The sequence below is a fragment of the Streptomyces sp. NPDC001843 genome (assembly GCF_042891955.1).
GTDB lineage: Bacteria > Actinomycetota > Actinomycetes > Streptomycetales > Streptomycetaceae > Streptomyces.
The window spans coordinates 173,282-228,028 of the sequence record NZ_JBIATQ010000001.1; the positions used below are offsets into that span (position 1 = coordinate 173,282).

The 54,747-nt window shown below is 71.4% G+C and carries 52 protein-coding genes and 1 tRNA gene (1 of these 53 running past the window's edge); 26 read left to right on the top strand and 27 right to left on the bottom strand.

The genetic code is table 11. The features are described 5' to 3' along the window. The 4 genes in view from ACFYZQ_RS00785 to ACFYZQ_RS00800 are tightly spaced (at most 5 nt apart) and all read left to right on the top strand, a layout consistent with a single transcriptional unit that may run on beyond the window. A protein-coding gene (locus tag ACFYZQ_RS00785; RefSeq protein ID WP_389140156.1) for a branched-chain amino acid ABC transporter permease crosses the window boundary here: on the top strand, positions 1–696 show its 3' portion. It extends 243 nt beyond the left edge of the window; the window shows 696 of its 939 coding nt (coding positions 244–939); its start codon lies off the left edge, out of view; the stop codon is at positions 694–696. Between the two features lie 5 nt (positions 697–701). Continuing rightward, positions 702–2,480: a branched-chain amino acid ABC transporter permease gene (locus tag ACFYZQ_RS00790; protein WP_389140158.1), complete on the top strand. Its 1,779-nt coding sequence runs from the start codon at positions 702–704 to the stop codon at positions 2,478–2,480. A 5-nt stretch (positions 2,481–2,485) separates the two neighbouring features. Next, complete coding sequence (locus ACFYZQ_RS00795) at positions 2,486–3,397, top strand: ABC transporter ATP-binding protein (protein ID WP_389140161.1); 912 nt, start codon at positions 2,486–2,488, stop codon at positions 3,395–3,397. Beyond that, the gene (locus ACFYZQ_RS00800) at positions 3,394–4,110 is read left to right on the top strand and encodes an ABC transporter ATP-binding protein (RefSeq protein ID WP_389140164.1); all 717 of its coding nucleotides are present in this window, start codon (positions 3,394–3,396) and stop codon (positions 4,108–4,110) included. The genes ACFYZQ_RS00795 and ACFYZQ_RS00800 overlap by 4 nt, the downstream gene beginning before the upstream one ends. Before the next feature lie 97 nt (positions 4,111–4,207). Here ACFYZQ_RS00800 and ACFYZQ_RS00805 read toward each other — a convergent pair whose 3' ends face one another. After that, entirely contained in the window at positions 4,208–4,864 is a 657-nt protein-coding gene (locus ACFYZQ_RS00805) for an ANTAR domain-containing response regulator (protein WP_389140166.1), read from the bottom strand. Between the two features lie 103 nt (positions 4,865–4,967). Here ACFYZQ_RS00805 and ACFYZQ_RS00810 point away from each other — a divergent pair. Continuing rightward, positions 4,968–5,040: transfer RNA gene (locus ACFYZQ_RS00810), tRNA-Leu, on the top strand. Positions 5,041–5,146: 106 nt separating this feature from the next. Beyond that, the gene (locus ACFYZQ_RS00815) at positions 5,147–5,926 is read left to right on the top strand and encodes a helix-turn-helix domain-containing protein (RefSeq protein WP_389140169.1); all 780 of its coding nucleotides are present in this window, start codon (positions 5,147–5,149) and stop codon (positions 5,924–5,926) included. 6 nt (positions 5,927–5,932) lie between these two features. Here the strand turns inward: ACFYZQ_RS00815 and pyk are convergent, their stop codons facing one another. Further along, complete coding sequence (pyk, locus tag ACFYZQ_RS00820; protein WP_389140172.1) at positions 5,933–7,369, bottom strand: pyruvate kinase; 1,437 nt, start codon at positions 7,367–7,369, stop codon at positions 5,933–5,935. A gap of 136 nt (positions 7,370–7,505) precedes the next feature. Continuing rightward, complete coding sequence (locus ACFYZQ_RS00825) at positions 7,506–8,195, bottom strand: SIMPL domain-containing protein (protein WP_389140174.1); 690 nt, start codon at positions 8,193–8,195, stop codon at positions 7,506–7,508. A 150-nt stretch (positions 8,196–8,345) separates the two neighbouring features. Between ACFYZQ_RS00825 and ACFYZQ_RS00830 the strand changes: the two genes are divergently transcribed. Continuing rightward, the gene (locus tag ACFYZQ_RS00830; RefSeq protein WP_389140176.1) at positions 8,346–10,151 is read left to right on the top strand and encodes a bifunctional metallophosphatase/5'-nucleotidase; all 1,806 of its coding nucleotides are present in this window, start codon (positions 8,346–8,348) and stop codon (positions 10,149–10,151) included. 109 nt (positions 10,152–10,260) lie between these two features. Here ACFYZQ_RS00830 and ACFYZQ_RS00835 read toward each other — a convergent pair whose 3' ends face one another. Together ACFYZQ_RS00835 and ACFYZQ_RS00840 are read right to left on the bottom strand one after the other, a co-directional pair. Next, complete coding sequence (locus ACFYZQ_RS00835; protein WP_389140179.1) at positions 10,261–11,682, bottom strand: lysine N(6)-hydroxylase/L-ornithine N(5)-oxygenase family protein; 1,422 nt, start codon at positions 11,680–11,682, stop codon at positions 10,261–10,263. Beyond that, the gene (locus ACFYZQ_RS00840; RefSeq protein ID WP_389140182.1) at positions 11,679–13,037 is read right to left on the bottom strand and encodes a pyridoxal phosphate-dependent decarboxylase family protein; all 1,359 of its coding nucleotides are present in this window, start codon (positions 13,035–13,037) and stop codon (positions 11,679–11,681) included. The genes ACFYZQ_RS00835 and ACFYZQ_RS00840 overlap by 4 nt, the downstream gene beginning before the upstream one ends. A 168-nt stretch (positions 13,038–13,205) precedes the next feature. Here ACFYZQ_RS00840 and ACFYZQ_RS00845 point away from each other — a divergent pair, with 168 nt between their 5' ends. Continuing rightward, positions 13,206–13,754, top strand: coding sequence for a GNAT family N-acetyltransferase (locus tag ACFYZQ_RS00845; protein WP_389140185.1), 549 nt, complete (start codon positions 13,206–13,208; stop codon positions 13,752–13,754). Between the two features lie 168 nt (positions 13,755–13,922). Here ACFYZQ_RS00845 and pepN read toward each other — a convergent pair whose 3' ends face one another. From pepN to ACFYZQ_RS00860, 3 genes are all read right to left on the bottom strand, one after another. Next, the gene (gene pepN, locus ACFYZQ_RS00850) at positions 13,923–16,424 is read right to left on the bottom strand and encodes an aminopeptidase N (protein ID WP_389140188.1); all 2,502 of its coding nucleotides are present in this window, start codon (positions 16,422–16,424) and stop codon (positions 13,923–13,925) included. A 97-nt stretch (positions 16,425–16,521) separates the two neighbouring features. Further along, complete coding sequence (locus ACFYZQ_RS00855; protein ID WP_389140191.1) at positions 16,522–17,067, bottom strand: two-component system response regulator; 546 nt, start codon at positions 17,065–17,067, stop codon at positions 16,522–16,524. Between the two features lie 114 nt (positions 17,068–17,181). Further along, positions 17,182–17,532: a chorismate mutase gene (locus tag ACFYZQ_RS00860; RefSeq protein WP_389140194.1), complete on the bottom strand. Its 351-nt coding sequence runs from the start codon at positions 17,530–17,532 to the stop codon at positions 17,182–17,184. 104 nt (positions 17,533–17,636) lie between these two features. Here ACFYZQ_RS00860 and ACFYZQ_RS00865 point away from each other — a divergent pair, with 104 nt between their 5' ends. Beyond that, positions 17,637–18,518 carry a hypothetical protein gene (locus ACFYZQ_RS00865; protein WP_389140198.1) on the top strand — a complete coding sequence of 294 codons (882 nt, stop codon included), beginning with the start codon at positions 17,637–17,639 and terminating at the stop codon, positions 18,516–18,518. 268 nt (positions 18,519–18,786) lie between these two features. On the opposite strand, the gene ACFYZQ_RS00870 is transcribed toward ACFYZQ_RS00865, so the two are convergent. Beyond that, positions 18,787–20,226, bottom strand: coding sequence for an MFS transporter (locus tag ACFYZQ_RS00870; RefSeq protein WP_389140201.1), 1,440 nt, complete (start codon positions 20,224–20,226; stop codon positions 18,787–18,789). Between the two features lie 119 nt (positions 20,227–20,345). Here ACFYZQ_RS00870 and ACFYZQ_RS00875 point away from each other — a divergent pair, with 119 nt between their 5' ends. After that, the gene (locus ACFYZQ_RS00875; RefSeq protein WP_389140204.1) at positions 20,346–20,858 is read left to right on the top strand and encodes a MarR family winged helix-turn-helix transcriptional regulator; all 513 of its coding nucleotides are present in this window, start codon (positions 20,346–20,348) and stop codon (positions 20,856–20,858) included. 24 nt (positions 20,859–20,882) lie between these two features. Here the strand turns inward: ACFYZQ_RS00875 and ACFYZQ_RS00880 are convergent, their stop codons facing one another. Then, complete coding sequence (locus ACFYZQ_RS00880; RefSeq protein ID WP_389140206.1) at positions 20,883–21,788, bottom strand: SDR family oxidoreductase; 906 nt, start codon at positions 21,786–21,788, stop codon at positions 20,883–20,885. Position 21,789: 1 nt separating this feature from the next. Beyond that, on the bottom strand, positions 21,790–22,536 hold the full coding sequence (locus ACFYZQ_RS00885; protein ID WP_389140209.1) for an SDR family oxidoreductase: 747 nt from the start codon (positions 22,534–22,536) through the stop codon (positions 21,790–21,792). 85 nt (positions 22,537–22,621) lie between these two features. Here ACFYZQ_RS00885 and ACFYZQ_RS00890 point away from each other — a divergent pair, with 85 nt between their 5' ends. The 4 genes from ACFYZQ_RS00890 to ACFYZQ_RS00905 are packed head-to-tail and all read left to right on the top strand — an operon-like array spanning position 22,622 to position 26,018. After that, a complete protein-coding gene (locus ACFYZQ_RS00890; protein WP_389140212.1) occupies positions 22,622–23,365 on the top strand; it encodes an enoyl-CoA hydratase family protein in 744 nt (247 codons plus the stop codon). Beyond that, complete coding sequence (locus tag ACFYZQ_RS00895) at positions 23,366–24,214, top strand: CoA transferase subunit A (protein WP_389140215.1); 849 nt, start codon at positions 23,366–23,368, stop codon at positions 24,212–24,214. After that, complete coding sequence (locus ACFYZQ_RS00900; protein ID WP_389140218.1) at positions 24,211–24,954, top strand: CoA-transferase subunit beta; 744 nt, start codon at positions 24,211–24,213, stop codon at positions 24,952–24,954. Before ACFYZQ_RS00895 ends, ACFYZQ_RS00900 begins: the two co-directional genes overlap by 4 nt. Then, positions 24,954–26,018, top strand: coding sequence for an NAD(P)H-dependent flavin oxidoreductase (locus tag ACFYZQ_RS00905; protein WP_389140220.1), 1,065 nt, complete (start codon positions 24,954–24,956; stop codon positions 26,016–26,018). The genes ACFYZQ_RS00900 and ACFYZQ_RS00905 overlap by 1 nt, the downstream gene beginning before the upstream one ends. 108 nt (positions 26,019–26,126) lie before the next feature. On the opposite strand, the gene ACFYZQ_RS00910 is transcribed toward ACFYZQ_RS00905, so the two are convergent. From ACFYZQ_RS00910 to ACFYZQ_RS00920, 3 genes are read right to left on the bottom strand one after another with little or no spacing between them, the layout of a single operon-like run. Next, complete coding sequence (locus ACFYZQ_RS00910) at positions 26,127–27,284, bottom strand: acetyl-CoA C-acetyltransferase (protein WP_389140223.1); 1,158 nt, start codon at positions 27,282–27,284, stop codon at positions 26,127–26,129. Positions 27,285–27,307: 23 nt separating this feature from the next. Further along, positions 27,308–27,940, bottom strand: coding sequence for a TetR/AcrR family transcriptional regulator (locus tag ACFYZQ_RS00915; protein ID WP_389140226.1), 633 nt, complete (start codon positions 27,938–27,940; stop codon positions 27,308–27,310). Between the two features lie 30 nt (positions 27,941–27,970). Further along, positions 27,971–28,756, bottom strand: coding sequence for an SDR family oxidoreductase (locus ACFYZQ_RS00920; protein ID WP_389140228.1), 786 nt, complete (start codon positions 28,754–28,756; stop codon positions 27,971–27,973). Between the two features lie 52 nt (positions 28,757–28,808). Here ACFYZQ_RS00920 and ACFYZQ_RS00925 point away from each other — a divergent pair, with 52 nt between their 5' ends. Both ACFYZQ_RS00925 and ACFYZQ_RS00930 read left to right on the top strand, forming a co-directional pair. Beyond that, the gene (locus ACFYZQ_RS00925) at positions 28,809–29,948 is read left to right on the top strand and encodes an acyl-CoA dehydrogenase family protein (protein ID WP_389140230.1); all 1,140 of its coding nucleotides are present in this window, start codon (positions 28,809–28,811) and stop codon (positions 29,946–29,948) included. Next, positions 29,948–30,904 carry an acyl-CoA dehydrogenase family protein gene (locus ACFYZQ_RS00930; RefSeq protein WP_389140232.1) on the top strand — a complete coding sequence of 319 codons (957 nt, stop codon included), beginning with the start codon at positions 29,948–29,950 and terminating at the stop codon, positions 30,902–30,904. Before ACFYZQ_RS00925 ends, ACFYZQ_RS00930 begins: the two co-directional genes overlap by 1 nt. Positions 30,905–30,911: 7 nt before the next feature. On the opposite strand, the gene ACFYZQ_RS00935 is transcribed toward ACFYZQ_RS00930, so the two are convergent. Then, a complete protein-coding gene (locus tag ACFYZQ_RS00935; RefSeq protein ID WP_389140234.1) occupies positions 30,912–31,634 on the bottom strand; it encodes a VWA domain-containing protein in 723 nt (240 codons plus the stop codon). Positions 31,635–31,744: 110 nt separating this feature from the next. Between ACFYZQ_RS00935 and ACFYZQ_RS00940 the strand changes: the two genes are divergently transcribed. After that, a complete protein-coding gene (locus ACFYZQ_RS00940; RefSeq protein ID WP_389140236.1) occupies positions 31,745–32,422 on the top strand; it encodes a hypothetical protein in 678 nt (225 codons plus the stop codon). Positions 32,423–32,534: 112 nt separating this feature from the next. Here the strand turns inward: ACFYZQ_RS00940 and ACFYZQ_RS00945 are convergent, their stop codons facing one another. Both ACFYZQ_RS00945 and gltB read right to left on the bottom strand, forming a co-directional pair. Further along, the gene (locus ACFYZQ_RS00945) at positions 32,535–33,998 is read right to left on the bottom strand and encodes a glutamate synthase subunit beta (protein WP_389140238.1); all 1,464 of its coding nucleotides are present in this window, start codon (positions 33,996–33,998) and stop codon (positions 32,535–32,537) included. Next, entirely contained in the window at positions 33,991–38,589 is a 4,599-nt protein-coding gene (gltB, locus tag ACFYZQ_RS00950) for a glutamate synthase large subunit (protein WP_389140240.1), read from the bottom strand. Before gltB ends, ACFYZQ_RS00945 begins: the two co-directional genes overlap by 8 nt. Here gltB and ACFYZQ_RS00955 point away from each other — a divergent pair. Next, positions 38,531–38,659, top strand: a complete 129-nt coding sequence (locus ACFYZQ_RS00955; protein ID WP_389141921.1) for a hypothetical protein — start codon at positions 38,531–38,533, stop codon at positions 38,657–38,659. The genes gltB and ACFYZQ_RS00955 overlap by 59 nt on opposite strands. Before the next feature lie 309 nt (positions 38,660–38,968). Here the strand turns inward: ACFYZQ_RS00955 and ACFYZQ_RS00960 are convergent, their stop codons facing one another. Then, positions 38,969–39,700 carry a VIT1/CCC1 transporter family protein gene (locus ACFYZQ_RS00960; protein WP_389140242.1) on the bottom strand — a complete coding sequence of 244 codons (732 nt, stop codon included), beginning with the start codon at positions 39,698–39,700 and terminating at the stop codon, positions 38,969–38,971. A 239-nt stretch (positions 39,701–39,939) separates the two neighbouring features. Here ACFYZQ_RS00960 and ACFYZQ_RS00965 point away from each other — a divergent pair, with 239 nt between their 5' ends. The 8 genes from ACFYZQ_RS00965 to ACFYZQ_RS01000 are packed head-to-tail and all read left to right on the top strand — an operon-like array spanning position 39,940 to position 47,765. Continuing rightward, positions 39,940–41,061: an ADP-ribosylglycohydrolase family protein gene (locus ACFYZQ_RS00965; RefSeq protein WP_389140244.1), complete on the top strand. Its 1,122-nt coding sequence runs from the start codon at positions 39,940–39,942 to the stop codon at positions 41,059–41,061. Further along, entirely contained in the window at positions 41,058–41,219 is a 162-nt protein-coding gene (locus tag ACFYZQ_RS00970) for a hypothetical protein (protein WP_389140246.1), read from the top strand. The genes ACFYZQ_RS00965 and ACFYZQ_RS00970 overlap by 4 nt, the downstream gene beginning before the upstream one ends. Continuing rightward, positions 41,216–42,331, top strand: a complete 1,116-nt coding sequence (locus tag ACFYZQ_RS00975; protein ID WP_389140248.1) for an ADP-ribosylglycohydrolase family protein — start codon at positions 41,216–41,218, stop codon at positions 42,329–42,331. Before ACFYZQ_RS00970 ends, ACFYZQ_RS00975 begins: the two co-directional genes overlap by 4 nt. Before the next feature lie 8 nt (positions 42,332–42,339). Next, positions 42,340–43,515: an ADP-ribosylglycohydrolase family protein gene (locus ACFYZQ_RS00980; RefSeq protein WP_389140250.1), complete on the top strand. Its 1,176-nt coding sequence runs from the start codon at positions 42,340–42,342 to the stop codon at positions 43,513–43,515. Further along, positions 43,503–44,876 (top strand): ADP-ribosylglycohydrolase family protein, encoded by a 1,374-nt coding sequence (locus ACFYZQ_RS00985; RefSeq protein WP_389140252.1) that lies wholly within the window; start codon positions 43,503–43,505, stop codon positions 44,874–44,876. The genes ACFYZQ_RS00980 and ACFYZQ_RS00985 overlap by 13 nt, the downstream gene beginning before the upstream one ends. Next, positions 44,873–45,766: a ribokinase gene (gene rbsK / locus ACFYZQ_RS00990; protein WP_389140254.1), complete on the top strand. Its 894-nt coding sequence runs from the start codon at positions 44,873–44,875 to the stop codon at positions 45,764–45,766. Before ACFYZQ_RS00985 ends, rbsK begins: the two co-directional genes overlap by 4 nt. After that, positions 45,763–46,956 (top strand): CaiB/BaiF CoA transferase family protein, encoded by a 1,194-nt coding sequence (locus ACFYZQ_RS00995; RefSeq protein WP_389140256.1) that lies wholly within the window; start codon positions 45,763–45,765, stop codon positions 46,954–46,956. The genes rbsK and ACFYZQ_RS00995 overlap by 4 nt, the downstream gene beginning before the upstream one ends. Beyond that, complete coding sequence (locus ACFYZQ_RS01000) at positions 46,953–47,765, top strand: HpcH/HpaI aldolase/citrate lyase family protein (RefSeq protein WP_389140258.1); 813 nt, start codon at positions 46,953–46,955, stop codon at positions 47,763–47,765. The genes ACFYZQ_RS00995 and ACFYZQ_RS01000 overlap by 4 nt, the downstream gene beginning before the upstream one ends. A 53-nt stretch (positions 47,766–47,818) precedes the next feature. Here ACFYZQ_RS01000 and lgt read toward each other — a convergent pair whose 3' ends face one another. The 9 genes from lgt to ACFYZQ_RS01045 form a co-directional block, all read right to left on the bottom strand. After that, positions 47,819–48,823 carry a prolipoprotein diacylglyceryl transferase gene (gene lgt, locus ACFYZQ_RS01005; RefSeq protein WP_389140260.1) on the bottom strand — a complete coding sequence of 335 codons (1,005 nt, stop codon included), beginning with the start codon at positions 48,821–48,823 and terminating at the stop codon, positions 47,819–47,821. Positions 48,824–48,918: 95 nt separating this feature from the next. Continuing rightward, entirely contained in the window at positions 48,919–49,698 is a 780-nt protein-coding gene (locus tag ACFYZQ_RS01010) for a DsbA family protein (protein ID WP_389140262.1), read from the bottom strand. Between the two features lie 107 nt (positions 49,699–49,805). Further along, entirely contained in the window at positions 49,806–50,624 is an 819-nt protein-coding gene (gene trpA / locus ACFYZQ_RS01015; RefSeq protein WP_389140264.1) for a tryptophan synthase subunit alpha, read from the bottom strand. Beyond that, the gene (gene trpB / locus ACFYZQ_RS01020) at positions 50,621–51,904 is read right to left on the bottom strand and encodes a tryptophan synthase subunit beta (protein ID WP_389140266.1); all 1,284 of its coding nucleotides are present in this window, start codon (positions 51,902–51,904) and stop codon (positions 50,621–50,623) included. The genes trpA and trpB overlap by 4 nt, the downstream gene beginning before the upstream one ends. Positions 51,905–51,962: 58 nt before the next feature. Beyond that, positions 51,963–52,184 (bottom strand): tryptophan biosynthesis modulator TrpM, encoded by a 222-nt coding sequence (gene trpM / locus ACFYZQ_RS01025; protein ID WP_389140268.1) that lies wholly within the window; start codon positions 52,182–52,184, stop codon positions 51,963–51,965. A 22-nt stretch (positions 52,185–52,206) separates the two neighbouring features. Next, positions 52,207–53,016 (bottom strand): indole-3-glycerol phosphate synthase TrpC, encoded by an 810-nt coding sequence (gene trpC, locus ACFYZQ_RS01030; protein ID WP_389140270.1) that lies wholly within the window; start codon positions 53,014–53,016, stop codon positions 52,207–52,209. A gap of 144 nt (positions 53,017–53,160) precedes the next feature. Beyond that, positions 53,161–53,568 carry a DUF2752 domain-containing protein gene (locus ACFYZQ_RS01035; RefSeq protein ID WP_389140272.1) on the bottom strand — a complete coding sequence of 136 codons (408 nt, stop codon included), beginning with the start codon at positions 53,566–53,568 and terminating at the stop codon, positions 53,161–53,163. 86 nt (positions 53,569–53,654) lie between these two features. Further along, on the bottom strand, positions 53,655–53,909 hold the full coding sequence (locus tag ACFYZQ_RS01040; protein WP_389140274.1) for an HGxxPAAW family protein: 255 nt from the start codon (positions 53,907–53,909) through the stop codon (positions 53,655–53,657). A gap of 164 nt (positions 53,910–54,073) precedes the next feature. Next, on the bottom strand, positions 54,074–54,715 hold the full coding sequence (locus ACFYZQ_RS01045) for a TIGR02234 family membrane protein (RefSeq protein WP_389140276.1): 642 nt from the start codon (positions 54,713–54,715) through the stop codon (positions 54,074–54,076). Between the last annotated feature and the right edge of the window lie 32 nt (positions 54,716–54,747).

Here is a 54,747-nt window from a genome sequence, read left to right on the forward strand (position 1 = left end):
GCGGTCGGCGCCGAACGCTTCGCCTACCGGCCACTGCGCGGAGCACCACGCCTCGCGCCCCTCATCACCGCCATCGGCCTCTCCCTCGCCCTCCAGCAGGCCGTCTTCAACTGGTACAACTACCACGGCGACGCCAAGTCCGCCCGCGTCTTCCCCCAACTCCCCTTCGGCCCCTACCACCTGGGCTCCATCACGATCCAGAGCGGTGACATCTTCCTGATCATCGCCGCCCCGATCTGCATGGCCGTCCTCGCCTTCTTCGTCCGCCTCTCCCGCACCGGCCGCGCCATGCAGGCCACCGCGCAGGACCCGGACACCGCGCAGCTGATGGGCATCGACACCAACCGCATCATCGTCATCGCCTTCGCCATCGGCGGCTTCTTCGCCGCCGTCGCCGGCGTCTCCTACGGCCTCAAATACGGCTCCGTCGCCTACGACATGGGCTTCATCGCCGGCCTCAAGGCCTTCACCGCAGCCGTCCTCGGCGGCATCGGCAACATCTACGGCGCGATGCTCGGCGGCATCGTCCTCGGACTGGCCGAGGCCTTGGCCACCGCCTACATCTCCGACATCCCCGGCATGCAGCAGCTCGGAGGACAGGGCTGGGCCGCCGTGTGGGCCTTCGTCCTCCTCATCCTCGTACTCCTCTTCAGGCCACAAGGCCTGCTCGGCGAACGCGTCGCGGACAGGGCGTGAGCAGCATGACCGACACCACCACCGCCCGAGCGGCAACCGAACACGGACCCGTCCCGCTCCCCGCGTCCGCCGCACGCCTGCTCATCGCCATCGGCGCGCTCGGCACCATCGCCAGCACCTTCATGAGCTGGACCTGGACGCCGAACTTCCCCGGCGACCTCACCGTCTACGGCTACCCCGCGGGACTCCAGATCCTCGCCCTCGTCGGCGGCGCCCTCACCCTGCTCCACGGCCTGACACTGTGGAACGTCCGCGGACTGCGCTGGCTCAACCCCGGGAACACCACCAGCCCCGTCCTGCTGACGGCCCTGTCGGCCTTCGCCGTCTGCTGGTTCACCGGCATCGCCATCGCCGTCGACCTCGGCGGCCTGGTCAACCTCGACCCCGGCGCCTACGTCGCGATGGCCGCCTCCGCACTCCCGGTGATCGGCGCGCTCGCACTCCCCCACCCCGCCCCCGGCACCGGCTTCCGCGGCTACCTCACCAAGCCCGACCAACCCCGCCCGGCACCGCTCAGCCCGCTCGCCGAACGCGGTTTCATCACCGCCGGCATCGCCCTCGCGCTGATCGCCTTCACCTACGGCATCGGCATCGACAACGACGCCAGCGAAACCTTCATCGGCTACCTTCTCCTCTTCGTCTTCGCCGCCTGGGGCCTCATGCACTCCGGGCTCCTGGACCGCTTCTCCACACTCGCGGCCAAGCACAAGTCCTTCGCCGCCGCCCTCGCGTTCGTCGCCGCCGTGATCTTCCCCTTCACCCAGAGCGACGACCACAACGCCAACGTCGGCGTCAACATCCTCATCTTCGCCACCGTCGCCCTCGGCCTGAACATCGTCGTCGGCCTCACCGGCCTGCTCGACCTCGGATACGTCGCCTTCCTCGGCGTCGGCGCCTACGCCGCCGCCCTGGTCTCCGGCTCCGAGTACTCCCGGTTCTCCGGCGTCCACTTCCCCTTCTGGGCCGCCGCCCTCACCGGCATGGCCGCCTCACTGGTCTTCGGCGTCCTCATCGGCGCCCCGACCCTGCGACTGCGCGGCGACTACCTCGCCATCGTGACGCTCGGCTTCGGTGAGATCTTCCGCATCACCGTCAACAACCTCGACGGCGACTCCGGACCCAACATCACCCGAGGCCCCAACGGCATCACCCAGATCCCCGACCTCACCATCTTCGGGTTCAAACTCGGCGAACCACACGACATCGCCGGCTTCACCCTCGGCCGGTTCGCCAACTACCTGTTCCTGATGCTCATCGTCACCGCCATCGTCGTCCTCGTCTTCACCCGCGCCGCCGACTCCCGCATCGGCCGCTCCTGGATCGCCATCCGCGAGGACGAGACCGCCGCCACCGCCATGGGCATCAACGGCTTCCGCGTCAAGCTCGTCGCCTTCGCCCTCGGCGCCTCCCTCGCCGGCCTCGCCGGCACCGTCATGGCTCACGTCAACTACAGCGTCAACCCCCAGCCCTACCAGTTCGCCGGCGCCGCACCACCCAACTCCGCCTTCCTCCTCGCCGCCGTCGTCCTCGGCGGCATGGGCACCGTCAGCGGCCCCCTGCTCGGCGCCAGCGTCCTCTACCTGGTCCCCGAAAAGCTCCAGTTCCTCCAGAACTACGAACTGTTCGCCTTCGGCCTCGCACTCATCCTGCTGATGCGCTTCCGCCCGGAGGGCATCATCGCCAACCGCCGCCGCCAGCTCGAATTCCACGAGACCGGCCAACTCGACGTACCAGAACAGACGACGCTGACCGACGAACCGGCCGCCACCAAGGCAGGGGCGTAAGAACGATGACCACCACGTCCACACCTGTACTCGAAGCCCGTGACGTCACGATGCGCTTCGGCGGCCTCACCGCCGTCCGCTCCGTCGACTTCACCGTCAACAGCGGCGAGATCGTCGGCCTCATCGGCCCCAACGGCGCCGGCAAGACCACCTTCTTCAACTGCCTCACCGGCCTGTACGTGCCCACCGAGGGCACCGTGTCCTACAAAGGCACCGTCCTCCCACCCAAGCCACACCTCGTCACCCAGGCCGGCATCGCACGCACCTTCCAGAACATCCGGCTCTTCGCCAACATGACCGTCCTCGAGAACGTCCTCGTGGGACGTCACACGCGGACCAAGGAAGGCCTCTGGTCGGCGCTGCTGCGCGGGCCCGGCTTCAAAAAGGCCGAGAAGGAGTCCGAGGCACGCGCCATGGAACTCCTGGAGTTCGTCGGCCTCGCCGCCAAGCGCGACCACCTCGCGCGCAACCTGCCGTACGGCGAGCAGCGCAAGCTGGAGATCGCCCGGGCACTCGCCTCCGAGCCAGGCCTGCTGCTGCTCGACGAACCGACGGCCGGTATGAACCCGCAGGAGACCCGGGCCACCGAAAACCTGGTCTTCGCCATCCGGGACAAGGGCATCGCCGTCCTCCTCATCGAGCACGACATGCGCTTCGTCTTCAACCTCAGCGACCGCGTCGCCGTCCTCGTCCAGGGCGAGAAGCTCGTCGAGGGCACCTCCGACGTCGTCCAGGCCGACGAACGCGTCGTCGCGGCCTACCTCGGCGAACCCTTCGAAGGCGACCCGGGCGAAGCCGAAGCAGCCGAGGTCGAGGCCGCCGAAGCCGCCGCCGGGACAGCACCGGCCGACGCCCAGGCCGACACCGACGCCGACGCGGAGAGCACCACCAGCATCACCAAGGGAGAAGCCCAGTGACCGCTCTGCTCGAGGTCGAGGACCTCAGGGTCTCCTACGGCAAGATCGAAGCCGTCAAGGGCATCTCGTTCAGCGTCGAAGCCGGCCAGGTCGTCACCCTCATCGGCACCAACGGCGCCGGCAAGACCACGACCCTGCGCACACTGTCGGGCCTGCTGAAGCCCACCTCCGGCAGAATCGTCTTCGAGGGCAAGCCACTCACCGGCGTCCCCGCACACAAGATCGTGGCACTCGGACTCGCCCACTCCCCCGAAGGCCGGCACATCTTCCCGCGGCTGACCATTGCCGAGAACCTCCAGCTCGGCGCCTTCCTCCGCAAGGACAAGGAAGGCATCGAGAAGGACATCCAGCGCGCCTACGACCTCTTCCCCATCCTGGGCGAGCGGCGCAAGCAGGCAGCAGGCACCCTCTCGGGCGGTGAACAGCAGATGCTCGCCATGGGCCGGGCCCTGATGTCCCAGCCGAAGCTGCTGATGCTGGACGAACCCTCGATGGGCCTGTCCCCCATCATGATGCAGAAGATCATGGCCACCATCGCCGAGCTGAAGTCCCAGGGCACCACGATCCTGCTCGTCGAACAGAACGCCCAGGCCGCGTTGTCGCTCGCCGACCAGGGCCATGTCATGGAAGTCGGCAGCATCGTCCTCTCGGGCAACGGGCAGGACCTCCTGCACGACGAATCCGTCCGCAAGGCCTACCTCGGCGAGGACTGACCCGACCGAGGCACCCAGCCCGCACGTCCGTATATACGACGAGGCCCGCGCCCGATTCTCCGGGGCGCGGGCCTCGCCGCATGTCCTGGACGGCCGGTCAGCCCTTGGACGCCTTCTTCTCGTCGCTGTCCGCGATGACCGCCTCCGCGACCTGCTGCATCGACATCCGGCGGTCCATCGACGTCTTCTGGATCCAACGGAACGCCGCCGGCTCCGTCAGCCCGTACTCCGTCTGGAGGATCGACTTCGCCCGGTCGACCAGCTTGCGGGTCTCCAGGCGCTGCGTGAGGTCGGCGACCTCCTTCTCCAGCTCCTTCAGCTCCGTGAACCGCGAGACGGCCATCTCGATCGCCGGAACGACATCACTCTTGCTGAACGGCTTCACGAGATACGCCATCGCACCGGCGTCCCGGGCCCGCTCGACCAGGTCCCGCTGGGAGAAGGCGGTGAGCATCAGCACCGGGGCGATGGACTCCTCCGCGATCTTCTCCGCCGCGGAGATTCCGTCCAGCTTGGGCATCTTCACGTCCAGGATGACCAGGTCGGGCCTGTGCTCGCGGGCCAGCTCCACGGCCTGCTCACCGTCACCGGCCTCGCCTACGACGGAGTACCCCTCCTCCTCCAGCATCTCCTTCAGGTCGAGCCGGATCAGGGCCTCGTCCTCGGCGATGACGACACGGGTCGTCAGCGGAGGCACGTGCGACTTGTCGTCATCGGGCACGTCTACGGGCTGGGGCGACTCGGGGGCGGTCACGCAGGGCTCCTCGTTCAGGGGCGGGGGTACTGCTGACAAGAGCGTACCTAGCTGCGGTAAGGTAGAGCACGGCGGGTGACCGCTAACCTTCGTTTTACAGGAAGCCCCGGTAGTCCAGCGGGAGAGACACGGTGCTCAAACCACCGACAGCGTGGGTTCGAATCCCACCCGGGGCACTTTTCCTTCGAATTCAAGGTTGACTCTGCTGAGCGGATGGGCACGTTCTCGTGAACATCCGCTTTTTGCTGCGTGTCGCCGCGATCACCGCTACACAGTGGCCCAATGGAACAGCACAGCCCTTCGATTCGTGCGCAAGCGGTAACTCTGATGCGTCAAGGTGTGCCCAACCGCATCGTTGCCGAGCAGCTCAACATTCCCCGCGGCACCATCGGCTGGTGGCGCAGCGAGGACAGGAGAAATCGCGGCGAGACATACGAGCAGCCAACGGACTGTCCTCGTTGTATGAGCCGCCAATCTAACAGGCCCGCGTACGCCTACTTGCTGGGTCTTTACCTCGGCGATGGTCACATCATCTCGAAGCCCAAGCAGCATCATTTGTCGGTGTACTGCAACGCAATGCAGACCGGGTTGATCGCGGCCGCCGAGGACGCGATGCGCAAGGTGATGCCGCTCCCCAGCGTGCGCCGACGCTACAAACCCGGGTGCGTAGAGGTGAAGTCGTACATCAAGCACTGGACTTGCATGTTCCCCCAGCACGGCCCAGGCAAGAAACACGAACGCCGTATCGCCCTCGAACCCTGGCAGCAGGACATCGTCGACGCCCACCCCTGGGAGTTCATCCGCGGCCTCATCCACTCCGACGGTTGCCGTATCACCAACTGGACCACCCGACTGGTCGGCGGTGAGCGCAAGCGCTACGAATACCCCCGCTACTTCTTCACCAACGTCTCCGACGACATTCGTCGCCTGTACACCGACAGGCTCGACAAACTCGGCATCGAGTGGACGCACCGCACCCGCAACGGAAACCCGTACAACATCTCCGTCGCCCGAAAAGCCTCCGTAGCCCTCATGGACGCCCACGTGGGCCCCAAGCACTGACCGGCCCTACTTCGGGCTGTCGTCCTCCCCGACATGGTGCACCCGGACCATGTTCGTGGAGCCGGAGACGCCGGGCGGGGAGCCGGCTGTGATGACCACGAGGTCGCCCTTCCGGCAGCGACCGGAGTTGAGGAGCAGTTCGTCCACCTGGTCGACCATCGCGTCGGTGGAGCCGACGTCCGGGACGAGGAAGGTCTCGGCGCCCCAGGTGACGTTGAGCTGGGAGCGGGTGGCCGGTTCGGGGGTGAGGGCGAGGAGGGGGATGGGTGAGCGGTAGCGGGAGAGGCGGCGGGCGGTGTCGCCGGACTGGGTGAAGGCGACCAGGAACTTGGCGCCGAGGAAGTCGCCGATCTCGGCTGCCGCGCGGGCGACGGCGCCGCCGTGGGTGCGGGGTTTGTTGTTCTCGGTCAGCGGTGGCAGGCCCTTGGCCAGCATGTCTTCCTCGGCCGCTTCGACGATCTTGGCCATGGTCCGGACGGTCTCTACGGGGTGTTTTCCGACGCTGGTCTCGCCGGAGAGCATCACGGCGTCGGTGCCGTCGAGGACGGCGTTGGCGACGTCGGAGGCCTCCGCGCGGGTGGGGCGGGAGTTGTCGATCATGGAGTCCAGCATCTGGGTGGCGACGATGACCGGCTTGGCGTTGCGCTTGGCCAGTTTGATCGCGCGTTTCTGGACGATGGGCACCTGTTCGAGGGGCATCTCGACGCCGAGGTCGCCGCGGGCGACCATGATGCCGTCGAAGGCGGCGACGATGTCCTCGATGGCGTCGACGGCCTGCGGTTTTTCCACCTTGGCGATCACGGGGAGGTGGCGGTCCTCCTCGTCCATGATGCGGTGGACGTCGTCGATGTCCTTGCCGCTGCGTACGAAGGAGAGGGCGATAAGGTCGAAGCCGATGCGCAGCGCCCAGCGCAGGTCGGCTTCGTCTTTTTCGGAGAGTGCGGGGACGGAGACGGCGACGCCGGGGAGGTTGAGGCCTTTGTGGTCGGAGATGATGCCGCCTTCGACGACCGTCGTGCGGACGCGGGGGCCGTCGACGGCTGTGACTTCGAGGCAGACTTTGCCGTCGTCGACGAGGATGCGTTCGCCGGGGGTGACGTCTTGGGCGAGGCCGGAGTGGGTGGTTCCGCACTGGTGGCGGTCGCCTTGGGTGTCGGGTTCGACGGTGATGGTGAAGGTGTCGCCGCGTTCAAGGAGTACGGGGCCTTCGGTGAAGCGGCCGAGTCGGATCTTCGGGCCTTGAAGGTCGGCGAGGATCCCGACGCTGCGGCCGGTCTCGTCGGAGGCCTTTCGCACGTGCTGGTAGCGCTCCTCGTGGTCGGCGTGTTCGCCGTGGCTGAGGTTGAATCGGGCGACGTCCATTCCGGCTTCGACCAGTGCCTTGATCTGGTCGTATGAGTCGGTGGCGGGTCCCAGGGTGCAGACGATTTTTGCTCGGCGCATGGTTCGAGCGTAGGCCTTACCGGCCGGTAGAGAATTCGTGGGCCGTGACTTCTCAACAACCTCTGGATGAAGGTTCGTTGACAAGTGTTGAATTGTGCGGGCGGGCGCTCTGATGAGCATTTCATATGGGAATCGGTCAGTTGCGGAGCGTGGGTGGCGCCATCGTGAATTGGGCGCTGACCTCGGCGGTGACGCGGAGTTTCTGGGGTTCGAGGTCGAGTGGTTCGGGGGCCTGGTCGGTGTTGGCCATGGAGGCGCGGCGGACTCCGCGTTCGAAGGGCATTCGGGTGGATCTGGTGCGTTCGGTGCCGGTGTCGGCGAGTTCGATGAGGGCGGCGATGGTGGTGTCGAGGGCGTGCGCGTATTCGTGGGCGCGCTGGACGGCGTCTTGTACGGCTTGTCGGCGGGCTTGGCGGTGTACGGGTGAGTCGGGGCGGAGCAGCCACCAGGGTCCGTCGACGCGGGTGAGTTCCATGTCGGCGAGGCGGGTGGTGAGCTCTCCGAGGAGGGTGAAGTCGGTGAGTTCGGCGGTGAGGTGGACGCGGCCGTGGTAAGCCCTGACGCGTTCGCCTCGGCCGTGTTCGGTGAGTTCGGGGGTGATGGAGAAGGCGCCTGTGGAGAGGTGTTCCACGGCGTCCGGGTAGGCCTTGATCAGGTCGAGTGTGGTGGCGTTGCGGCGGGTGAGGTCGTCGAGGGTGGTGCGGCGGTCACGGCCGCGGGCGCTGACGGTGACGCTGATGCGGGCGATTTCGGGTTCGACTTCCAGTTCGGCTTCGCCGCGGACGATGAGGAGGGGGGCGTCCTGGGTGCCGCGTGGGGTGGTCATACGTCCTACTCTGTCACGCGTTTCCCTTGTGGGCGCCGGGAGTTGACCCAGTGAGGTCATCAGATCGCAACCTGTTGGATCTGTTGCGGTAAGCCATGCACCCGTCAGAATCTACGCGCGTTGTTGACCATTTCCCGAGGAGAACGAGACATGCCGTTGAACCGCCGGAAGTTCCTGAAGAAGTCGGCCGCCACGGGGGCGGGAGTGGCGGTCGCCGGTGCGGCGGCGGCTCCGGCGGCCGAGGCGGCCGAGGTGAGGAAGCCCGCGAAGCATCCCAAGCGGTATTCGCTGACCGTGATGGGCACGACCGACTTGCACGGGCACGTCTTCAACTGGGACTACTTCAAGGACGCGGAGTACTCCGACAAGGCGGGCAACGCGATGGGGCTGGCGCGTGTCTCGACCCTGGTGAACCAGGTGCGTGAGCAGAAGGGCCGCTGCAACACGTTGCTGCTGGACGCGGGAGACACGATCCAGGGCACCCCGCTGACGTACTACTACGCGAAGGTGGACCCGATCACCGCCAAGGGCGGCCCGGTGCATCCGATGGCGCAGGCGATGAACGCGATCGGGTATGACGCTGCGGCGCTGGGCAACCACGAGTTCAACTACGGCATCGAGACGCTGCGGAAGTTCGAGCAGCAGTTGCACTTTCCGCTGCTCGGTGCGAACGCGCTGGACGCGAAGACGCTGAAGCCGGCTTTCCCTCCGTACTTCATCAAGAAGTTCCATGTGCCGGGTGCCCCGCCGGTCAAGGTGGCTGTCCTGGGTCTCACCAATCCGGGTATCGCGATCTGGGACAAGGCGTATGTGCAGGGGAAGCTGACCTTCCCGGGGTTGGAGGAGCAGGCCGCGAAGTGGGTGCCCAAGTTGCGGTCGATGGGTGCGGACGTGGTGGTGGTGTCGGCGCACAGCGGGTCCTCGGGCACCTCCTCGTACGGTGATCAGGTGCCGTATGTGGAGAACGCGGCCGCGAACGTCGCCCGGCAGGTGCCGGGGATCGACGCGATCCTGGTCGGGCATGCGCATGTGGAGATTCCGGAGCTGAAGGTCACCAATGAGACCACCGGCAAGACCGTCGTCCTCTCCGAGCCACTGTGCTACGCCGAACGCCTCACCCTTTTCGACATCGAGCTGGTGTTCGGCAAGGGCCGGTGGGAGGTGGAGTCGGTCGTGGCCTCGCTGCTGAACGCCAACTCGGTCGCCGACGACCCCAAGATCACCAAGCTGCTGACGGACGAGCACGCGAAGGTCGTGAAGTACGTCAACCAGGTCGTCGGCACCGCGACCGAGACCCTGACGACGGTCGAGGCCCGGTACAAGGACGCCGCGATCATCGACCTGATCACGAAGGTCCAGGAGGACGTGGTGAAGGCGGCCCTGGCGGGCACCGAGTACGCCTCGCTGCCGGTGATCGCGCAGGCCTCGCCGTTCTCGCGCACCTCGGAGATCCCGGCGGGCGATGTGACGATCCGGGATCTGTCGAGTCTGTACGTGTACGACAACACGCTGGTCGCGAAACTGATGACGGGGGCGCAGATCCGGGCGTACCTGGAGTACTCGGCGGAGTACTTCGTGCAGACGGCTGCGGACGCGGTGGTGGACGTGGAGAAACTGACCAATGCGAACGGCCGCCCGGACTACAACTACGACTATGTGTCGGGGCTGCGGTACGAGATCGACGTCGCCCAGGCGGCGGGTTCGCGGATCAGGAACCTGACCTACGACGGTGCCGCGCTGGATGACGCACAGCAGTTCGTGCTGGCGGTGAACAACTACCGGGCCAACGGTGGTGGTGCGTTCCCGTACGTCGCGTCGGCGAAGGAGTTGTGGTCGGAGTCGACGGAGATCCGGACCCGGATCGCGGAGTGGGTGACCGCGAAGGGTGTGCTGGACCCGAAGGACTTCGCGTCGGTGGACTGGAGGCTCACGCGGAACGGCACGCCCGTGTTCTAGCGGGTGGGGTGTGGCGTCGGCGGCGTCGGTGGCGGTTTTCGCGTCGGCGCCGTCGGCGTGGTGTGGTCCGTCGACGGCCGGGTGTGGTTCGTCGGCGGCCGGGTGGGGGTCACCGGCTGTCGATGAGGGGGATGAGGGTCCGGACGGGTCGGCGGGTGTCGGGTAGGTGTGGTTGCCGGTCGAGGCCGAAGGTGGTGAAGGCGGTGCGGGTGGGCAGGGGGTAGGGGTCCTTTCCGGTGAGTGCGTTGAGGATGGTGGCGCTGCGCCAGGCGGCGAGGCCGAGGTCGGGGGCGCCGACGCCGTGGGTGTGGAGTCCGGCGCTCTGTACGTAGACGGCGCCGGTGACGCAGGGGTCGAGGATCATGCGGAAGTGTTCGTCGACACGGGGGCGTTCGCGGTTGTCGCGGCGCAGGTAGGGGTCGAGGCCGGCGAGGAGGCGGTCGAGGGGGCGTTCGCGGTAGCCGGTGGCGAGGACGACGGCGTTGGTGGTGAGGCGGGAGCGGGTGCCTTGCCTGGTGTGTTCGAGGTGGAGTTCGATCTTGGTGGTGGCGATGCGTCCGGCGGTGCGGACGTGGACGCCGGGGGTGAGGACGGCGTCGGGCCAGCCGCCGTGGAGGCTGCGCCGGTAAAGCTCGTCGTGGATGGCGGCGGTGGTGTCGGCGTCGATGCCTTTGTGGAGCTGCCACTGGGAGGCGACGAGTTGGTCGCGGACGGGTTCGTCGAGGGCTTGGAAGTAGCGGGTGTAGTCGGGGGTGAAGTGTTCCAGGCCGAGCTTGGAGTACTCCATGGGTGCGAAGGCTTCGGTGCGGCCGAGCCAGTGGAGTTGTTCGCGGCCGTGCGGGCGGTGGCGGAGGAGGTCGAGGAAGACTTCGGCGCCGGACTGTCCGGAGCCGACGACGGTGACGTGGCCGGCGGCGAGGAGGCGCTCGCGGTGGTCGAGGTAGTCGGCGGCGTGGATGACGGGGACGCCGGGGGCTTCGACGAGGGGCGTGAGTGGTTGTGGGATGTGGGGTTCGGTGCCGAGGCCGAGGGCGATGTTCCTGGTGTAGGTGCGGCCGAGGGTGTGGGTGTTTCCGTCGGTGTCGAGTTGGGTGAAGTCGACTTCGAAGGCGTCGCGTTCGGGGTTCCAGCGGACGGCGTCGACCTGGTGGGAGAAGCGTAGTCCGGGGATGTTCTGGGATGCCCAGCGGCAGTAGGCGTCGTATTCGGCGCGTTGGATGTGGAAGCGTTCGGCGAAGTAGAAGGGGAAGAGCCGGTCGCGGGCCCGGAGGTAGTTGAGGAAGGTCCAGGGGCTGGTGGGGTCGGCGAGGGTGACGAGGTCGGCGAGGAAGGGGACCTGGACGCGGGCGTCGTCGATGAGCAGGCCGGGGTGCCAGTCGAAGCCGGGGCGCTGTTCGTAGAAGACGGTGTCGAGTTCGGCGAGTGGGTGGGCGAGGGCGGCGAGGGAGAGGTTGAACGGGCCGATGCCGATGCCGACGAGGTCGCGTGGTGGTTCGGGCTCGTCGCGTGGGGGGTTGGGCGTCGGGCTCATCGGGGGGTGGTTCCTTCCACGAGTTTCAGGAGGCGGGTGAGGTCGTCGGGGCGGGTGTGGGGGTTGAGGAGGGTGGCCTTGAGCCAGAGGCGGCCGTCCATGCGGGCCCGGCCGAGGACGGCCCGGCCGTCGTGCAGGAGGGTGCGGCGTACGTCGGCGACGGTGTCGTCGGTGGCGTCTTCGGGCCGGAACAGGACGGTGCTGATGGCCGGCCGGTCGTAGAGCTCGAAGCCGGGGTGGTCCTGGACGAGGGCGGCGAACTGCCGGGCGTGGGCGCAGACCTGGTCGACGAGGGCGCCGAGGCCGGTGCGGCCGAGGGTTTTGAGGGTGGCGGCGATCTTGAGGATGTCGGGGCGGCGGGTGGTACGCAGGGAGCGGCCGAGCAGGTCGGGGTGGCCGGCTTCGGTGTCGTCGTCGGCGTTGAGGTAGTCGGCGCGTTGGTGGAGGGCGGTGAGGTCGCGGGGGCGGGCGACGGCGAGGAGTCCGGCGGCGATGGGTTGCCAGCCGAGTTTGTGCAGGTCGAGGGTGACGGTGTGGGCGGCTTCGAGTCCGGCGAGTTTTTCCCGGTGACGTTCGCTGAAGATGAGGCTGCCGCCGTAGGCGGCGTCGATGTGCAGGCGGGCGCCGTGGGCGGCGCACAGGCCGGCGATCTCGGGGAGTGGGTCGATGAGGCCGGCGTCGGTGGTGCCGGCGGTGGCGGCGACGGTGAGGGGGCGGGGCAGGCGGGTGAGGGCTTCGTCGAGGGCGGCGGGGTCGAGGGTGCCGGCCGGTGCGGGGATGATGACCGGGTCGGGGAGGCCGAGCAGCCAGGCGGCGCGGGGCAGGGAGTGGTGGGCGCTCGCCGCGCAGACGAGTCGGGTGCTGCCGCCGTGTGCTTCGCGGGCGAGGAGCAGGGCGAGTTGGTTGGCTTCGGTGCCGCCGGTGGTGACGAGGGCGTCGGCGAGGCCGATCTCTTGGGCGAGGGTGCGGGTGACGAGGGCTTCGAGGGCGGAGGCGGCCGGGGCCTGGTCCCAGGAGTCGAGGGAGGGGTTGAGGGTGCTGGCGGCGAGGTCGGCGGCGGTGGCGACGGCGAGGGGTGGGCAATGCAGGTGGGCGGTGCACAGGGGGTCCGCGGGGTCGGCGGAGCCTTCGGCGAGGGCGTGGACGAGGGTGTGCAGGGCGTCGGGGTCGCCGTTGTGGGGCAGGATGTCGCCCACGGTGTCGGCGATACGGGCGGTGACGGCTTCCGGGCCGCCTTCGGGCAGGGGGCCGCCGCGTGCGAGGTTGCCTTCGCGCAGGGCGTCGAGGACGGTGTCGAGCAGCGGCCGCAGGGCTGCGGGGCCGTCGGGTCCTGAGGCGAGGGGCGGCATGCTCATGGGCTCTCCTCCGGGCGCGGGCGAGGGTGCGTCCGCGGCTGTGGTTCCAGCTTGTACGTGGAGGGGGCGGCACGCCCGGGAAGCCCGACGATCTCAACCCGAAAGTGGGTACTCGCGTACGGGGAGACCGTGTTGGGCGAGTGCCGGAGGGTGGGTAGTTTTCGTCGGATGACTGATACGTGGATGGTGGACGTGCCCGGCGAGCGGGTGGTGGTCCGGGAGCCGGTGCCGGCGGACGAGGGGCCGCTGCTGGCCTTGTTCGATGCGTGTGAGGACTGGTTCGTGGCGGCGACCGGGCTGCCGTCGGCGCCGGGTGATGTGCAAAGTCTGTTCTATGGGCTGCCGGAGGGGGCCCGGCCTGAGGACAAGGTGCTCCTGGTGGTGGAGCGGGACGGGGCGGTGACGGGTCTCGTGGACGCGGTGCGGGACCATCCGGAGCCCGGTGCCGTGTCGGTGGGGATGTTCCTGCTGGCGCCGTGGGCGCGTGGCCGGGGGCTGGGCCGGGCGGTGGCCGGTTCGCTGCTGGAGCGTGCGGAGGGTGTCACCCGGGTGCGGGCGACGGTGCCGCCCGGCTGGCGGCCGGGCGAGTGTTTCCTCGAGCGGCTCGGTTTCGTGCTGGAGGAGGAGTCGGCGTTGGGCCCTCAGGTGGGCAACCGGCGTGCGGGTCCGCGGGAACGGAGTGTGCGGCGGGCCGAGTTGCGTGTCGGCCGGGGCTGACGCGTCCGGCCGGAGCGCCCGCGGAGGACTTCAGGAGCGGGGCGGCGGTCTCCCTGGGGGTGAAGCCGCACCGCCTGGCCGGTCGTGCTCGGGGCTGTGGTGGGCCTGGAGCGACGACCGGTCCATGGCGTCGTCGGCGGCGAGGGAGCGTGGCGCGCGTCGCCGGTGTCAGGGCTGGTTGTGTGCCTGGCGTACGCGCAGTGCCCGGGCCAGGTCGTCGAGTTCGTCGGCGAGTTTGCGGCGCAGGGCGGTGACGGGGGCGGCGTCGCGCAGGCAGGCCTCGCCGAGGCTGAGGTTCTCGGCGTCGACGGCGTGGGCGGGGAAGGCGACGCGGCCGGCGGCGACGGCGATGGCGGGTCCGCGGCGGGCGGCGACGGCGACGGCGTCCTGGTAGTAGCGGGGCACGTACTCGCGTACGAGGTCGGCTTGTTCGGGCTGCCAGAAGCCCTGGGCGGTGGCCGCGAAGAGGTAGTTGGAGAGGTTGTCGTCGGTGAACATCTGCTCCCAGGCGCGGCGCTTGGTGTCGGGGTCGGGCAGGGCGGCCCGGCAGCGGGCGGCGCCTTCCTGGCCGCTGGCGCTCGGGTCGCGTTCGAGTTCGGCGGCGATGGCGGCGTCGTCGGTGGCGCCGAGGACGGCGAGCCGGCCCAGGATGCGCCAGCGCAGTTCGGGGTCGAGTTCCGGTCCGCCGGGCACGGTGCCGTCGGCGAGCCAGGCGGCGATGGTGTCGGGGTGGGCGGCGACGTCGATGAAGTGGCGTACGGCGATCAGGCGCAGGTCGGGGTGGTCGCCGTCCTCGGTGCGGCGGATGAGGTCGCGGCACAGCGAGGTGAGGGTGGTGAGGGCGGCGGGCCGTTCCTCGGGTGCCAGGTAGCGGTCGGCGATCTGGGTGTGGGCGAAGTCCAGTACGCCCTGGACGAGGGCGAGGTCGGTCTCGTGCGGGAGGTGGGCGCGGGCGGTGTCCAGGTAGGCGGTGGGCGGGAGTTCGCCGTCGCGCACCGTGTCCCTGAGGGCGTTCCACACCACGGCCCGGGTGAGCGGGTCGGGCAGGCCGGACAGGTGGTCCCGTACGGCCTGGAAGGTGTCGGGGTCGAAGCGGATCTTGGCGTAGGTCAGGTCGCCGTCGTTGAGGACGAGCAGTGCGGGGTGTTTGCCGAGGGGCTGCGGGGTGGTGTGCGGGACGTCGATGTCGATGCGTTCGCGCAGGGTGAGCCGGCCGTCGTCGCCGAGGTCCTGGTCGTAGAGGCCGGCGGTGATCCGGTGGGGGCGGCTGCCGTCGTGTTCCACGGTGAGGGTGCAGGTGCCGTCGGCGGTGGTGAGGCGTGGGGTGAGTGTGTCGACGCCGGTGGTGCGCAGCCAGGCGTCGGCCCAGGCGTGGACGTCGCGTTCGGTGGTGGCGGCGAGGGAGTCGATGAAGTCGGCGAGGGTGGCGTTGGCGAACTTGTGGCGGGCGAAGTGGGTGTTGATGCCGGCCAGGAAGTCCTTTTCGCCGAGCCAGGCGACGAGTTGGCGCAGGGCGGAGGCGCCCTTGGCGTAGGAGATGCCGTCGAAGTTGAGGAGGGCGGCGGCGGTGTCGTCGACGGCTTCGGGGGCGACGGGGTGGGTGGAGGGGCGTTGGTCGGCGTCGTAGCCCCAGGATTTGCGGACGACGCCGAACTCGACCCAGGGTTCGGTGAAGCGGGTGGCCTCGAGGGTGGTCTGGTAGCCCATGAACTCGGCGAAGGACTCGTTGAGCCAGATGTCGTCCCACCATTTGAGGGTGACGAGGTCGCCGAACCACATGTGGGCCATCTCGTGGGCGATGACCATGGCGCGGGTCTGCCGTTCGGTGTCGGTGACGGCGGAGCGGTAGACGAACTTGTCGGCGAAGGTGACGAGGCCGGGGTTCTCCATGGCGCCGGCGTTGAATTCGGGGACGAACGCCTGGTCGTAGGAGTCGAAGGGGTAGGGCTCGTCGAACTTCTCGTGGTAGCGGTCGAAGCACGCGCGCGTGATGTCGAGGATCTCGTCGGCGTCGGCGTCGAGGTGGGGGGCGAGGGAGCGGCGGCAGTGGATGCCGAAGGGCAGGCCGCGGTGTTCGGTGCGTACGGAGTGGAAGGGGCCGGCGGCGACGGCGACGAGGTAGGTGGACAGCGGAGGGGTGGGGGCGGCCTGCCAGCGGCCGTCGTCCAGGTGTTCGGTGATGCCGTTGGCGAGCACGGTCCAGCCCTGGGGGGCCTTCACGCTCAGCTCGAAGACGGCCTTGAGGTCGGGCTGGTCGAAGGCGGCGAAGACGCGCTGTACGTCGTCCATGAAGACCTGGGAGTAGACGTAGGTCTCGCCGTCGGTGGGGTCGGTGAAGCGGTGCATGCCCTCGCCGGTGCGGGAGTAGCGCATCCGTGCGTCGACGCGGAGTTCGTGTTCGCCGGGCGTGAGGTCCTTCAGCGGGATCCGGTCCTGGTCCAGGGTTTCCGGGTCGAGGGGCTGTCCGTCGAGGGTGACGGAGCGCAGCTCGGCGGGCTTGATCTCGACGAAGGTGTCCACGGTGGCGCTGTCCGACCGCACGGTGAACCGGATGGCGGTGTGCGAGTCGAAGGCCTCGTCCCCTGTGGTCAGGTCGAGGTCGATGGTGTAGCGGTGGACGTCGAGGATCTGGGCACGTGTCTGCGCTTCGTCGCGCGTCAGTACGGACATGCACGACATGCTGCCTGATGTCACCGGGACGGCACAGGGGCGGATCGGTACGCGGCGTATGTCCGGTCCGCTCCGGGGCGTTGGGGTGTGCGCCGGGTCAGGGTCGTTCGTGTGCTGCGCCGGTGCGGTGCGCGTCGCGCCGGGGCGCGCCGTGGGTGTCGGGGTGGGGCAGGGAGGAGGGCGGGGTGTGGTCCTGGGCCTGGGTGGGGCCTTTGACGAGGGCGCGTAGTTCGCGGATCTCCTGTTCCAGTGCGAGCCGGCGTTGGTGGGTGTCGTAGAGGTAGCGGACCTTGGTGCGCAGGGCCCAGGGGTCGACGGGTTTGAGGACGAGGTCGGCGACGCCGAGGGCGAAGGCGGTGGCGGTGAGTTCCTGGTCGGGGCCGAAGCCGGTGAGCAGGATGACGGGTATGTGCTGGGTCTGTTCGAGGCGGCGCAGGTAGCGGACGACGTCCAGGCCGCTGACGCCGGGCATGCGCACGTCGAGCAGCAGGAGGCCGACCTGGCCGCGCAGCACCTGCTTGAGCGCCTCGTCACCGCTGGTGGCGCGGCCGAGCCGGTAGCCCAGTGGGGCCAGTGCGCTCTCCAGGGCGTACAGCGTGTCCTTGTGGTCGTCGACGATGAGGATCTTGGCATCCGACAGCATGGCCCGACGTCCCTCCCGCGTGGACATCCAGCTTACGTCCGGGCACTGACAGCGGGTGCCCGCTGGTTGACGATGCGTGCGTGCCGGCGGTCCGCCGGGGCCTGCGGTCGGCGGTCAGCCGGCGTGGGATGCCTGGTGGTTGACGGTGTCCTCGGCGATGCGTTCGTGGTGCCTGATGACCTCGGCGATGATGAAATTGAGGAACTTCTCAGCGAACGCCGGGTCGAGTTTCGCGTTCTCGGCGAGGCTGCGCAGGCGGGCGATCTGCCTGGCCTCGCGGTCCGGGTCGGCCGGCGGCAGTTGGTGGACGGCCTTGAGCCGGCCCACTTGCTGGGTGGCCTTGAACCGCTCGGCGAGCATGTGGACGACGGCCGCGTCGATGTTGTCGATGCTGTCCCGCAGTCGTTCGAGCTCCTCGCGGACGGACGGGTCGACGGCACCGGTACCGGTGTTGCTGGTGGTCATGGATGTCAACCCTAAAGGGCGGGGGTGTCTTCGTCGGCGGGCGCTGTGCCGCGGGTCCCCGCATAGAGTGGAGGGGAGGCCCGAACGTCTTTGGGGGTACGGACGTGGCGAACGGCGGACCGGTCGAGCACGGCTTCCCACATCTGGAGACGGTGCGGGCCGCCGTCACCGCGCTGTACAGGCGTCTGTCGTGCGACACCGTCCAGACCTTCGCCACCTCGGTGGCCCCGGCCGACGTGGCCTTCTGCGACACCGACGACCTGTATCTGGGGGCGCAGCGCGTGGCCCGTGAGCTGGTGCGTCACTTCCGGTTGCCGGATGCCCGTCTGATCGTGGGCTTTCGCGAGATGACGCATGCGGCGAACGTCGAACTCGCGGCGGGGCCGGAGTACTTCGTGGAGCTGAACGACCGTTTCCGCACCCATCGGAGGGACATCGGCGCGGCGCTCGCCCATGAGGTGACGCACGTCTATCTGCACCGTCTGGACCTGTCCTTCCCGAGTACGGCGGAGAACGAGATCCTCACGGACACGGCCGCGACGTATCTGGGGGCGGGCTGGCTGCTGCTGGACGCCTACCGGGAGGACGCCGCCTCGTCGCAGAAGCTTGGCTACCTCACTCCGGAGGAGTTCGGTTATGTGCTGGCCAAGCGGGCCCTGGTCTTTCACGAGGATCCCTCGGTGTGGTTCACCAGTCCGCAGGCGTACACGGCGTATGTGAAGGGCATGGCTCGGGCTCGCCGGGACGAGCAGCAGCCGCCGCTGACCGCGGCCGGCTGGGCGGGGCGGCGGCGCTACGCCCGGGACCGCCGCCACGGCCCAGGCGCCGAGCCCGGCCTCCCGTACGCGTTCTCCCCCGACGGCGGCGGCCGGCTGCGTGTGTCCTTCCCCTGCCCGACGTGCCACCAGCGGATCCGGGTGCCGGTTCGGGGGCGGGTGCGGGCGCGGTGCTCGTTGTGCCGGACGGTGCTGGAGTGCGACACGTAGGAACGGCGGGGGGGGGGGGGGGGGGGTGGGGGGGCCCCCCCCCCCCCGGGGGCGGGCGGGGGGGGGGGGGGGCCCCGGGGGGGGGGGCCCCCCCCCCCGGGGCGACGTAGGGGGGGGGGGGGGGGGGGGGGGGGGGGGGGGGGGGGGGGGGGGGGGGGGGGGGGTGGGGGGGGGGGGGGGGGGGGGGGGGGGGGGGGGGGGGGGGGGGGGGGCGCGCCCCGCCCCCCCCCCCCCCCCCCCCCCGCGGTCGCGCCGTACGGCGCCGGTGTCATCCCTCGTGGTCGGTCACGGCCCGCCGGGGCAGTGCGGCGCACAGGGCGGCGCACACGAGGAACCCTCCGGTCACCCAGGGCATCGCGGTTTCGAGGGCATCGGTCAGTCCGCGGTCGGCGTGGTCGAAGAACACCGTTCCGACCACCGCGGCGCCGAGCGCGCCGCCGAACTGCTGGGCCGTGGAGAAAATCCCGGAGGCCCCGCCGGCGAGTTCGCCGGGCACCGCGGACAGCACCACGTTCACCAGCGGCACCACGAGGAAGCCGAGGCCGGCCCCTGCGACGACCAGTCCCGTCGCCAGCGGCCAGGCCCCGGTGTGCACGGCGGCGGCGCGGTCGACCGCGGCCCACACCCAGCCGAAGCCGCCCGCCATGAGCAGCGCGCCGGCCCCGAGCACGCTCCGCCCGTACTTCACGGCGAGCACGTCCGCGGCGGGCGCGGTCAGGAAGCTGCCGACGGAGAAGGCCACGGTCACCACGCCGGCCTGCATCGGCGTGTAGCCCTCGCCGCCCTGCAGCCAGATGGCGAAGACGAGGAAGAAGCCCTGCATGCCGAGCGAGAACAGCAGCTGGACGAGGACGCCGACGGAGAAGGCGGGGAGCCGGAAGACCCGTGCGGGCAGCAGCGGCACGGTCTGGGCCCGGCGGCGCCGCGCCTCGTACACCCCGAGCCCGGCGACGGTGGCCGTGCCGGCGGTGAGGCAGGCCCAGCCCCACAGCGGCCAGCCGTTCTCCCGGCCCTGCACCAGCGGCAGCACGATCGCCACCAGGCCGGCGGCGAGGAGGAGGCTGCCCAGTATGTCCGGGCGTCCCGCCGACCGTTCCCGGGTGGCCGGCACCAGCAGCAGTCCGGCGACGAAGGTGGCGAGCGCCACCGGCACGTTCACCAGGAACACCGACCGCCAGCCCCAGCCGAACAGGTCGGCGTCGGTGAGCAGTCCGCCGAGCAGCAGCCCGACCGCCGAGGCGAATCCGGCGACGGCACCGTACATCCCGAATGCGGCCCCGCGTTCCTTGCCGTGGAACAGGGTGCGGAAGGAACCGATCACCTGCGGCACCAGCACCGCCGCCATCACGCCCTGCACCGCCCGGGCGGCGATCAGCTGGCCGGGTGACTGCGCCGCCCCGCAGGCCAGGCTCGCCAGTCCGAAGCCCGCCGTGCCGGCGAGGAAGAGGGCCCGGCGTCCGAAGCGGTCCCCGAGGTGGCCGCACACGATCAGGGCGGCGGCGAATCCGAGGAGGTAGGCGGAGACCAGCCACTGCAGGTCGCTCGGGGAGGCGTGCAGGTCGTGGCCGATGGACGGGATCGCGACGTTCACTATGGTCACGTCCATCAGGTCCATCAGCGCCGCGACCATCATCACGACGGCGGCGGCCCAGCGGCGGGGGTGGGGCTCCGCCACGGCGGGCGGGGATGGGGCGAGGGTTGCGGACATGGGTGTCTCCCGTTGGGTCCCGGATTTATTTCGTTCGACCTAACGAAAGACTGGCACGCGTGAAAGCACCTCCGCAAGTACTTAGTTCGACCGAACGAAATTGTTGGTAGCCTGGACGCATGACCGGCACAGAGGACACGGCGGGCGGGTGGCCCGGGGCGGACGCGCGGGCCGAGGCGGACGCGCGGGCCGAGACGCTGCGGCGGCTCATGGACGTGGGGCGCGCGCACAGCGCCGTCACGGTCATGTTCCATTCGGCGGTCGCCGCGAAGCAGGGATTGAACGCCACCGAGGAGAAGACCCTCGACTACCTGCAGCGCAAGGGCCCGCTCACCGCGAAGGACCTCGCGGCGCTGACCGGCCTGGCCCCCGCCTCCGTCACCGGACTGCTGGACCGCCTGGAGAACAAGGGCTTCGTCCGCAGGGTCAGACACCCCACGGACAAACGCCGGGTGCTCGTCGAGCTCAACCAGGAGAAACTCGCCGAACTGGCCGTGTTCTTCGAGGACTGGGCCCGTGACATCGTCGAGGCGTGCGAGGCGTTCAGCACGGAGGAACTGGAGACGGTGACCCGTTTCCTGGGGGTCATGAGCGAGCGGCAGCAAGCGGCCGCCGCCCGGCTGACCGGCTGAACCGCGCCACGCCCCGGTGGGTCGCTACGCCCCGTACACCGCCCCCGGAACCTCCGCCTCCGCCAGCAGCTTCAGCGCCGCCTCCCCCGCCTCGGCCGGCGTCCACCGCGCGCCCTTGTCGGCGGTCGGGCCCGGCCGCCAGCCCTCCATGACGGTGATCCGGCCGCCCTCCGCCTCGAAGACCCGGCCGGTCACGCCGGTGCTCGCGGCCGAGCCCAGCCAAACCACCAGCGGGGAGACGTTCCCCGGAGCCATGGCGTCGAAGCCGGTGTCCGGGGCTGCCATGGTCTCGGCGAAGGTGCGCTCCGTCATGCGCGTACGGGCCGCCGGGGCGATGGCGTTGACCTGCACCCCGTACCTGCGCAGCTCGGCCGCCGCGACCAGGGTGAGACCCACGATCCCCGCCTTGGCGGCGCTGTAGTTCCCCTGCCCGACCGAGCCCAGCAGTCCGGCGCCGCTGCTGGTGTTGACGATCCGGGCGGCCCGCGTCCGCCCCGCCTTGGCCTCGGCCCGCCAGTGCGCGGCGGCGTGCTTCAGCGGCAGGAAGTGCCCCTTGAGATGGACGCGGAGGACGGCGTCCCAGTCGTCCTCGTCGAGGTTGACCAGCATGCGGTCACGCAGGAACCCCGCGTTGTTGACGAGGGTGTCGAGGCGGCCGTACGTCCGCACCGCGGTCCGGATCAGCGAGGCGGCCCCCTCGGTGGTCGCGATGTCGCCGCCGTGGGCCACCGCCTCGCCGCCCGCCGCCCGGATCTCGTCCACGACGGCCCCGGCGGGGCTGTCCGGGCCCGGCAGGCCGTCGAGGCCGACACCGAGGTCGTTGACGACGACCCGGGCTCCCTCGGCGGCGAAGGCGAGCGCGTGGGCCCGGCCGAGCCCGCGCCCGGCGCCGGTGACGACGACGACCCGGCCCGTGCAGATTCCGCTCATCTCAGTCCTCCTTGTTGGCGGTTGCCGCGTCCAGGAAGGCCGGCCGCTCTCCGCCCCCGTGCACGAGGAGGCTCGCCCCGCTGATGTAGCGGGCCGCGTCGGAGGCGAGGAAGACGGCGGCGGCGCCGACGTCGGACGGGGCGGCGAGGCGTCCGAGCGGGACGGTGCGGGAGACGGCGTCGACACCGTCCTGGCCGCCGTAGTGCAGGTGGGCCAGCTCGGTGCGGACCATGCCCACGACCAGAGTGTTGACCCGGACCTCCGGCGCCCATTCCACCGCCATCGACCTGGCCAGGTTCTCCAGTCCCGCCTTGGCCGCGCCATAGGCGGCGGAGCCCGGTGAAGGACGGCTGCCGCTGACGCTGCCGATCATCACCACCGCTCCCCGGTTCCTCTTCAGGTGTTCGTACGCGGCGAGGGAGGCGGTCAGCGGGGTGACGAGGTTCAGCTCGATCACTCGGGCGTGCCGCTCGGCGTCCGCGTCGGCGAGCCGTCGGTAGGGGGTGCCGCCCGCGTTGTTGACGAGCACGTCGACGCGGGGCAGGGCGTCGAAGAAGGCGCGTACGGCGGGCGGGTCGCGCAGGTCGAGCGGGGTGAATTCGACCCCGTCGAGGGGTTGTTCGGGCGGTCGGCGGGCACAGGCCAGCACCTGGGCACCGGCCACGGCGAAGGCCCGGGCGATCCCGGCCCCGACGCCCCGTGTGCCGCCCGTGACGACGACAGTCCGGCCGCGCAGCGAGTTATCCACAGGGCCTCCCGCTTGTCGGAGCCGACTGCTAGCTTCGAAGCCTCACACCTAACAAATGTTTGGTGGAAAGGTAGCTGATGTACCCATGAGTGTCTCCACCTCGTCCCCGGAAAAGGGAATCGCGGTCGTCACGGTCGACGCCCCGCCGGTGAACGCGCTGCCGGTGCGCGGCTGGTTCGCGCTGGCGGAAGCGGTGCGCGCGGCGGGACGCGACCCCGGGACCCGGTGCGTGGTGCTGACCGCGCAGGGCCGGGGCTTCAACGCGGGTGTGGACATCAAGGAGATACAGGCGGACGGGAACGGCGCCCTGCTCGGCGCCAACCGGGGCTGCGCGGAGGCCTTCGCGGCGGTGTACGAGTGCGAGACCCCGGTGGTGGCGGCGGTGCACGGTTTCTGTCTGGGCGGTGGGATAGGCCTGGTGGGCAATGCGGACGCGATCGTGGCGAGCGAGGACGCCGTCTTCGGGCTGCCCGAGCTGGACCGGGGCGCGCTGGGCGCGGCCACCCATCTGGCCCGCCTGGTCCCGCCGCATCTGATGCGGACGCTGTACTACACCTCGCGCACGGCGAGCGCGGCCGAGTTGCACGCCCACGGCTCGGTGTGGCGGGTCGTACCGCGCGAGGAACTGCGCTCGGCCGCGCTGGAGCTGGCGCGGGAGATCGCCGCCAAGGACGGGCGGCTGCTGCGTCTGGCCAAGGCCGCCATCAACGGGATCGACCCCGTCGACGTGCGCCGCAGCTACCGTTTCGAACAGGGCTTCACCTTCGAGGCGGCCCTGAGCGGGGTGGCCGACCGGGTCCGCGACACGTTCGGGAAGGGGGAGGCGTAGGTGAGGGACAAGACGATGACCGCCGACGAGGTCGTCTCGCGGCTGGAGAGCGGCATGACCCTCGGCATCGGCGGCTGGGGGTCCCGGCGCAAACCGATGACCCTGGTCAGGGCCCTGCTGCGGTCCGGGATCGGTGACCTCACCGTCGTCTCGTACGGCGGCCCGGACGTCGGGATGCTGGCCGCCGCCGGACGGATCCGCAAGCTGGTCGCCGCCTTCGTCACGCTGGACTCGGTCCCGCTCGAACCGCACTACCGGGCGGCGCGCGAGCGGGGGGACTTCGAGCTGACGGAGGTCGACGAGGGGATGTTCATGTGGGGGCTGCGCGCGGCCGCGAACCGGATGCCCTTCCTGCCGGTGCGGGCCGGGATCGGTTCGGACGTGATGCGGGTCAACCCCGGCCTGCGGACGGTCACGTCGCCGTACGAGGACGGGGAGACGTTCGTGGCGATGCCCGCCCTCCGGCTGGACGCGGCCCTGGTCCACGTCAACCGCGCCGACCGGCTGGGCAACGGGCAGTATCTGGGCCCGGACCCGTACTTCGACGACCTCTTCTGCGAGGCGGCGGACACGGCCTACGTCAGCTGCGAGCAGATCGTGGACACGGCCGAGCTGACGAAGGCGGCGGCGCCGCAGTCCCTGCTGGTCAAGCGGCATGTGGTGACCGGTGTCGTGGAGGCGCCCAGCGGCGCGCACTTCACCTCGTGCGCCCCCGAGTACGGGCGGGACGAGGCTTTCCAGAAGGCGTACGCGGCCACGCCGTGGCCGGAGTTCGCCGAGCGGTTCCTCGGCGGCGACGAGGAGGCGTACCGGTCGGCGGTGCGTGCCTGGCAGGAGGAGCGGCGATGAGTGGGCCGACCCGCGCCGAGTACTGCGTGATCGCCTGCGCCGACGCCTGGCGCGGCTCCGGGGAGATCCTGGCCAGCCCGATGGGCCTGATCCCGTCACTGGGGGCGCGGCTGGCCCGGCTCACCTTCTCGCCGGACCTGCTGCTGACCGACGGCGAGGCACTGCTCGTCCGGCCGGACGGGACCCCGGAGGGCTGGCTGCCCTACCGGCAGCACCTGACCCTGGTGGCCGGCGGACGGCGGCACGTGATGATGGGGGCCAGCCAGATCGACCGCTTCGGCAACCAGAACATCTCGTGCATCGGGGACTGGGCGAGACCTCGGCGGCAACTGCTCGGCGTGCGCGGAGCGCCGCTCAACACACTGAACAACCCGACGAGTTACTGGGTCCCCAGGCATTCACGCCGGGTCTTCGTGGAGAGGGTCGACCTGGTGTGCGGGGTGGGGTACGACCGTGCCGCCGGGCATCCCGGCACGGCCCGCTACCACCGCATCCCGCGGGTCGTCTCCGATCTCGGCGTGTTCGACTTCGCCACGCCCGACCACTCGATGCGGCTGGCCTCCGTGCACCCGGGTGTGGGCGTCGCGCAGGTCGTGGAAGCGACGGGCTTCGCGCTGGAGGTGCCTGACGAGGTGCCGGCCACGCGCGAGCCGACGGGCGAGGAGCTGCGCCTGATCCGCGAGGTGCTCGACCCGGACGGCGCCCGGGCGCGGGAGGTCCCGGAGGGGGTGAGGGACTGATGGAGACCGCGCTCACCCGGCTGGTCGGGGTCCGGCACCCGGTCGTGCAGACGGGGATGGGCTGGGTGGCGGGCCCGCGTCTGGTCTCGGCGGTGGCGAACGCGGGCGCACTGGGCATCCTGGCCTCGGCGACGATGACCCTCGACCAGTTGCGCGCGGCGGTACGCGAGGTCGCCGCGCGCACGCAGGCGCCGTTCGGGGTGAACCTCCGGGCGGACGCGGGCGACGCCGGCGAGCGGGTCCGTCTGATCATCGACGAGGGGGTCCGGGTGGCGTCCTTCGCGCTGGCCCCCTCCCGTGAGCTGATCACCGAGCTGAAGGAGGCCGGTGTGGTCGTGATCCCGTCCGTCGGGGCACGGCGGCACGCGGAGAAGGTCGCGGCCTGGGGCGCGGACGCGGTGATCGTGCAGGGCGGCGAGGGTGGCGGGCACACCGGCGAGGTGGCGACCAGCGTGCTGCTGCCGCAGGTGGTGGACGCGGTGCGGATACCGGTCGTGGCTGCGGGCGGCTTCTTCGACGGGCGGGGCCTGGTGGCCGCGCTGGCGTACGGGGCGGCGGGGGTGGCGATGGGCACGCGGTTCCTGCTGACCTCGGACTCGACGGTGCCGGACGCGGTGAAGGCGCGCTACCTGGCGGCGACGGTGAAGGACGTCACGGTCACCCGGGCCGTCGACGGCCTGCCGCACCGCATGCTGCGCACGGAGCTGGTGGACGCCCTGGAACGGTCCGGCCGTGCCCGTGCGCTGCTGCACGCCGTCCGGCACGCGGCCGGGTTCCGGCGGCTGTCCGGGCTGACCTGGCGGCGAATGGTGCGCGACGGCATCGCCCTGAAGCACGGCAAGGAGCTGTCGTGGAGTCAGGTGCTGCTGGCGGCGAACACGCCCATGATGCTCAGATCGGCGATGGTGGACGGGCGTACGGACCTCGGGGTGATGGCCGCGGGACAGGTGGCGGGGCTGATCGGGGATCTGCCGTCGTGTGCGGAGCTGGTGGAGGGGGTGATGGCGCAAGCCGGGCAGATCATCGGCGGGTTGGCGGGGATAGATGCTGCAATGCCCGGATGACGCGGACGGTCAGGGAGCCCTGGGGGCGAAAGGGGGCAGCTCGCCGGAAGGCGGTGGCGGCCGCGCGCCGCAAGGCCTGACGCCGGCCGGCCGCCGCCCTCGCAGGTGTCAGAGTCGTTCGACGATGGTCACGTTGGCCTGCCCGCCGCCCTCGCACATCGTCTGCAGTCCGAAGCGGCCGCCGGTGCGCTCCAGTTCGTGCAGCAGGGTCGTCATCAGCTTGGCGCCGGTCGCGCCGAGCGGGTGGCCGAGGGCGATGGCTCCGCCGTTGGCGTTGACCTTCTCCGGGTTCGCGCCGGTCTCCTTCAGCCAGGCGAGGACGACCGGGGCGAAGGCCTCGTTGATCTCGACGAGGTCGATGTCGTCGATGTTCAGGCCGGTCTTCTTCAGGGCGTGCGCGGTGGCCGGGATGGGTGCGGTGAGCATCCGGATGGGGTCCTCCCCGCGCACGGAGAGATGGTGCACACGGGCGCGGGGGCGCAGTCCGTGCTCCCTCACCGCCCGCTCCGAGGCCAGCAGCAGGGCGGCGGCGCCGTCGGAGACCTGGGAGGAGCAGGCGGCGGTGACGGTGCCGCCGTCGATGACCGGCTTCAGTGCGGCCATCTTCTCCAGGGAGGTGTCCCGGCGCGGGCCCTCGTCGACGGTGACGTCGCCGTAGGACGCGGTCTCCCGGTCGAAGCGGCCCTCGTCGATGGCCCGCACCGCCCGGTGGTGCGAGCGGAGCGCGAACTCCTCCTGGTCCTCGCGGCTGATCCCCCACTTGGCGGCGATCATCTCGGCTCCGGCGAACTGGTTCACCGGCCGGCTGCCGTACCGGGCGCGCCAGCCCTCGCTGCCCGCGAACGGGCCCTCGGTGAACCCGAGGGGTTCGGCGGCCTGCCGGGTGGCGAAGGCTATCGGGATCTGCGACATGTTCTGCACGCCGCCCGCGACCACCAGGTCCTGGGTGCCGGAGAGCACGGCCTGCGCGGCGAAGTGCACGGCCTGCTGGGAGGAGCCGCACTGCCGGTCGACGGTGACGCCGGGTACCTCCTCGGGCAGGCCGGCCGCCAGCCAGGCGGTCCGGGCGATGTCCCCTGCCTGCGGGCCCACCGCGTCCAGGCAGCCGAAGACGACGTCCTCCACGGCGGCCGGGTCGATGCCCGAGCGCCTGACCAGCTCGTTCAGCACATGGGCGCCGAGATCGGCCGGGTGGGCCGCGCTCAGCCCTCCCCCGCGCCGTCCGACGGGTGTGCGGACCGCTTCGACGATGTAGGCCTCGGCCATGACGACTCCCTCGCGGACAATGGTTATGCGCGTACGGCGATCCCGTCCAGCACCATCGACAGGTACTGCCGGGCGATCTCCTCGGGGCTGTGCTGTCCGCCGGGCCGGTACCAGGACGCGGCGACCCACACGGTGTCGCGGACGAACCGGTAGGTGAGCCGGACGTCGAGGTCGGCCCGGAAGACACGCGCGGCGACTCCGCGCTCCAGCGTGGACAGCCACGCCTTCTCGAACTTGCGCTGCGACTCGGCGAGGAACGTGAACCGTTCCTGCGCGACGAGCTGCCTGCTCTCCTTCTGGTAGATCGCGACGGCGGCACGGTGCCGGTCGATCTCCCGGAACGACTCGATGACCAGCGCCTCGAGCGTCTCGCGCGGGCCGAGTCCGGCGGCCAGGACGGTGTCGTAGCCGTCCCAGAGTTCGTCGAGGAAGGTCCGCAGGATCTCCTCCAGCATCGACTCCTTGGAGTCGAAGTGGTAGTAGAGGCTGCCCGCGAGCATGCCCGCGTGGTCGGCGATCTTGCGTACGGTGGTGGCGTTGTAGCCCTGCTCGGCGAACACCTCGGCGGCGGTGCCGAGGAGTTCACGGCGGCGGTCGTGAGCGGCAGCCGTGGGCTTGCTAGCGGCGGTCACCTGGGGCTTCTTCTTGGTCGGCACGGCACCATTGTCGTCGCGGACCGGGGCCCCCTAGGCATGCCGGCTGCTCACGGAGACGACCTCTCCCGTCATGTACGAGGAGTAGCCGGACGCCAGGAACACGATCACGTTGGCGACCTCCCAGGGTTCCGCGTACCGCCCGAAGGCCTCGCGGGCGGTCAGTTCCGCCAGCAGTTCGGGCGTCGTCACCTTCACCAGGTGCGGATGCATGGCGAGGCTCGGCGACACCGCGTTGACCCGCACCCCGTACTCGGCCGCCTCCAGGGCAGCGCACCGGGTCAGCGCCATCACCCCGGCCTTCGCGGCGGCGTAGTGCGCCTGCCCGGCCTGGGCGCGCCAGCCGACGACGGAGGCGTTGTTGACGATGACGCCGCTCCTGGTCTCCCTCATGGCGCGCAGGGCCGCCCGGGTGCAGCGGAAGGTGCCGTTCAGCGTCACGTCCAGAACGCGGGACCACTGCTCGTCGGTCATGTCGACGAGGTCGGAGGTGCCGCCGAGGCCGGCGTTGTTGACGACGACGTCCAGTCGCCCGTGTGTGCTCACGGCGGTGTCGAACAGGGCCCGCACCTGGGACTCGTCGGTGACGTCGCAGGGCATGGCCGTCACCGCTCCGGGGAACTCCCGGCTCAGCTCGGTCTCGGACTCCCCCAGCCGCCGTATGTGCGCGTCGCTGATCAGGACGCGTGCGCCTTCCTCCAGGAAGCGGCGCGCGGTCGCCCCGCCGATCCCGGCTCCGGCCGCCGCGGTGATGACGGCGGTGCGCCCCTCCAGCAGCCCGTGCCCGGGCACGTACACCGGGCTCTCGACGCCTGTCATAGGGCCACGCTAACCTACCAAACACTTGTTAGGGAAGGACGGTGACCCGGTCGTGGACCTCACCCACACTCCGGAGGACGAGCGGTTCCGCGCCGAGGCCCGGGCCTGGCTCGAGGCGCATGTGCCCGCCGCCCCGCTGCCGTCCCTGGAGACGGCGGAGGGCTTCGCGGCCCACCGGGCGTGGGAGGCCGAGCTGGCCGCGGACCGCTGGTCGGTCGTCGACTGGCCGACGGAGTACGGCGGGCGGGACTGCGGCCTGGTCCGGTGGCTGGTCTTCGAGGAGGAGTACTGGGCGTCGGGCGCGCCGGGCCGGGTCGGGCAGAACGGGATCAGCCTGCTCGCACCGACCCTCTTCGACCACGGGACGGCCGAGCAGCGGGCGCGCGTGCTGCCGCCCATGGCGACCGGCGAGGTGGTCTGGGCACAGGCGTGGTCGGAACCGGAGGCGGGCTCCGACCTGGCCTCGCTCAGGTCCAGGGCCGTGCGCACCGACGGTGGCTGGCGCCTGAGCGGACAGAAGACCTGGTCGTCGCGGGCCGCGTTCGCCGACCGCGCCTTCGGCCTGTTCCGCAGCGACCCGGACGCCGCGAAACCCCACCAGGGCCTCACCTACCTGATGTTCGACCTGCGCGCGCCCGGCGTCACGGTCCGCCCGATCGGCCGTCTGGACGGCAAGCCGGCCTTCGCCGAGCTGTTCCTGGACGAGGTGTTCGTGCCGGACGAGGACGTGATCGGCGAGCCCGGCCAGGGCTGGCGGATCGCGATGTCCACGGCGGGCAACGAACGGGGCCTCACCCTGCGCTCCCCCGGCCGTTTCCTCGCCGCCGCCGACCGGCTCCTCGCCCTGTGGCAGGACCGCGGCAGTCCGCACTCGGCGCGCGCCCGGGTGGCCGATGCCCTGGTCGGCGCCCGCGCCCACCAGTTGTTCACCCATGCGGCCGCCTCCCGTTTCCTGGACGGCGAGCGCCTCGGCCCGGAGTCCAGTCTGAACAAGGTCTTCTGGTCGGAGTACGACCTGGCGCTGCACGAGACCGCGCTCGACCTCCTCGGCACCGAGGGCGAGTTCACGGACTCCGCCTGGTCGGAGGGGTACGTCTTCTCCCTCGCCGGCCCGATCTACGCGGGCACGAACGAGATCCAGCGGGACATCGTCGCCGAGCGCCTGCTCGGCCTGCCGAAGGGACGCCGCTGATGCGCTTCCTCCTCGATGCCGAGCAGCGCGCCTTCGCCGACTCGCTGCACGCGATGCTGGCGGCGGCGGACACCCCGACGGTGATACGGGAGTGGAGTCGCGGCGACCACAAGAGCGGGCGCGCGCTGTGGGCCCGGGTCGCCGAGGCGGGGGTGTTCGCCCTGGCGGTTCCCGAAGCGTACGACGGGGTGGGCCCGCTGCCCGTGGAACTCGCCGTGGCCTTCGTCGAGTTGGGCAGGCACGCGGTGCCGGGCCCGCTGGTGGAGACGGTGACGGCCGCCGCGCTGCTCACCGGGCCGGGCCTGGCCAAGCGGTTCCTGTCCCCGCTCGCCGCGGGCGGGACGATGGCCACGGTCGCCGCCACGGGGTACGCCCTGGACGGCGACGCGGCGGACCTCCACCTCGCCCTCTCCCCCGACGGCCTGCGCCTGTCACCCGGACCCGGCCCGGTCCGCCCCTGCCTGGACCCCGCGCGCCGCCTCACCGCACTCGCCCCGGGCGGCGAACTCCTCACCCCCGACCCGCCCTTGGACGACGCCCTCACCTGGGCCCGCCTGGCCACCGCCGCGCAGGCGCTCGGCGTCGGACTCGCGCTCCTCGACACCACCGTCGCCCACGTCGGGCAGCGCACCCAGTTCGGCGTTCCCATAGGCTCCTTCCAGGCGGTGAAGCACCGGCTGGCCGACGCGAAGATCGCCCTGGAGTTCGCCCGTGCCCTCGTCTTCGGCGCCGCCGTGACGATGGACCCGGCCGATGTGGCCGCCGCCAAACTGAGCGCGTGCGAGGCGGCGTACACCACGGCCCGCACGGCGCTGCAGCTGCACGGCGCGATCGGCTACACGGCGGAGCACGACCTGTCGCTCTGGCTGACCCGGGCCCGCGCGCTGCGCACCGCCTGGGGTGGGCCGGACGAGTGCCGGGACGTGGTGCTCAGCCGGGCCGTCGGCCGCCGGTGAGACCGCGTCAGCCCCGTACGACGCCCGCCGCCCGCGCGGCCGCCAGCCACTTGGGGAACTCGCCCACGAGACGGTCGTACAGCTCGGCGTCGGGCACGGTCCGCGGATCAGTGCCCGCGTGGAAGAAGCCGGCGTTGTCTACGGCCCGCTTGCCGGGCACCGCCAGCTCGTCCAGCCTGCGCAGGAACTGGAACTGCTTGCTGCCCGGATCGCCGAAGCCGATGAACTGCCAGAAGAGGGGCAGCTTGGCCGCCTTGCACAGGTACCGCTCGGCGGCGAGCTTGTTGACCGGGCCGCCGTCGGTCTGGAAGACGACCAGGGCGGGGGCGGTGGAGCCGCTGTCGAGGTAGTGGTCGATGACGGCGTCCATCGCCAGGTGGTAGCTGGTCCTGCCCATGTGCCCGAGTCCGGCCGCGATCCGCTCGACGCGCCCCTGGTGGTCGGCGAGGGAGATGTCGGTGACGGCGTCGACGTCGGTGGAGAAGAACACCACGGGCACCCGGCCGTCGTCGTCGAGGTGGGCGGACAGACCCAGCACACGGTCGGCGAGCGCCTGCACACTGCCGTCGTCGTAGTACGGCTTCATGGAACCCGAGTAGTCGACGACGAGATAGACGGCGGCCCGCAGCCCCTCCAGCCCGTGCCGGGTGAGCGACACCCCGGCGCTCTTGTACAGGCTGACCAGCGCGGGCGCGGTCTGCTCCACCTTGCTGAGACTGATCGAGGCCATGGCCCCACCTTCCCATCCCCGCCACGCGGTCGGCCAAGGGCGCGGTACCTGAGTGCTGGTTTCCGGTAAATCGCGTGGCCCGCCCCGACCGGCGGTCCTAGGCTCCGGGCATGCCGAAGCAGCCGTGGTTCGCGATCGACGAATCCGACGAGGAGTACTACGAGTTCACCGATCACGAGCGGGCCTTCGTGGCCGCGCTTCGGGAACGCACCGGGCCGTGGGCCGCGGACGACGTCAGCAGCCTGGTCGGGCGGACGGACGAGTGGGACTCGCTGGTCGCGTACCTGTCCTTCAGGGATCCGGGGGCTCCGGTCCATCTGATCGACGTCGGCGTGCACTTCACCGGCGACCTGGTCCGCGGTGACCGGCTGCACAACCAGCTCTACACGCTGCCCGACCGGCCGTCGGGCTGGGCGCTGGAGGCCCGCGGCACGGTCGAGGAGCTGGCGGAGCGGTCCGCCGACTGGTTCCGGACCGTGCTGCGCAAGCCCGTCGTGCTCTATGTGTGGCTGAACGAGGAACGGTGGGCGTACGCGGCGCGGTTCGCCTTCGCCGACGACGACGAGACGATCAGTCAGCTCTACCGGCGCGACCTCGCCCCGCCCGGGCAGGAGGAGCGGCTGATCGCGGCCGGGCATGTACGCGGCAGAGGCTGGATACAGACCGTCGGACTGCCCGCTCCCACCCTCTACCAGCACATCCGCGGTGATCTGGACGCGGCGGCCCTGCCGCCCGGGGTTCCCGCCGTCACAAAGCGGGGGCCGATCAGCGGCGTCTGGTACGAGTAGGCGGACATGCGGCGGCGCCTGCCCGGGAGTCCGGTCGGGGACTGGGCAGGCGCCGTCTGTTGTTCCGTACGCCTTTGTACGGGACGTCTCTCGGGGAGTTCCCCCGTGGCCGTCAGACCATCAGTGCGCGGTCCGTCGGGCGGATCGGGGCCGGCAGATCGCTCGTTCCGGCGAGGAAGCGGTCGACGCCGCGGGCGGCCGAGCGGCCCTCCGCGATGGCCCAGACGATGAGGGACTGGCCGCGGCCGGCGTCGCCGGCGACGAACACACCCGGCACGTTGGTCTGGAAGTCGGCGTCGCGGGCGATGTTGCCGCGCTCGTCGAGGTCCAGGCCGAACTGCTCGACCAGGCCGTTCTCACGGTCGGTGCCGGTGAAGCCCATGGCGAGAGTGACCAGCTGGGCGGGGATCTTGCGCTCCGTGCCCGGCTTCTGGGTCAGCTTGCCGTCGACGAACTCGACCTCGGCGAGGTGCAGCCACTGCACGTTGCCGTCCTCGTCGCCCTCGAAGTGGGTGGTGGACGCCGAGTAGATGCGCTCGCCGCCCTCCTCGTGGGCCGAGGTGACCTTGTAGAGGATCGGGAAGGTCGGCCAGGGCTGGTTCGTCGGGTGCCGCTCGTCGTTCGGGCGGGGCATGATCTCCAGCTGGGTGACGGAGGCCGCGCCCTGGCGGTGGGCGGTGCCCACGCAGTCCGCGCCGGTGTCACCGCCGCCGATGACGACGACGTGCTTGCCCTCGGCCGAGACCGGGGGCGCCACGTAGTCGCCCTCCTGCACCTTGTTGGCCAGGGGCAGGTACTCCATGGCCTGGTAGATGCCCTTGAGCTCGCGGCCCGGCACGGGCAGGTCGCGGGAGGTCGTCGCGCCGACCGCCAGCACCACCGCGTCGTACCGCTTCTTCAGGTCGGTCGCCTTGAGGTCGCGGCCGATCTCGATGCCCGTGCGGAAGCGGGTGCCCTCCGCGCGCATCTGCTCGATGCGGCGGTTGATGTGCCGCTTCTCCATCTTGAACTCGGGGATGCCGTAGCGCAGGAGGCCGCCGACGCGGTCCGCGCGCTCGTACACCGCGACCGTGTGGCCGGCCCGCGTGAGCTGCTGGGCGGCGGCCAGGCCGGCCGGGCCCGAGCCGATCACCGCGACGGTCTTGCCGGACAGGCGCTCGGGGATCTGGGGGGCGACGTCCCCGGTCTCCCACGCCTTGTCGATGATCGAGACCTCGACGTTCTTGATGGTGACCGGCGGCTGGTTGATGCCCAGCACGCACGCCGACTCGCAGGGGGCCGGGCAGAGGCGACCGGTGAACTCCGGGAAGTTGTTGGTCGCGTGCAGCCGCTCGGAGGCGGCCGCCCAGTCCTCGCGGTAGGCGTAGTCGTTCCACTCGGGGATCAGGTTCCCGAGCGGACAGCCGTTGTGGCAGAACGGGATGCCGCAGTCCATGCACCGGCTGGCCTGCTTGCTGATGATCGGCAGCAGGGAACCGGGGACGTAGACCTCGTTCCAGTCCTTGACGCGCTCGTCGACGGGGCGGGTCTTGGCGACCTCACGGCCGTGGTTCAGGAAGCCCTTCGGGTCAGCCATTGATCGCCGCCTCCATCATCTTCTCGTGGGTCTCGGTCTCGGTGAGACCGGCTCGCTCGGCGGCGTCCTTGGCGGCGAGCACTGCCTTGTACGTGCTGGGGATGATCTTGCTGAAGCGTGTGACGGCCTGGTCCCAGTCGGCCAGCAGCTTGTCGGCGACCGTGGACCCGGTCTCCTCGGCGTGGCGGCGCACCACGTCGTGCAGCCACTGCTTGTCCGTGTCGTCGAGCGCCTCGACCGACTCGATGTTGCCGACGTTGACGTTGTCGCGGTCGAGGTCGATCACGTAGGCGATACCACCGGACATGCCGGCCGCGAAGTTGCGGCCCGTCTCGCCGAGGACCACCGCGTGACCGCCGGTCATGTACTCGCAGCCGTGGTCGCCCACGCCCTCGGAGACCACCAGCGCGCCGGAGTTGCGGACGCAGAACCGCTCGCCGGTGCGACCGCGCAGGAACAGCTCGCCTCCGGTCGCGCCGTAGGCGATGGTGTTGCCCGCGATCGTCGAGTACTCGGCGAGGTGGTCGGCACCCCGGTCGGGACGGACGATCACCCGGCCGCCGGAGAGGCCCTTGCCGACGTAGTCGTTGGCGTCGCCCTCCAGGCGCAGCGTGACACCGCGCGGCAGGAAGGCACCGAAGGACTGGCCCGCGGAGCCGGTGAAGGTGATGTCGATGGTGTCGTCGGGCAGACCCGCGCCGCCGAACTTCTTCGTCACCTCGTGGCCGAGCATGGTGCCGACCGTGCGGTTGATGTTGCGGATGGTGACCTGGGCGCGCACCGGCTGGGCCTCGGTCGCCGAGTCGGCGGCCAGCGCGTCGGCGGCGAGCTTGATCAGCTCGTTGTCCAGCGCCTTCTCCAGGCCGTGGTCCTGGGCGACGATCTGGTGACGCACCGCGCCCTCGGCCAGCTCGGGCACGTGGAACAGCGGCTCCAGGTCCAGGCCCTGCGCCTTCCAGTGGTCGACGGCACGCGTGACGTCGAGCGCCTCGGCATGGCCGACGGCCTCCTCTATGGAGCGGAAGCCCAGTTCGGCGAGGAGCTCGCGGACCTCTTCGGCGATGTACTGGAAGAAGTTCACGACGTACTCGGCCTTGCCGTTGAAGCGCTCGCGCAGCACCGGGTTCTGGGTGGCGACGCCGACCGGGCAGGTGTCCAGGTGGCAGACGCGCATCATGATGCAGCCGGAGACCACCAGCGGGGCGGTGGCGAAGCCGAACTCCTCGGCGCCGAGCAGCGCCGCGATGACCACGTCACGGCCGGTCTTCAACTGGCCGTCGGTCTGCACGACGATGCGGTCGCGCAGGCCGTTGAGCAGCAGCGTCTGCTGGGTCTCGGCGAGGCCGAGCTCCCAGGGGCCGCCCGCGTGCTTCAGCGAGGTCAGCGGGGAGGCACCGGTACCGCCGTCGTGACCGGAGATGAGGACCACGTCCGCGTGCGCCTTCGACACACCCGCGGCGACCGTGCCGACACCAACCTCGGAGACCAGCTTGACGTGGATCCGCGCCTGCGGGTTCGCGTTCTTCAGGTCGTGGATCAGCTGGGCCAGGTCCTCGATGGAGTAGATGTCGTGGTGCGGCGGCGGGGAGATCAGGCCGACGCCGGGCGTCGAGTGACGCGTCTTGGCGACCCACGGGTAGACCTTGTGGCCGGGCAGCTGGCCGCCCTCGCCGGGCTTGGCGCCCTGGGCCATCTTGATCTGGATGTCGTCGGCATTGACCAGGTACTCGGAGGTCACACCGAAGCGGCCGGAGGCGACCTGCTTGATGGCCGACCGGCGTGCCGGGTCGTACAGGCGCTCCGGGTCCTCGCCGCCCTCACCGGTGTTGGACTTGCCGCCCAGCTGGTTCATGGCGATGGCGAGGGTCTCGTGCGCCTCGCGCGAGATGGAGCCGTACGACATGGCGCCGGTGGAGAAGCGCTTGACGATCTCGCTGACCGGCTCGACCTCGTCGATGGAGATCGGCTGCCGGCCCGACTTGAAGCCGAACAGGCCGCGCAGCGTCATCAGACGCTCGGACTGCTCGTTCACGCGCTCCGTGTACTTCTTGAAGATGTCGTACCGGCCGGTGCGGGTGGAGTGCTGGAGGCGGAAGACCGTCTCCGGGTCGAACAGGTGCGGCTCGCCCTCGCGGCGCCACTGGTACTCGCCGCCGATCTCCAGCGCGCGGTGCGCGGGGGCGATGCCGGAGGCGGGGTAGGCCTTGGCGTGGCGGGCGGCGACCTCCTTGGCGACGACGTCGATGCCGACGCCGCCGATCTTGGTCGTGGTGCCGCTGAAGTACTTCTCGACGAAGGCCTCGTCGAGACCGACGGCCTCGAAGACCTGGGCGCCGCGGTAGGAGGCGACGGTCGAGATGCCCATCTTGGACATGACCTTCAGCACGCCCTTGCCGAGGGCGTAGATCAGGTTGCGGATGGCCTTCTCGGCGTCCATGCCCGGCAGGAAGGTGCCCGCGCGGACGAGGTCCTCGACGGACTCCATCGCCAGGTACGGGTTGACCGCGGCGGCGCCGTAGCCGATGAGCAGGGCGACGTGGTGGACCTCGCGGACGTCACCGGCCTCGACCAGCAGGCCCACGTGGGTGCGCTGCTTGGTGCGGATGAGGTGGTGGTGGACGGCCGCCGTGAGCAGCAGCGACGGGATCGGCGCGTGCTCGGCGTCCGAGTGGCGGTCGGACAGGACGATCAGACGGGCGCCGTTCTCGATCGCGGCGTCGGCCTCGGCGCAGATCTCGTCGATGCGCGCGGCGAGGGAGTCACCGCCGCCCGAGACCCGGTACAGGCCGGAGAGGGTCGCGGCCTTGAAGCCGGGCATGTCGCCGTCGGCGTTGATGTGGATGAGCTTGGCCAGCTCGTCGTTGTCGATCACCGGGAAGGGCAGCACGACGGACCGGCAGGATGCCGCGGTCGGCTCCAGCAGGTTGCCCTGTGGGCCCAGCGAGGAGCGCAGGGAGGTGACCAGTTCCTCGCGGATCGCGTCCAGCGGCGGGTTGGTGACCTGCGCGAACAGCTGGGTGAAGTAGTCGAAGAGCAGCCGCGGACGCTCGGAGAGGGCCGCGATCGGCGAGTCGGTGCCCATCGAGCCGATCGGCTCGGCGCCGGCCTTGGCCATCGGAGCGAGGATGACGCGCAGCTCCTCCTCGGTGTAGCCGAAGGTCTGCTGGCGGCGGGTGACCGAGGCGTGGGTGTGCACGATGTGCTCGCGCTCGGGCAGGTCGCCCAGCTCGATCTCGCCGGCCTCGAGCCACTCCGCGTAGGGGTGCTCGGCGGCGAGCTGCGCCTTGATCTCGTCGTCCTCGATGATGCGGTGCTCGGCGGTGTCCACGAGGAACATGCGGCCGGGCTGCAGGCGGCCCTTGCGGACGACCTTGGCGGGGTCGATGTCGAGGACGCCGACCTCGGAGCTGAGCACGACGAGCCCCTCGTCGGTGACCCAGTAGCGGCCGGGGCGCAGACCGTTGCGGTCGAGTACGGCGCCGACCTGGGTGCCGTCGGTGAAGGTGACGCAGGCGGGGCCGTCCCAGGGCTCCATCATCGTGGAGTGGTACTGGTAGAACGCGCGCCGGGCCGGGTCCATGGAGTCGTGGTTCTCCCACGCCTCCGGGATCATCATCAGCACGGAGTGCGGCAGCGAGCGGCCGCCGAGGTGCAGCAGTTCGAGCACCTCGTCGAAGGACGCCGAGTCGGAGGCGTCCGGCGTGCACACCGGGAAGACGCGCTCGAGGGCCTGCTCGTCGTTGCCGAACAGTTCGGAGACGAGCTGGGACTCGCGGGCGACCATCCAGTTGCGGTTGCCCTTGACGGTGTTGATCTCACCGTTGTGCGCGACGAAGCGGTACGGGTGCGCCAGCGGCCAGCTCGGGAAGGTGTTGGTGGAGAACCGGGAGTGCACGAGCGCGATCGCGGAGGCGAAGCGGCGGTCGGACAGGTCCGGGAAGAAGGGCTCGAGCTGGCCGGTGGTCAACATGCCCTTGTAGACGATCGTGCGGGCCGACAGGGACGGGAAGTAGACGTCCGCCTCGCGCTCGGCGCGCTTGCGCAGCACGAAGGCCTTGCGGTCCAGCGCGATGCCCTCGCTGGCGCCGTCGGTGACGAAGACCTGCCGGAAGGCCGGCATGGTGGAGCGGGCGGTGGCGCCCAGCAGCTCGGGGGCGACGGGGACCTCACGCCAGCCGAGGACGGTGAGGCCCTCCTCGGCCGCGATCGTCTCGATCTTCGAGACGGCGCCCTCGGTCCCCTCCTCCGGGAGGAAGGCGATACCGACAGCGTACGAGCCGGCCGCGGGCAGATCGAATCCGGCCACCTCGCGGAAGAAGGCGTCGGGTACCTGGGAGAGCAGGCCCGCGCCGTCGCCGGAGTCGGGCTCGGAGCCGGTGGCACCACGGTGTTCGAGGTTGCGCAGAACGGTCAGCGCCTGCTCGACCAGCGCATGGCTCGCCTCGCCGGTGAGGGTGGCCACGAAGCCGACGCCACAGGCGTCGTGCTCGTCGCGGGGGTCGTACATACCCTGCGCAGCAGGGCGAGCATCCATGAACGACCAGTTCTGGCCATTCGCGGAATGCTGGGACGGCTGGCGCGGCGTACGCATCGGCTCTCCCGTCGTCGTCATCTGGCATGTGCTGGTGCCGAGGGACGACGCTGGCCCTCTGCGTGAGTAGCAAAATTTCGTGCAGGTTACATGATGGAGCGGTTCTCGGGAAGCGGATACTCCGTTCCAGCATGCGGACACCACGGTGGCGGTGGGGCACCGCGCACGGCGGCGGGAAGTATGGGGGACCCAACGGGACAAGATCGGTCAGATCGATGTCCGTCGGCCCGGGGGAACGAGGAAAGCGTCGTCGCCCGTTCCATGGGTGCGCGGCAGGCCTCATTGCCCGCAGCGCTTACGGCTCATGCCCGGTGATTAAGCATTCGAAACCAGCGAGTAACGGCTACTTATGCGGCCCATCGCATAAGTAGCATCCGCGTTATCCTACGGCCGTTCCGAACAGACTGCCCAGGGCGTACGTCACACCGGCCGCGGCACCGCCGAGCGCGAGCTGCCTCAGGCCGCTGTACCACCAGGTGCGTGCGGTCACCCTGGCCACCACGGCACCGCAGCCGAACAGCCCGGCGAGCGCGAGCAGCACGGCCGGCCACAGCGCGGTCGCGCCCAGCAGGAACGGGAGTACGGGCAGCAGGGCGCCCAGCGCGAAGGATCCGAACGAGGACACGGCCGCGACCAGCGGCGACGGCAGGTCGCCGGGGTCGATGCCCAGTTCCTCGCGGGCGTGTATCTCGAGGGCCTGCTCGGGATCCCTGGACAGCTGCCGGGCCACCTCGCGCGCCAGCCCCGGCTCGACGCCGCGCGCCTCGTAGAGCGCGGCGAGCTCGGCCTCCTCGTCCTGGGGGTGCTTGCGCAGTTCCCGGCGCTCGACGTCCAGCTCGGCCTCGACGAGCTCGCGCTGGGAGGCCACGGAGGTGTACTCGCCGGCCGCCATGGAGAAGGCCCCGGCGGCCAGGCCGGCGAGGCCGGTGATCACAATGGTGTGCTGTCCGACCGAACCGCCCGCGACGCCTGTCAGCAGGGCGAGGTTGGAGACCAGGCCGTCCATCGCACCGAAGACGGCGGGGCGCAGCCAGCCGCCGTTCACGTCGCGGTGCGTGTGGTTGTCGCGGTGCGCCTCGTGCAGCACCGCCTCGGTCTCGATGATCGCCATGCGGGGGTCCCCCAGGAAGCTTAGCCAAAGCTAACTTTGGACGAGTTCTACTTTTCGACAACACTGAACGTACGCCTTGAATTCCTCCCCCGCCAGCAAGGAAAGGCTGGGCTAACCTGCGGTTTTGAGTGCCGACCGGGTGACTTGGCGGCTTCGGCGGCGCTTACCGGGCCGCCCGGTGGGACACCTCCGCAAAGGGCTCCGCGCCCCCGGCGGAGCCCTCCGGAGGTGAGGCCCCCATGGCATCGGCCCCTGTGGCACCGACCCCTGTGGCACCGACCCCTGTGGCTTCGATCCGCGAGCGGGCGCGCGGTGCGCTGCTCGGTCTGGCCGTCGGGGACGCCCTCGGGGCACCGGCCGAGAACATGAAGCCCTCCGAGATCCGCGCCCGCTGGGGCCGCATCACCGGTTACGTGGCCGACAAGCCGGCCGGTACCGACGACACCGAGTACGCGATCTTCTCCGGCCTCCTGCTGGCCCGGCACGGATCGGCGCTCACCCCGGCCCATGTCGAGGCGGCCTGGCACGAGTGGATCGCCGACGGTCACGAGGGCCCCTTCCGGGGTGCCGGCTTCAGCGAGCGCGGCACGCTGGAGAACCTCCGCCGGGGCCTGGCCGCCCCCATCTCCGCCCAGCACCGCCACGCCTGGAGCGACGGGCTGGCGATGCGGGCGGCTCCCTTCGGGGTGTTCGCGGCGGGCCGCCCCGCCGAAGCCGCCCGGCTGGTGGCGGTCGACGGCTCGGTCAGTCACGAGGGCGAGGGCATCTACGGCGGCCAGGCGGTGGCGGCCGGGGTCGCGGCGGCGATGGCGGGCGCGCCGACCGTCGCCGTGGTGGCCGCCGCCCTCGCCGTGGTCCCGGACGACTCCTGGACCGCCCGCTCCCTGCGCCGCGCGGCGGCGGTCGCCCACCGCGGGGAACGCGCGGTCCGCTCCGCCGTCGTCATCGGCGGCTACCCCTGGACCGACCTGGCCCCCGAGGCGGTCGCCCTCGCCTTCGGCGCGTACGCGGCGGCCGACGGCGACTTCCGGGAGGCGGTGCTCATGGCCGTGAACATGGGCCGCGACGCCGACACCACGGCCGCGGTCGCGGGCGCCCTGGCCGGGGCGACCCAGGGCGTCTGCGCCATCCCGGCCGACTGGGCCGCCGCGATCGGCCCGGCCCGCGGCACCTGCCTGCCGTCCATGGCGGGCCACCACGTGCTGGACGTGGCGGAACTGCTGGTGGCGGAGGAGGGCGGGAAGTGGGGAGCGGAGGTGGTGGTACCGGACTATCTGCCGGCGGTGGAACAGCTCCTCGCCGGCACCTCCCTGCTGGCCACCACGGGTGCCGGCGAACTGGACAGCGAGGTGCGGCCATGACCCGCCGCATCGAGGGCCTGCTGCTCGGGCTCGCCGCCGCGAAGCGCGGAGCGGCCCCCGACTGTCTGCCGATCGTGGAGCCGTTCCCCGGCAGCGCCCCCCTGCCGACCGACAGCATTACCGGCGCCGGTGCCCCGGACAGCGAGGTGAGCCCATGACCCGCCGCATCGAGGGCCTGTTGCTCGGGCTCGCCGCCGGGGACGCCGCCGGGTGGCCCGCCGCTCGGCATCGGGCCGCGCGGATGCCGGAGTGGACCCGGCGGCTGACGCGGGAACTGGACACGTTCGCCGAGGAGAACGCGACGACCACGCTCCCGGTGCCGATCGCGCTGAACCAGCCCCCGGAGCCGCTGCGGCTCGGCCCCTCCGACGACGCCGAGTGGGCGGCCTTCGCGGCGGAGGCGGTGCTGCGCGCCGGGGACGACAGCGCGCTCGGGGACCTGAGCCGGGACCGCCGGATGCGTGCCGCCATCGACCTGACCTGGACCGCCGTCGCCTCCGAGGTCGCGGCCGCCGCCGAACGCGCCCCCGAGATCGAGTCGGCGGTACTGCCCCTGCGCGCCCGGATCTCGGTCCGCGCCGGGCTCGGCAACCTCGCCACCGGGCTGCGCCCGCCCGCCACCGGCCACGACAACCCGCACTACTTCGACGACGCGGCCTGCGTACGGGCGTGCGTGCTCGCCGTGGCCCACCCGGGCGATCCCCGCCGCGCCGCCGACCTGGCCGAGTTCGACGCCCGCTACACCCAGGACGGCGACGGCGTGCACGGTGCGCGGGCGATGGCCGCGGCCGTGGCACTGGCGCTGTCGGGGGCCCGGGCCGGTGCCTGCGTGACAGCGGCGCTCGACCAGTTGCCCGCGGAGACGGAGATCGGCCGCAACGCCCGCCACGCGCTGGCCCTCGTCGAGGACACCGACACCGCCTTCGGACTGGTCCCGCTCCTCGAACACCAGATCGTCGACCACGTCTACAGCTACGGCATCGCCGCCGCCGAGACCGTCCCGGTCGCCCTGGCCCTGGCCACCGCCGCGGACGGCCGGATCGGCGAGGCGGTCCCCGCCGCGGCCTGTCTGTCCCGGGTCGCCGACTCCGCCCCCGCCCTGGCCGGCGCCCTGACCGGGGCGCTGGGCGGCGGCGACGCGATCCCGCAGGCCTGGCGGGACGCCTGCCGCACGCTGTCCGGTTGTGCGCTCCCCCGCCTCACCGGCACCGACCTGGTGGAACTCGCCGGACTCCTGGAAGCCGCGCAACCGGGCCGACCAGGAGGATGATTCGGGGCATGACGCCCAAAGGAGAAGAATGCAGTGGGCCCGGCCTGGACGAGCGGATCACCGGGGCGCTGGTCGGAGCCGCCGTCGGTGACGCCCTGGGCGGCCCCGTCGAGGGCTACTCCCCCGACCAGATCGCCGAGCGGCACGGCGGCCGCGTCCAGGGCATCGTCGGTCCCTGGCACGGGGACGCCTGGCGCACCGCCCGCCCGATCGCGCCGTACCACAAGGGCGACGGGCACGTCACCGACGACACCCTGATGACCCACGCCCTGGTGCGGGTGTACACCCGGGTCCGCGACCACCTCGACGCGTACGCGATCGCCGACCACCTGGTCCCCGACCTGATGACGAACCCGCGCTGGATCCCGGAACTGGAGGCGGAGGCCCTCCCGCTGCAGCGGATCTTCCTGGCGGAGAAGTGGCTGGTGGCGAGGCTGGCCTACGGTCATCTCGACCCGCGGGAGGCGGGCACGGGCAACATCGTCAACTGCGGCGCGGCGATGTACATGGCGCCCGTCGGCCTGGTCAACGCGGCCAACCCGGCGGTCGCGTACGCCGAGGCGCTGGACGTCGCGGGCGCGCACCAGTCGTCGTACGGCCGCGAGGCCGCCGGGGTCTTCGCGGCGGCGGTGGCGGCGGCGGCCACGCCGGGTGTGACCCCGGAGTCGGTGGTCACCGCGTGCCTGGGCCTGGCGAAGGACGGCACGCGGGAGGCGATCGACCGGGTGTCCGAAGTGGCGTCGCGCCACCGGGACTTCGAGTCGGCCCTGACACCGCTCCGGGAGGCGGTCGCCCCCTACGACACGGTGGGCGCCGACTACCGCTCCCCCTCGCTCGCCGCCCGCCGCCCCTCCCGCCTGCACTCCATCGAGGAACTCCCCGTCGCGCTCGGCATGCTGGTCGTCTCCGGCGGCGACTACCGGCAGGCGGTGCTGGGCTCGGTGAACTACGGCCGGGACTGCGACTCCATCGCCACGATGGCGGGCGCGCTCGCCGGTGCCCTCGGCTCACCGGTCCCGGAGGACTGGTCGAAGGCGGTGGCCGAGGCGAGCCGCCTGGACCTGTGGGAGCCGGCGCGCGCACTGACCGAGGTGGCGCGTGAGGTCTTCGCCGAGGACGTGCGCCGCCGCCGCTCCCACGAGGCTGCCTTCCACCGGCTCGGGGGCAGCCGATGCTCCGCCTGACCTGGGTCCAGCCGGAGGACCTCCTCGGCCACGAGCTCAACCAGGCCCGACAGGACGGCCGGGAGCCGTCGGCGATCGCGGCACGCTGGCGGGCCGCGGGCGGCGGTCAGGCCCCGGCGCGGGCGGGCGCGTCACCGCGGCCCGCGTCGCGGTATCTGCGGCTGCTCGCACAGGACCTGCTGGACGAACTCGCCGACCTGCCCAGCGGGCTCGCCGACCGGGAACCGACCGACCTGGCCGGGATCAGGGCCGCCTGCCCGGCCTGGCCGGCCCCCACGTCCGCGCCGGCCCCCGCCCCGGCCGCCCTGGAAGCCGCCTGGCTTGGCCGGGCCGCCGGCTGCCTGCTGGGCAAGCCGGTGGAGAAACTCCCCCTGGAGGGCATCCGCCAACTGGCCCGGTCCACCGGCAACTGGCCCCTGAACACATGGTTCACGGCCCGCGGGGTCCCCGCCGAGCTGACGGAGAAGTACCCCTGGAACCGCCGCTCGGCCACCACCTCCCTCGCCGAGAACATCGACGGGATGCCCGAGGACGACGACCTCAACTACCCCCTCCTCAACCTCCTGCTGCTCCAGCGCCACGGCAGGGCCTTCACCACCACGGACGTGGCGGGACTCTGGCTGGACGAACTCCCGCCCGGCCGCACCTTCACCGCCGAACGCCTCGCCCTGCGCAACCTGCTCAGTGGTGTCGAGCCCCCGCACACGGCCCGCCACCGCAACCCCTTCCGCGAATGGATCGGCGCCCTGATCCGCGCGGACGTCCACGGCTGGACCAACCCGGGCGACCCGGCCGCCGCGGCCGAACAGGCCCACCGCGACGCCACCCTCACCCACACCGCCAACGGCGTCTACGCGGCGATGTTCACCGCCGCCGCCATCGCCACCGCCGCCACCGGCACCCACGACGTCCACGCCTGCCTGCGCACCGCCCGCACCGTGGTCCCGGCCCGCTCCCGACTGGCCGAGGCGATCGACCACGCCGTGCGGCTCGCGCGGACCCACGAGGACTTCGACGACGTCGTGGACGAACTCCACGCCACCCACTCCGCCACCTACCACTGGGTCCACGCCATCCCCAACACCGCCCTGATCGCCGCCGCCCTCACCCACGCCGACGGCGACTTCACCGGCTCGGTCTGCCGTGCGGTGTCGGGCGGCTGGGACACGGACTCCAACGGCGCGACCACGGGCAGCATCGCCGGTCTCCTCGCCGGCTCCCCCGGCGCCCTCCCGGGCCGCTGGACCGACCCGCTGAAGAACCGCCTCGCCACATCCGTCGCCGGCTTCGACGGCACCGGGTTCGACTCCCTGGCCCGCCTCACCCACTCGCTCACCCATCCGGAGGTGACCCGCCCATGACCCACATCGCCGTACTCGGCAGCACCAACATGGACCTGGTCGCGTACGTCGAGAAGGCCCCGCAGCGCGGGGAGACCGTCACGGGACGGGAGTTCCGTACGATCCCCGGCGGCAAGGGCGCCAACCAGGCGATCGCCGCGGCCCGCGCCGGCGCCACGGTCTCCATGCTCGGCGCGGTCGGCAACGACGCGTTCGGCACCCGGCTGCGCTCCACCCTTGAACACTCCGGCGTGGACACCGACAGTCTGCGCACGGTCGAGGGCCCGTCCGGCACCGCGCACATCGTGGTGGACGACGAGGGCGGCAACGCGATCGTCGTGATCCCCGGCGCGAACGGCACCGTCGACCACCTGACCCCCGGTGACGAAGGCGTCATCGCCTCCGCAGACGCGCTGCTGCTCCAGTTGGAGATCCCGCTCGAGGGCGTGCTCGCCGCCGCGGAGGCGGCCCGCAGACACGGCGTCCGGACGATCCTCACCCCCGCGCCGGCCCGTCCACTGCCCCCCGAACTGCTCGCCTCCACCGACCTATTGGTGCCGAACGAGCACGAGGCGACCACCCTCACCGGCCGCACCGACCCGCTCGACGCGATCGCCGCCCTGCTCGACCAGGTGCCGGAGGTGGTCGTCACGCTGGGCTCGGAGGGCGGCCTCTACGCGACCCGGGGCGCGCAACCGCTCGTGTTCTCCGCGCCCCGGGTGAGGGCCGTGGACTCCACGGGCGCGGGCGACACCTTCGTCGGTGCCCTCGCGGTGGCACTCGCCGAGCAGCGGCCCGTGTGGGATGCCCTGGCCTGGGCAGCCGCGGCGGCCTCGATCTCCGTACAGCGGGCCGGTGCGTCGGTGTCGATGCCGTACCGGCCGGAGATCGAGGCGCAGTACACCGCATGAGTACTCCCCCACCGCTCAGCGGTCTTCGCGTCCTCGATCTCGCCACCCTGTTCGCCGGTCCCCTGGCCGCCACCCTGCTCGGCGACTTCGGCGCCGAGGTCGTCAAGGTGGAGCATCCGGCGAAACCCGACCCCTCCCGGGGGCACGGCCCGGCCAAGCACGGCGTCGGGCTGTGGTGGAAGCTGCTCGGCCGCAACAAGCGCACGATCACGCTGGACCTGTCCAAGCCCGGCGGCCGGACCACCATGCTCCGCCTGGCCGCCACCGCCGACGTCGTGATCGAGAACTTCCGCCCCGGCACCCTGGAGAAGTGGGACCTGGGCTGGGAGGAGCTGTCCGCCGTCAACCCGCGGCTGGTCCTCACCCGGGTCACCGCCTTCGGGCAGTTCGGTCCGTACGCCCACCGGCCGGGCTTCGGCACCCTCGCCGAGGCGATGAGCGGTTTCGCCGCGATCACCGGGGAGCCGGACGCGCCACCGACGCTCCCGCCGTTCGGCCTCGCCGACTCCATCGCCGCCCTGGCGACCGCGTACGCCGTCATGACCGCGCTTGCGGCGCGCGAGCGCACCGGCGCGGGCCAGGTCGTCGACATGGCGATCATCGAGCCGATCCTGACCGTCCTCGGCCCGCAGCCCACCTGGTACGACCAGCTCGGATACGTGCAGGAGCGCACCGGCAACCGGTCCGCCAACAACGCCCCGCGCAACACCTACCGCACGGCCGACGGTTCCTGGGTCGCCGTGTCCACCTCCGCCCAGTCGGTCGCCGAGCGGGTGATGCGCCTGGTGGGCAGGCCGGAACTGGTCGACGAGCCGTGGTTCGCGACGGGCGCCGACCGGGCCGCGCACGCCGACGTCCTGGACGAGGCGGTCGGCGGCTGGATCGCCGGGCGGACCCGCACCGAGGTGCTGGCGGCCTTCGAGAAGGCGGAGGCCGCGATCGCGGAGATCCAGGACGTCCGGGGTGTGCTGACCGACCCGCAGTACCAGGCCCTGGACACCGTCACCACCGTCGACGACCCGGAGCTCGGCCCGCTGCGCATGCAGAACGTCCTCTTCCGGCTGTCCGCCACGCCCGGCGCGATCCGCTGGGCGGGCCGCCCGCACGGCGCGGACACCGACGCCGTGCTGACCGAGCTGGGACTGTCGGCACGGGAGCTGCGTGCGCTGCGTGAGGAGGGCGCGCTGTGACCGCACCACCGCTGACCTGGCTGTACGCCCCCGGTGACCGACCGCACGTCGTCGCCAAGGCGCTGGCCTGCGGCGCCGACGTCGTGGTGGTCGACCTGGAGGACGCGGTCGCCCCCGGCCGCAAGGCGTACGCCCGCGCCGCCACGGCCGAGCTGCTCGGCGAACCCCAACCGGTGACGGTGCATGTACGGGTCAACGCCCTCGACGGACCGTGGGCGGCGGCCGACGTCCGGGCGGTGGCCGCGCTGCCGGGCGTGGCGGGGCTGCGCCTGCCGAAGGTCACCTCGGCGCAGGACGTGGCCGGCGTGGCCGAACGGACCGGGCTGCCCCTGTTCGCCCTGCTGGAAAGTGCGCTGGCCATCGAGCGGGCCCATGCCGTCGCCGCCGCCCACCCCTTGCTGCGGGGCATCGCGCTGGGCGAGGCGGACCTCCGGGCCGACTTGTGTGTACGTGACGACGCGGGTCTGGACTGGTGCCGCTCGCGGGTGGTCGTCGCCGCGCGTGCGGCCGGCCTGCCCCCGCCGACCCAGTCGGTGCACCCCGACATCCGTGACCTGGAGGGGCTGGCCGCCTCCTGCGCCCATGGGCGGGCCCTGGGCTTCCTCGGCCGGGCCGCGATCCACCCTCGCCAGCTTCCGGTGATCGAGCGGGCGTATCTGCCGACGCGGGCGGAGATCGAGCAGGCGGAGACGATCGTCAAGGCCGCGGCGACGGGCCAGGGCGCGCTGGCCCTTCCGGACGGCCGCTTCGTCGACGCCGCGGTGGTGGCGGCGGCGCAGCGGACGCTGGCACTGGCGGACAGGTCCTGAGACGCGCGAGGGCGCCCCGATCGGGGCGCCCTCGCGCGTCGTACCGCCGGGTGTCAGCTCTTCTTGCCGGCCGACTCGGCCTCGTCCTTCGCCTCTGAGGCAGCCGGCTCGGCCTTGTCCACGGGCCCGGCCTCCACGGCATCCGGCCCGGTCTTGTCGCCGGTCTTGGGGGCGGCCTTGTCGTCGGTCTTCTCGTCGGCCTTGTCCTCGGCCTCGGTCTCCCCCTCGGCCGGACCGTCGGGGGCGCCCGGCTCCACCACCGCTTCCCGTCCCGGCCGCTTCTTCGCCGACAGCACCATGTAGACCACCGCGAGCAGGAACACGATCATCGCGGTCCAGTCGTTGAGCCTGAGGCCCAGGATGTGGTGGGCGTCGTCGACGCGCATGTACTCGATCCAGCCACGGCCCACGCAGTACGCGGCGACGTACAGCGCGAACGCCCGGCCGTGGCCCAGCTTGAAACGGCGGTCGGCCCAGATGACCAGGAAGCCGACGCCGATGCACCACAGGGACTCGTACAGGAAGGTCGGGTGGTAGTACCCCGGCACCCGGCCGCCCTCGGAGGAGGTGATGTGCAGCGCCCACGGAACATGCGTCTCGCGCCCGTAGAGCTCCTGGTTGAACCAGTTGCCCCAGCGGCCGCAGGCCTGTGCGAAGGCGATGCCGGGGGCGATCGCGTCGGCGTACGCGGGCAGCGGGATGCCCCGGCGCCGGCAGCCGATCCACGCGCCCAGCGCACCGAGCGCGATGGCGCCCCAGATGCCCAGGCCGCCCTGCCACACCTTGAAGGCGTCCACCCAGTCACGGCCCGCGCTGAAGTACAGCTCGTAGTCCGTGATCACGTGGTAGAGCCGACCGCCGACCAGGCCGAAGGGCACCGCCCACACCGCGATGTCGGCCACCGTGCCGGCCCGCCCGCCGCGGGCGATCCAGCGCTTGTTGCCGAGCCAGACGGCAACGAAGACGCCGATGATGATGCAGAACGCATAGCCGCGCAGCGGAATGGGACCGAGGTGGATCACCCCGCGCGACGGGCTGGGAATGTAGGCAAGTTCCATGGCAGGGTCGACGCTACCGTGCCGGGCCGGGCACACGGCGGGCGGCCCGGCTACGGGTCGGTAACGGGGGCGTGAGAAACGCTTACCGTCGTCGGCTATCCCTTGGCGGCGTCCTCCACCATCTGCTTCAGCTTGGCCGGGGTCATCGTCCGGTCCTCGTAGATGTTCTTCCCGCCCAGCAGCACGGTCGGCGTGCCGGTGAAGCCGCCGGTCTGGAAGGCCTTGTCGGACTTCACCACCCAGCTGGTGTGCGTGCCGTCGTCGACGCACTTGCGGAAGGCCGCCGTGTCCAGGCCGGGGACCTTGCCGGCCAGTGCCACCAGCCTGGCGTCGTTGCCGTACGCGTCGTCGGTCTCCTTGGGCTGGTTCTTGTAGAGCACGTCGTGGTAGTCGCGGAACCTTCCGACGTCCTGGGCGCAGGCCGCGGCATTGGCCGCACGGAGGGAGCCGCTGCCTCGGAGGTTGCCGTCGATCAGTGTCACGAGGTGGTACTCGATCCTGAGCTTGCCGGAGTCGGTCAGCTCGTGGAGCGTCGGGCGGTACGCCGTCTCGAAGGCCTGGCAGGCCGGGCAGCGGAAGTCCTCCCAGACCGTGAGCGTCGACTTGGCGCCGTCCTTGCCGACCGGGATGGCGAGGCTGTCCTTGCCCAGGGCTCCCGACGGCGCCACGACCGGGCCCGCCGCCTTCTCGCCGCCCTTGTGCCGGCCCGTGTTCGCGGCGATCACGCCGATCACGGCCGCGAGGCCCAGGACGCAGGCGACGCTCGCGCCGATGATCAGTGCCCGCCGTCGCCTGTCCGCGGACTTCTGCTTCTCGCGCTCGACCGCCAGCCGCTCGCGGGCGGTGCGCTTTCCCTCACTGTTCTTCTCGCTCACACCCCCAGAACGAACCGGGGAGGCGCAGCGCGCCTCCCCGGTCCCAGGTCCACCCGTTCGAGTGACCGAATGATCCTGAGTGTTCCCCGCTGTTCCGTACCGCCCCGTTACGCCTGTCGGCGTACGCCCTTCGCCAGCTCTCCGGCGAGCTCGCGGACGGCCTCGACGCCGGCCGCGTGGTCCGGCCCGTCCAGCATCCGCTTGACGAACGCGGAGCCGACGATCACACCGTCGGCGAAGCCGGCGACCTCGGCGGCCTGGGCCGCGCTGGAGACGCCGAGCCCGACGCAGACGGGCAGGTCGGTGCCGGTGGCCCGGGTCCGTTCCACCAGGTCCTGCGCCTGCGCGCCGACCGACTCGCGGGTGCCGGTGACCCCCATCAGGGAAGCCGCGTAGACGAAGCCGCTGCCCGCCTCGGTGATCTTGGCGAGCCGCTCGTCCTGGCTGCTCGGGGCCACCACGAACACGGTCGCGAGGCCGTGCTTCTCGGCGTGCTCCCGCCACAGCACGGACTCCTGCACGGGCAGGTCGGGCAGGATGCAGCCAGCACCGCCCGCCTCGGCGAGCTCCGCGGTGAAGCGCTCGACGCCGTAGCGGTCGATCGGGTTCCAGTACGTCATGACGAGCACCGGCTTCCCGGTGGCCGCGTGGGCCTCCCGGACCGTGCGCATCACGTCCGCGATCCTGACCCCGCCGCGCAGGGCGATGTCGTCGGCGGTCTGGATGACCGGGCCGTCGAGGACGGGGTCGCTGTGCGGCAGACCCACCTCGACGACGTCCGCTCCGCCGTCGAGGACGGCCTTGATCGCCTCGATGCCGCCGTCCACGGTCGGGAATCCGGCCGGGAGGTAGGCGATGAGGGCGGAGCGGCCCTCGGCCCTGGCCGCGGCGAGGGTGTCCGTCAGCAGCTGGATGTTCCCGCTCACTTGGCGTCCCCCTCGATCTCGGCGGTGTCGGCCGCGTTGGCGGCGACCTCGGCGTCGGTGTCGTACAGGCCGAAGTAGCGGGCGGCCGTGTCCATGTCCTTGTCGCCGCGGCCGGACAGGTTGACCACGATCAGCCCGTCCTTGCCCAGCTCCTTGCCGACCTCCAGGGCCCCGGCGAGCGCGTGGGCGCTCTCGATCGCCGGAATGATGCCCTCGGTCCGCGACAGCAGGCGCAGGGCCTGCATCGCCGCGTCGTCGGTGACCGCGCGGTACTCGCCGCGGCCGCTGTCCTTGAGGTAGGAGTGCTCGGGTCCGATGCCCGGGTAGTCCAGACCGGCCGAGATGGAGTACGGCTCGGTGATCTGACCCTCGTCGTCCTGCAGGACGTAGGACCGGGAGCCGTGCAGGATGCCCGGCTCGCCCGCGGTCAGGGTGGCCGCGTGCTCGCCGGTCTCGATGCCGTGGCCCGCCGGCTCGCAGCCGATCAGGCGGACGGTCTCGTCCGGGATGAAGGCGTGGAAGAGGCCGATGGCGTTGGAGCCGCCGCCGACACAGGCGATCGCTGCGTCAGGGAGGCGGCCGGCGCGCTCCAGGAGCTGGCGGCGGGCCTCGACGCCGATGACCCGGTGGAAGTCGCGGACCATCGCCGGGAAGGGGTGCGGGCCGGCGACCGTGCCGAAGAGGTAGTGGGTGTGGTCGACGTTCGCCACCCAGTCGCGGAACGCCTCGTTGATGGCGTCCTTGAGCGTACGGCTGCCGGACTTCACGGCGACGACCTCGGCGCCGAGCATGCGCATGCGGGCCACGTTGAGGGCCTGGCGCTTGGTGTCGACCTCGCCCATGTAGATGGTGCACTCGAGGCCGAACAGGGCGCAGGCGGTGGCGGTGGCGACGCCGTGCTGGCCGGCGCCGGTCTCGGCGATGACCCGGGTCTTGCCCATGCGCTTGGTGAGCAGGGCCTGGCCCAGCACGTTGTTGATCTTGTGGGAGCCGGTGTGGTTGAGGTCTTCCCGCTTCAGGAAGATCCGGGCGCCACCGGCGTGCTCCGCGAAGCGGGGCACCTCGGTGAGGGAGCTGGGGCGGCCGGTGTAGTTGACCAGCAGGTCGTCGAGCTCACGGGCGAACTCGGGGTCGTGCTTGGCCTTGTCGTACTCGACGGCCACCTGGTCGACGGCCGCGACGAGGGCCTCGGGGATGAACTTGCCGCCGAAGGCGCCGAAGTAGCCTTCGGGGCTGGGGACTTGACCCTGCGGGTCGGGGATGAAGAAGTCGCTGGGCATGCGTGTACCTCACGGTGAGTTTGCGGAATGCACTAGTCGCCGTGGGGGGCGGGGATTGTCAGTTGACTGCGGGACCGTTGTGGCTGATCGCGCAGTTCCCCGCGCCCCTGGAGGCCTGCTGCCATCGCCGCCCGTTGACCTGTCCCGGCTCGTCACCGATGACGTACCGCACCCTGCGGCCGTGAACCCGACGTGCGGGCGCGCGGCAGCCTCGGGGCCGGCAGCCGCGCGCGAGGCGGGCGTACGGGTCCCGGGTTGCCAGGGTGATCGGGAGGGTCATCGTCGGTCAGCCTACCGGGAGATCAGCCCCGGCCGTGCCGCAGTGCCGGATGTTCGCCGGCGGCCACCAGGTCGGCGACGGCGCTCTTCGGGTCGCGGCCGGTCACCAGGGACTCGCCGACCAGGACCGCGTCGGCGCCGGCGTTGGCGTAGGCGATCAGGTCGTGGGGGCCACGGACACCGGACTCGGCGATCTTGACGATGTGGTCCGGGATCTCGGGCGCGACGCGTTCGAACGTCCCGCGGTCGACCTCGAGGGTCTTGAGGTTGCGCGCGTTGACGCCGATGACCTTGGCGCCCGCGTCCACCGCGCGCTCCACCTCGTCCTCGTCGTGCACCTCGACGATGGGGGTGAGACCGATGGAGACGGCGCGCTCGATCAGCGACTCCAGAGCCGGCTGTTCGAGGGCGGCCACGATCAGCAGCGCGAGGTCGGCGCCGTACGCGCGAGCCTCCCACAGCTGGTACGACGTGACGATGAAGTCCTTGCGCAGGACCGGGATGTCCACGCGGGCCCGGACGGCCTCCAGGTCGGCCAGCGAGCCGCCGAAGCGGCGCTGCTCGGTGAGGACGGAGATGACGGCCGCGCCGCCCGCCTCGTAGTCCGCGGCGAGCCCGGCCGGGTCGGCGATCGCGGCCAGCGCGCCCTTGGACGGGCTGGAACGCTTGACCTCGCAGATGACCTTGACGCCCTCGCCGCGCAGCGCGGCGACGCCGTCCTTGGCCGCGGGAGCCTTCGCCGCGCGCTCCTTGAGCTCGTCGAGGCTGACGCGCGCCTGCCGCTCCGCGAGGTCGGCACGGACTCCGTCGATGATCTCGTCGAGCACACTCACGCGAGCGGCCCCCTTCCAGACGGTTTTTCCAGACGGTTGAAAAGCCATTGAAAAGGCATGGTCACTGCGATGGTAGCCGGAGGGGGGCCAAGGCCTCGCATCCGGTCGGCGCACCGTCCCAGTACCTGGACGTTCACTCCCGCGTCAAGGGTGCAGCCAGCCCCCGAACGGCAGGTTCCGGACCACGGTGAAGAGCAGCAGCAACGCGCCGGCGGTCCACAGTTGCGCCGGCGAGGGGTCGATCCGGAACGGGCGGCCGCGTGCCACGCGGACCGTCCAGACGGTCCACAGCACGGCGAAGCCCAGGTAGCCGGCCACGGCCGGCGCGTTGTCCTGGAGCGCGGTGAGGAAGTCCCCGTGGACGAAGGCGTGCGCGCTGCGCAGCCCGCCGCAGCCGGGGCAGTACAGGCCGGTGTAGCGCAGCAGGGGGCAGACCGGGTAGTGGCCGGGCGGGTTGGGGTCGACGGTCCCGACGTACGCGAAGGCCCCGACGACGGCCGCGAGGATTCCGGCGGGCACGGCCAGCCGTCTGCAGGCGTTCACGCCTCGCATTCTGCCTCGTGCGGGCCGCACGCGCGCGTGAGGGGCGGACGGCGCCTCACCGGTGCCGTCCGCCCCTCACGCGCGGGCGTGGAAGCTCAGCTCTCGGCGCTCGCCGGCTCGCGGGTCTTGGCCGCGGCGTGGGCCACCCCGTGGTTCTCCTTCGGCTGGCCGAGGCCCATGGCGCGCATGATGGCGCCGACGACACCACCGAGGGCCACGATCACCATGCCGGCCCAGAAGCCCAGCGGCTGTGCCATCACCATGAAGGCGCCCGCGACGCAGAAACCGATGAAGGCGATGATGACACCGGTCCAGGCGGCCGGGGTGTGACCGTGGCTGCTGCCCGCCATTGCTTGCTCCTCGTGGTGGTGTGCGTGTCGTACGTGGCCGTACGTGTCCGGGCCCGGCCATCTCCGGGGTGGACGCTCGCCGTCCATTGTCCCGTACGCGTGGACGTGCCGTGAGCGGGGGTCGCCGGCGACGGGCGTCTCTTTCGCCACATCGGGCGAGGGTGCTACGCGCCGGTGGGGTCCTCGCCGCGGTCCAGGGCCTTCCAGAGCTCCTCGGGGCGGTCGGGGTCGACGGTCTGGGCGGTGCGGCGCGGGCGCGGTGTGCCGTCGCGCTCGTACCGTCCGGACATGGCGGGCCACAGCCGGCCGTAGCGTAGGGCGAGGAGACCGGCGAGCAGCAGGAGGGCGCCGCCGACCGCCGCCACGTACGGCCAGCCGGTGTGGGTGAGCGCGGCCACCGTGGCGGAGGTGTCGCCGGTGGTCTCGGCCGCCTTCTCGTCGAGCGCCGAGCTGTCGGAGGCACCGATCAGGGCCGCGGCGACGGTACCGGCGCCGGAGAGCGCGAGGAGCCCCGCGACCAGGAAGCGGCCGGCCCGGCGGACGGCGAAGACGGCGACGAGCGCGGCGAGGCCCACTATGGCGAGGGCCGCGGGGACGCCCGTGACGTCGCTGCCCTTGGCGGTCAGCGGGAAGGCGCCGCCGGCCACCGTCGCGGTGCCCGCCGACCAGCGCTGCCGGGTGGAGAGCAGCGCCACGGCCGCGCCGAGCGCGCCGCACAGCAGGGCGACGGCGAGGCTCCGGCGGCCGGACCGCGCGGACGCGGGCGCCTGGGAACGGGGGTTGGGTACAGCAGTCACGTACTCCACTATCCCCCGGACCCCGGGCGAACCGTCACCCG

What these genes read in the sequence shown, in the direction of transcription:
- pyk (WP_389140172.1), bottom strand. Translation starts at nt 7,369, where the DNA reads ATGCGCCGAGCAAAAATCGTCTGCACCCTGGGACCCGCCACCGACTCA.
- ACFYZQ_RS00960 (WP_389140242.1), bottom strand. Translation starts at nt 39,700, where the DNA reads ATGGCGATCATCGAGACCGAGGCGGTGCTGCACGAGGCGCACCGCGAC.
- ACFYZQ_RS01035 (WP_389140272.1), bottom strand. Translation starts at nt 53,568, where the DNA reads ATGCGAGGCGTGAACGCCTGCAGACGGCTGGCCGTGCCCGCCGGAATC.
- gltB (WP_389140240.1), bottom strand. Translation starts at nt 38,589, where the DNA reads ATGCGTACGCCGCGCCAGCCGTCCCAGCATTCCGCGAATGGCCAGAAC.
- lgt (WP_389140260.1), bottom strand. Translation starts at nt 48,823, where the DNA reads ATGGAACTTGCCTACATTCCCAGCCCGTCGCGCGGGGTGATCCACCTC.
- ACFYZQ_RS00795 (WP_389140161.1), top strand. Translation starts at nt 2,486, where the DNA reads ATGACCACCACGTCCACACCTGTACTCGAAGCCCGTGACGTCACGATG.
- ACFYZQ_RS00920 (WP_389140228.1), bottom strand. Translation starts at nt 28,756, where the DNA reads ATGACAGGCGTCGAGAGCCCGGTGTACGTGCCCGGGCACGGGCTGCTG.
- ACFYZQ_RS00975 (WP_389140248.1), top strand. Translation starts at nt 41,216, where the DNA reads ATGACCCGCCGCATCGAGGGCCTGTTGCTCGGGCTCGCCGCCGGGGAC.
- ACFYZQ_RS00965 (WP_389140244.1), top strand. Translation starts at nt 39,940, where the DNA reads ATGGCATCGGCCCCTGTGGCACCGACCCCTGTGGCACCGACCCCTGTG.
- ACFYZQ_RS00880 (WP_389140206.1), bottom strand. Translation starts at nt 21,788, where the DNA reads ATGAGCGGAATCTGCACGGGCCGGGTCGTCGTCGTCACCGGCGCCGGG.
- ACFYZQ_RS00845 (WP_389140185.1), top strand. Translation starts at nt 13,206, where the DNA reads ATGACTGATACGTGGATGGTGGACGTGCCCGGCGAGCGGGTGGTGGTC.
- ACFYZQ_RS00830 (WP_389140176.1), top strand. Translation starts at nt 8,346, where the DNA reads ATGCCGTTGAACCGCCGGAAGTTCCTGAAGAAGTCGGCCGCCACGGGG.
- ACFYZQ_RS00825 (WP_389140174.1), bottom strand. Translation starts at nt 8,195, where the DNA reads ATGACCACCCCACGCGGCACCCAGGACGCCCCCCTCCTCATCGTCCGC.
- rbsK (WP_389140254.1), top strand. Translation starts at nt 44,873, where the DNA reads ATGACCCACATCGCCGTACTCGGCAGCACCAACATGGACCTGGTCGCG.
- ACFYZQ_RS00995 (WP_389140256.1), top strand. Translation starts at nt 45,763, where the DNA reads ATGAGTACTCCCCCACCGCTCAGCGGTCTTCGCGTCCTCGATCTCGCC.
- ACFYZQ_RS00930 (WP_389140232.1), top strand. Translation starts at nt 29,948, where the DNA reads ATGCGCTTCCTCCTCGATGCCGAGCAGCGCGCCTTCGCCGACTCGCTG.
- ACFYZQ_RS00860 (WP_389140194.1), bottom strand. Translation starts at nt 17,532, where the DNA reads ATGACCACCAGCAACACCGGTACCGGTGCCGTCGACCCGTCCGTCCGC.
- trpM (WP_389140268.1), bottom strand. Translation starts at nt 52,184, where the DNA reads ATGACCCTCCCGATCACCCTGGCAACCCGGGACCCGTACGCCCGCCTC.
- ACFYZQ_RS00945 (WP_389140238.1), bottom strand. Translation starts at nt 33,998, where the DNA reads ATGGCTGACCCGAAGGGCTTCCTGAACCACGGCCGTGAGGTCGCCAAG.
- trpB (WP_389140266.1), bottom strand. Translation starts at nt 51,904, where the DNA reads ATGCCCAGCGACTTCTTCATCCCCGACCCGCAGGGTCAAGTCCCCAGC.
- ACFYZQ_RS01040 (WP_389140274.1), bottom strand. Translation starts at nt 53,909, where the DNA reads ATGGCGGGCAGCAGCCACGGTCACACCCCGGCCGCCTGGACCGGTGTC.
- ACFYZQ_RS00940 (WP_389140236.1), top strand. Translation starts at nt 31,745, where the DNA reads ATGCCGAAGCAGCCGTGGTTCGCGATCGACGAATCCGACGAGGAGTAC.
- ACFYZQ_RS00910 (WP_389140223.1), bottom strand. Translation starts at nt 27,284, where the DNA reads ATGGCCGAGGCCTACATCGTCGAAGCGGTCCGCACACCCGTCGGACGG.
- ACFYZQ_RS00970 (WP_389140246.1), top strand. Translation starts at nt 41,058, where the DNA reads ATGACCCGCCGCATCGAGGGCCTGCTGCTCGGGCTCGCCGCCGCGAAG.
- ACFYZQ_RS00985 (WP_389140252.1), top strand. Translation starts at nt 43,503, where the DNA reads ATGCTCCGCCTGACCTGGGTCCAGCCGGAGGACCTCCTCGGCCACGAG.
- ACFYZQ_RS00955 (WP_389141921.1), top strand. Translation starts at nt 38,531, where the DNA reads ATGAACGACCAGTTCTGGCCATTCGCGGAATGCTGGGACGGCTGGCGC.
- ACFYZQ_RS00935 (WP_389140234.1), bottom strand. Translation starts at nt 31,634, where the DNA reads ATGGCCTCGATCAGTCTCAGCAAGGTGGAGCAGACCGCGCCCGCGCTG.
- ACFYZQ_RS00980 (WP_389140250.1), top strand. Translation starts at nt 42,340, where the DNA reads ATGACGCCCAAAGGAGAAGAATGCAGTGGGCCCGGCCTGGACGAGCGG.
- ACFYZQ_RS00790 (WP_389140158.1), top strand. Translation starts at nt 702, where the DNA reads ATGACCGACACCACCACCGCCCGAGCGGCAACCGAACACGGACCCGTC.
- ACFYZQ_RS00870 (WP_389140201.1), bottom strand. Translation starts at nt 20,226, where the DNA reads ATGTCCGCAACCCTCGCCCCATCCCCGCCCGCCGTGGCGGAGCCCCAC.
- ACFYZQ_RS00835 (WP_389140179.1), bottom strand. Translation starts at nt 11,682, where the DNA reads ATGAGCCCGACGCCCAACCCCCCACGCGACGAGCCCGAACCACCACGC.
- ACFYZQ_RS00890 (WP_389140212.1), top strand. Translation starts at nt 22,622, where the DNA reads ATGAGTGTCTCCACCTCGTCCCCGGAAAAGGGAATCGCGGTCGTCACG.
- ACFYZQ_RS00900 (WP_389140218.1), top strand. Translation starts at nt 24,211, where the DNA reads ATGAGTGGGCCGACCCGCGCCGAGTACTGCGTGATCGCCTGCGCCGAC.
- ACFYZQ_RS00855 (WP_389140191.1), bottom strand. Translation starts at nt 17,067, where the DNA reads ATGCTGTCGGATGCCAAGATCCTCATCGTCGACGACCACAAGGACACG.
- ACFYZQ_RS00815 (WP_389140169.1), top strand. Translation starts at nt 5,147, where the DNA reads ATGGAACAGCACAGCCCTTCGATTCGTGCGCAAGCGGTAACTCTGATG.
- ACFYZQ_RS00905 (WP_389140220.1), top strand. Translation starts at nt 24,954, where the DNA reads ATGGAGACCGCGCTCACCCGGCTGGTCGGGGTCCGGCACCCGGTCGTG.
- pepN (WP_389140188.1), bottom strand. Translation starts at nt 16,424, where the DNA reads ATGTCCGTACTGACGCGCGACGAAGCGCAGACACGTGCCCAGATCCTC.
- ACFYZQ_RS00875 (WP_389140204.1), top strand. Translation starts at nt 20,346, where the DNA reads ATGACCGGCACAGAGGACACGGCGGGCGGGTGGCCCGGGGCGGACGCG.
- ACFYZQ_RS00840 (WP_389140182.1), bottom strand. Translation starts at nt 13,037, where the DNA reads ATGAGCATGCCGCCCCTCGCCTCAGGACCCGACGGCCCCGCAGCCCTG.